The 46,711-nt window shown below is 69.3% G+C and carries 51 protein-coding genes; 39 read left to right on the top strand and 12 right to left on the bottom strand.

The annotated features are described in order from the left end of the window. The first annotated feature begins 594 nt into the window (after window positions 1–594). The gene (locus ACZ7SW_RS33045) at window positions 595–3,609 is read left to right on the top strand and encodes a helix-turn-helix transcriptional regulator (protein WP_470234274.1); all 3,015 of its coding nucleotides are present in this window, start codon (window positions 595–597) and stop codon (window positions 3,607–3,609) included. A 59-nt stretch (window positions 3,610–3,668) separates the two neighbouring features. On the opposite strand, the gene ACZ7SW_RS33050 is transcribed toward ACZ7SW_RS33045, so the two are convergent. After that, window positions 3,669–5,279, bottom strand: coding sequence for a succinic semialdehyde dehydrogenase (locus ACZ7SW_RS33050; RefSeq protein ID WP_470234275.1), 1,611 nt, complete (start codon window positions 5,277–5,279; stop codon window positions 3,669–3,671). A gap of 67 nt (window positions 5,280–5,346) precedes the next feature. Next, window positions 5,347–5,955, bottom strand: a complete 609-nt coding sequence (locus tag ACZ7SW_RS33055; RefSeq protein WP_470234276.1) for a TetR/AcrR family transcriptional regulator — start codon at window positions 5,953–5,955, stop codon at window positions 5,347–5,349. A 98-nt stretch (window positions 5,956–6,053) separates the two neighbouring features. Between ACZ7SW_RS33055 and ACZ7SW_RS33060 the strand changes: the two genes are divergently transcribed. Both ACZ7SW_RS33060 and ACZ7SW_RS33065 read left to right on the top strand, forming a co-directional pair. Further along, window positions 6,054–7,205, top strand: coding sequence for an acyl-CoA dehydrogenase family protein (locus ACZ7SW_RS33060; protein ID WP_470234277.1), 1,152 nt, complete (start codon window positions 6,054–6,056; stop codon window positions 7,203–7,205). Window positions 7,206–7,232: 27 nt separating this feature from the next. Continuing rightward, entirely contained in the window at window positions 7,233–8,375 is a 1,143-nt protein-coding gene (locus ACZ7SW_RS33065) for a CaiB/BaiF CoA transferase family protein (RefSeq protein ID WP_470234278.1), read from the top strand. Between the two features lie 7 nt (window positions 8,376–8,382). On the opposite strand, the gene ACZ7SW_RS33070 is transcribed toward ACZ7SW_RS33065, so the two are convergent. Next, a complete protein-coding gene (locus tag ACZ7SW_RS33070) occupies window positions 8,383–8,904 on the bottom strand; it encodes a GNAT family N-acetyltransferase (protein ID WP_470234279.1) in 522 nt (173 codons plus the stop codon). Between the two features lie 195 nt (window positions 8,905–9,099). On the opposite strand from ACZ7SW_RS33070, the gene ACZ7SW_RS33075 reads away from it, so the two are divergent. The 5 genes from ACZ7SW_RS33075 (at window position 9,100) to ACZ7SW_RS33095 (ending at window position 12,976) form a co-directional block, all read left to right on the top strand. Beyond that, window positions 9,100–9,267, top strand: coding sequence for a hypothetical protein (locus ACZ7SW_RS33075; RefSeq protein ID WP_162836029.1), 168 nt, complete (start codon window positions 9,100–9,102; stop codon window positions 9,265–9,267). Between the two features lie 340 nt (window positions 9,268–9,607). Beyond that, entirely contained in the window at window positions 9,608–10,090 is a 483-nt protein-coding gene (locus ACZ7SW_RS33080; RefSeq protein ID WP_037713183.1) for a hypothetical protein, read from the top strand. Between the two features lie 524 nt (window positions 10,091–10,614). Beyond that, window positions 10,615–11,547: a lytic transglycosylase domain-containing protein gene (locus tag ACZ7SW_RS33085; RefSeq protein WP_470234280.1), complete on the top strand. Its 933-nt coding sequence runs from the start codon at window positions 10,615–10,617 to the stop codon at window positions 11,545–11,547. Window positions 11,548–12,263: 716 nt separating this feature from the next. Beyond that, entirely contained in the window at window positions 12,264–12,599 is a 336-nt protein-coding gene (locus ACZ7SW_RS33090) for a hypothetical protein (protein ID WP_470234329.1), read from the top strand. 26 nt (window positions 12,600–12,625) lie between these two features. Continuing rightward, on the top strand, window positions 12,626–12,976 hold the full coding sequence (locus ACZ7SW_RS33095; RefSeq protein WP_465353432.1) for a DUF3817 domain-containing protein: 351 nt from the start codon (window positions 12,626–12,628) through the stop codon (window positions 12,974–12,976). A gap of 62 nt (window positions 12,977–13,038) precedes the next feature. Here ACZ7SW_RS33095 and ACZ7SW_RS33100 read toward each other — a convergent pair whose 3' ends face one another. Next, window positions 13,039–14,640, bottom strand: a complete 1,602-nt coding sequence (locus ACZ7SW_RS33100) for a solute symporter family protein (RefSeq protein ID WP_470234281.1) — start codon at window positions 14,638–14,640, stop codon at window positions 13,039–13,041. Then, a complete protein-coding gene (locus tag ACZ7SW_RS33105; RefSeq protein ID WP_470234282.1) occupies window positions 14,637–15,077 on the bottom strand; it encodes a DUF485 domain-containing protein in 441 nt (146 codons plus the stop codon). Before ACZ7SW_RS33105 ends, ACZ7SW_RS33100 begins: the two co-directional genes overlap by 4 nt. 968 nt (window positions 15,078–16,045) lie before the next feature. On the opposite strand from ACZ7SW_RS33105, the gene ACZ7SW_RS33110 reads away from it, so the two are divergent. The 4 genes from ACZ7SW_RS33110 to ACZ7SW_RS33125 are packed head-to-tail and all read left to right on the top strand — an operon-like array spanning window position 16,046 to window position 22,355. Then, window positions 16,046–20,533 (top strand): sensor histidine kinase, encoded by a 4,488-nt coding sequence (locus tag ACZ7SW_RS33110; RefSeq protein ID WP_470234283.1) that lies wholly within the window; start codon window positions 16,046–16,048, stop codon window positions 20,531–20,533. After that, on the top strand, window positions 20,530–20,982 hold the full coding sequence (locus tag ACZ7SW_RS33115) for a roadblock/LC7 domain-containing protein (protein ID WP_037809909.1): 453 nt from the start codon (window positions 20,530–20,532) through the stop codon (window positions 20,980–20,982). The genes ACZ7SW_RS33110 and ACZ7SW_RS33115 overlap by 4 nt, the downstream gene beginning before the upstream one ends. Window positions 20,983–20,989: 7 nt before the next feature. Beyond that, complete coding sequence (locus ACZ7SW_RS33120; RefSeq protein WP_470234284.1) at window positions 20,990–21,760, top strand: DUF742 domain-containing protein; 771 nt, start codon at window positions 20,990–20,992, stop codon at window positions 21,758–21,760. Beyond that, window positions 21,741–22,355: a GTP-binding protein gene (locus tag ACZ7SW_RS33125; RefSeq protein ID WP_093574469.1), complete on the top strand. Its 615-nt coding sequence runs from the start codon at window positions 21,741–21,743 to the stop codon at window positions 22,353–22,355. Before ACZ7SW_RS33120 ends, ACZ7SW_RS33125 begins: the two co-directional genes overlap by 20 nt. A gap of 181 nt (window positions 22,356–22,536) precedes the next feature. On the opposite strand, the gene ACZ7SW_RS33130 is transcribed toward ACZ7SW_RS33125, so the two are convergent. Together ACZ7SW_RS33130 and ACZ7SW_RS33135 are read right to left on the bottom strand one after the other, a co-directional pair. Then, window positions 22,537–22,692: a dihydrofolate reductase family protein gene (locus ACZ7SW_RS33130; RefSeq protein WP_470234285.1), complete on the bottom strand. Its 156-nt coding sequence runs from the start codon at window positions 22,690–22,692 to the stop codon at window positions 22,537–22,539. Then, window positions 22,692–23,000, bottom strand: a complete 309-nt coding sequence (locus tag ACZ7SW_RS33135; RefSeq protein WP_470234286.1) for a hypothetical protein — start codon at window positions 22,998–23,000, stop codon at window positions 22,692–22,694. Before ACZ7SW_RS33135 ends, ACZ7SW_RS33130 begins: the two co-directional genes overlap by 1 nt. A 110-nt stretch (window positions 23,001–23,110) precedes the next feature. Here ACZ7SW_RS33135 and icmF point away from each other — a divergent pair, with 110 nt between their 5' ends. Then, a complete protein-coding gene (gene icmF / locus ACZ7SW_RS33140; RefSeq protein WP_470234287.1) occupies window positions 23,111–26,380 on the top strand; it encodes a fused isobutyryl-CoA mutase/GTPase IcmF in 3,270 nt (1,089 codons plus the stop codon). A gap of 4 nt (window positions 26,381–26,384) precedes the next feature. Here the strand turns inward: icmF and ACZ7SW_RS33145 are convergent, their stop codons facing one another. Then, window positions 26,385–27,089, bottom strand: coding sequence for a class I SAM-dependent methyltransferase (locus tag ACZ7SW_RS33145; RefSeq protein ID WP_470234288.1), 705 nt, complete (start codon window positions 27,087–27,089; stop codon window positions 26,385–26,387). Between the two features lie 107 nt (window positions 27,090–27,196). Here ACZ7SW_RS33145 and ACZ7SW_RS33150 point away from each other — a divergent pair, with 107 nt between their 5' ends. Then, window positions 27,197–28,033 carry an LLM class F420-dependent oxidoreductase gene (locus tag ACZ7SW_RS33150; RefSeq protein ID WP_470234289.1) on the top strand — a complete coding sequence of 279 codons (837 nt, stop codon included), beginning with the start codon at window positions 27,197–27,199 and terminating at the stop codon, window positions 28,031–28,033. A gap of 61 nt (window positions 28,034–28,094) precedes the next feature. Here the strand turns inward: ACZ7SW_RS33150 and ACZ7SW_RS33155 are convergent, their stop codons facing one another. Beyond that, on the bottom strand, window positions 28,095–30,095 hold the full coding sequence (locus ACZ7SW_RS33155) for an acyl-CoA dehydrogenase family protein (protein ID WP_470234290.1): 2,001 nt from the start codon (window positions 30,093–30,095) through the stop codon (window positions 28,095–28,097). A gap of 158 nt (window positions 30,096–30,253) precedes the next feature. On the opposite strand from ACZ7SW_RS33155, the gene kstR reads away from it, so the two are divergent. Then, window positions 30,254–30,892, top strand: coding sequence for a cholesterol catabolism transcriptional regulator KstR (gene kstR, locus ACZ7SW_RS33160; RefSeq protein WP_470234291.1), 639 nt, complete (start codon window positions 30,254–30,256; stop codon window positions 30,890–30,892). A gap of 270 nt (window positions 30,893–31,162) precedes the next feature. On the opposite strand, the gene ACZ7SW_RS33165 is transcribed toward kstR, so the two are convergent. Further along, window positions 31,163–31,351 (bottom strand): hypothetical protein, encoded by a 189-nt coding sequence (locus ACZ7SW_RS33165; protein ID WP_470234292.1) that lies wholly within the window; start codon window positions 31,349–31,351, stop codon window positions 31,163–31,165. Between the two features lie 368 nt (window positions 31,352–31,719). Here ACZ7SW_RS33165 and ACZ7SW_RS33170 point away from each other — a divergent pair, with 368 nt between their 5' ends. The 22 genes from ACZ7SW_RS33170 (at window position 31,720) to ACZ7SW_RS33275 (ending at window position 42,517) form a co-directional block, all read left to right on the top strand. Further along, on the top strand, window positions 31,720–31,917 hold the full coding sequence (locus tag ACZ7SW_RS33170; protein ID WP_470234293.1) for a hypothetical protein: 198 nt from the start codon (window positions 31,720–31,722) through the stop codon (window positions 31,915–31,917). Beyond that, window positions 31,914–32,312: a hypothetical protein gene (locus ACZ7SW_RS33175; RefSeq protein ID WP_470234294.1), complete on the top strand. Its 399-nt coding sequence runs from the start codon at window positions 31,914–31,916 to the stop codon at window positions 32,310–32,312. The genes ACZ7SW_RS33170 and ACZ7SW_RS33175 overlap by 4 nt, the downstream gene beginning before the upstream one ends. Continuing rightward, window positions 32,309–32,674 carry a hypothetical protein gene (locus ACZ7SW_RS33180; protein WP_470234295.1) on the top strand — a complete coding sequence of 122 codons (366 nt, stop codon included), beginning with the start codon at window positions 32,309–32,311 and terminating at the stop codon, window positions 32,672–32,674. The genes ACZ7SW_RS33175 and ACZ7SW_RS33180 overlap by 4 nt, the downstream gene beginning before the upstream one ends. Next, the gene (locus ACZ7SW_RS33185; RefSeq protein WP_470234296.1) at window positions 32,674–33,366 is read left to right on the top strand and encodes a hypothetical protein; all 693 of its coding nucleotides are present in this window, start codon (window positions 32,674–32,676) and stop codon (window positions 33,364–33,366) included. The genes ACZ7SW_RS33180 and ACZ7SW_RS33185 overlap by 1 nt, the downstream gene beginning before the upstream one ends. Then, a complete protein-coding gene (locus ACZ7SW_RS33190) occupies window positions 33,356–33,934 on the top strand; it encodes a hypothetical protein (protein WP_470234297.1) in 579 nt (192 codons plus the stop codon). Before ACZ7SW_RS33185 ends, ACZ7SW_RS33190 begins: the two co-directional genes overlap by 11 nt. Before the next feature lie 583 nt (window positions 33,935–34,517). After that, entirely contained in the window at window positions 34,518–34,781 is a 264-nt protein-coding gene (locus ACZ7SW_RS33195; RefSeq protein ID WP_470234298.1) for a hypothetical protein, read from the top strand. Further along, the gene (locus tag ACZ7SW_RS33200) at window positions 34,778–35,017 is read left to right on the top strand and encodes a hypothetical protein (RefSeq protein WP_470234299.1); all 240 of its coding nucleotides are present in this window, start codon (window positions 34,778–34,780) and stop codon (window positions 35,015–35,017) included. The genes ACZ7SW_RS33195 and ACZ7SW_RS33200 overlap by 4 nt, the downstream gene beginning before the upstream one ends. Before the next feature lie 105 nt (window positions 35,018–35,122). Further along, window positions 35,123–35,368, top strand: coding sequence for a hypothetical protein (locus ACZ7SW_RS33205; protein ID WP_470234300.1), 246 nt, complete (start codon window positions 35,123–35,125; stop codon window positions 35,366–35,368). 11 nt (window positions 35,369–35,379) lie between these two features. Then, entirely contained in the window at window positions 35,380–35,676 is a 297-nt protein-coding gene (locus ACZ7SW_RS33210) for a hypothetical protein (protein WP_470234301.1), read from the top strand. Between the two features lie 100 nt (window positions 35,677–35,776). Beyond that, a complete protein-coding gene (locus ACZ7SW_RS33215; protein ID WP_470234302.1) occupies window positions 35,777–36,070 on the top strand; it encodes a hypothetical protein in 294 nt (97 codons plus the stop codon). A gap of 49 nt (window positions 36,071–36,119) precedes the next feature. Next, the gene (locus ACZ7SW_RS33220) at window positions 36,120–36,503 is read left to right on the top strand and encodes a hypothetical protein (RefSeq protein ID WP_470234303.1); all 384 of its coding nucleotides are present in this window, start codon (window positions 36,120–36,122) and stop codon (window positions 36,501–36,503) included. Window positions 36,504–36,537: 34 nt separating this feature from the next. After that, a complete protein-coding gene (locus tag ACZ7SW_RS33225) occupies window positions 36,538–36,912 on the top strand; it encodes a hypothetical protein (RefSeq protein ID WP_470234304.1) in 375 nt (124 codons plus the stop codon). After that, window positions 36,909–37,091: a hypothetical protein gene (locus ACZ7SW_RS33230; protein ID WP_470234305.1), complete on the top strand. Its 183-nt coding sequence runs from the start codon at window positions 36,909–36,911 to the stop codon at window positions 37,089–37,091. The genes ACZ7SW_RS33225 and ACZ7SW_RS33230 overlap by 4 nt, the downstream gene beginning before the upstream one ends. After that, window positions 37,088–37,867 (top strand): hypothetical protein, encoded by a 780-nt coding sequence (locus ACZ7SW_RS33235; protein ID WP_470234306.1) that lies wholly within the window; start codon window positions 37,088–37,090, stop codon window positions 37,865–37,867. Before ACZ7SW_RS33230 ends, ACZ7SW_RS33235 begins: the two co-directional genes overlap by 4 nt. Window positions 37,868–37,966: 99 nt before the next feature. Then, a complete protein-coding gene (locus ACZ7SW_RS33240; protein ID WP_470234307.1) occupies window positions 37,967–39,028 on the top strand; it encodes a hypothetical protein in 1,062 nt (353 codons plus the stop codon). A 699-nt stretch (window positions 39,029–39,727) separates the two neighbouring features. Beyond that, window positions 39,728–39,931, top strand: coding sequence for a hypothetical protein (locus ACZ7SW_RS33245; RefSeq protein WP_470234308.1), 204 nt, complete (start codon window positions 39,728–39,730; stop codon window positions 39,929–39,931). Then, on the top strand, window positions 39,928–40,197 hold the full coding sequence (locus ACZ7SW_RS33250; protein ID WP_470234309.1) for a hypothetical protein: 270 nt from the start codon (window positions 39,928–39,930) through the stop codon (window positions 40,195–40,197). The genes ACZ7SW_RS33245 and ACZ7SW_RS33250 overlap by 4 nt, the downstream gene beginning before the upstream one ends. Then, a complete protein-coding gene (locus ACZ7SW_RS33255) occupies window positions 40,194–40,358 on the top strand; it encodes a hypothetical protein (protein WP_470234310.1) in 165 nt (54 codons plus the stop codon). The genes ACZ7SW_RS33250 and ACZ7SW_RS33255 overlap by 4 nt, the downstream gene beginning before the upstream one ends. Next, on the top strand, window positions 40,358–40,636 hold the full coding sequence (locus ACZ7SW_RS33260) for a hypothetical protein (protein WP_470234311.1): 279 nt from the start codon (window positions 40,358–40,360) through the stop codon (window positions 40,634–40,636). Before ACZ7SW_RS33255 ends, ACZ7SW_RS33260 begins: the two co-directional genes overlap by 1 nt. Beyond that, on the top strand, window positions 40,633–41,142 hold the full coding sequence (locus ACZ7SW_RS33265; RefSeq protein WP_470234312.1) for a hypothetical protein: 510 nt from the start codon (window positions 40,633–40,635) through the stop codon (window positions 41,140–41,142). Before ACZ7SW_RS33260 ends, ACZ7SW_RS33265 begins: the two co-directional genes overlap by 4 nt. 275 nt (window positions 41,143–41,417) lie before the next feature. Further along, window positions 41,418–42,137 carry a hypothetical protein gene (locus ACZ7SW_RS33270; protein ID WP_470234313.1) on the top strand — a complete coding sequence of 240 codons (720 nt, stop codon included), beginning with the start codon at window positions 41,418–41,420 and terminating at the stop codon, window positions 42,135–42,137. Further along, window positions 42,134–42,517 carry a helix-turn-helix domain-containing protein gene (locus ACZ7SW_RS33275; RefSeq protein ID WP_470234314.1) on the top strand — a complete coding sequence of 128 codons (384 nt, stop codon included), beginning with the start codon at window positions 42,134–42,136 and terminating at the stop codon, window positions 42,515–42,517. The genes ACZ7SW_RS33270 and ACZ7SW_RS33275 overlap by 4 nt, the downstream gene beginning before the upstream one ends. A gap of 1,220 nt (window positions 42,518–43,737) precedes the next feature. Here ACZ7SW_RS33275 and ACZ7SW_RS33280 read toward each other — a convergent pair. Next, window positions 43,738–44,001 carry a hypothetical protein gene (locus tag ACZ7SW_RS33280; protein WP_470234315.1) on the bottom strand — a complete coding sequence of 88 codons (264 nt, stop codon included), beginning with the start codon at window positions 43,999–44,001 and terminating at the stop codon, window positions 43,738–43,740. A 150-nt stretch (window positions 44,002–44,151) separates the two neighbouring features. Between ACZ7SW_RS33280 and ACZ7SW_RS33285 the strand changes: the two genes are divergently transcribed. Together ACZ7SW_RS33285 and ACZ7SW_RS33290 are read left to right on the top strand one after the other, a co-directional pair. Further along, a complete protein-coding gene (locus tag ACZ7SW_RS33285) occupies window positions 44,152–45,765 on the top strand; it encodes a pentapeptide repeat-containing protein (protein ID WP_470234316.1) in 1,614 nt (537 codons plus the stop codon). Window positions 45,766–45,876: 111 nt separating this feature from the next. Continuing rightward, window positions 45,877–46,107 carry a hypothetical protein gene (locus tag ACZ7SW_RS33290; RefSeq protein ID WP_470234317.1) on the top strand — a complete coding sequence of 77 codons (231 nt, stop codon included), beginning with the start codon at window positions 45,877–45,879 and terminating at the stop codon, window positions 46,105–46,107. 53 nt (window positions 46,108–46,160) lie between these two features. On the opposite strand, the gene ACZ7SW_RS33295 is transcribed toward ACZ7SW_RS33290, so the two are convergent. Then, window positions 46,161–46,418: a hypothetical protein gene (locus ACZ7SW_RS33295; protein WP_470234318.1), complete on the bottom strand. Its 258-nt coding sequence runs from the start codon at window positions 46,416–46,418 to the stop codon at window positions 46,161–46,163. Between the last annotated feature and the right edge of the window lie 293 nt (window positions 46,419–46,711).

The raw sequence follows: 46,711 nt of genomic DNA on the forward strand, positions 1-46,711 counted from the left end.
CTTGCTGGGGTGGAGCTTCTGTTCCGTTCGCCGGGCGGATCCGGTCCGCGACGGCTGTCGGGGCGGGGCTTCTGTTCCGCCCACCGGACACACCCGGCTCGCGGTGCCTGCTGGGGCGGAGTTTCCGTTCCGTTCGCTGGACGGATCCGATCCGCGACGCTTGCTGGGGTGGAGCTTCTGTTCCGTTCGCCGGGCGGATCCGGTCCGCGACGGCTGTCGGGGCGGGGCTTCTGTTCCGCCCACCGGACACACCCGGCCCGCGACGCCCGCCAGGGCGAAGCTCCCGCAGAAGTCCGTGAAGGACTCCCTGAGGGAATCAGAGTCCCTCAAGGCGTCCTTCACGGACCTCCGCATCGCATACCAGGCCTCGCGCACAGCCGAGGTCGAGCGGTGCGCCTCCCGCCGCGAACCACCGCCGCGAGCCAACCGAGGTTCCTTCTCCACCAGGAGCTCGCGTCGATCAGCCCCGGGCCGAACCGTCCGCCAAGGGGCGGGCCCCGGAGAGCCCTCCGTCCGCCGATTGGACGGAGATCACTGGCCGAACCGGCCGCCACGAGGAAATCCATGTCGGAACTGTCGGGGGTGTAGGTGAGAATGCATCTCGTGCCTCGTCTCGGTTCCGGTATTCCGCTCGTCGCCCGTACGCAAGAGATGCGGCGGCTGCGAGCGGCCTTCGCGCGCGCAGAGCGCGGAGAAGCAGGTGCGGTGCTGATCGCGGGCGACGCCGGGGTCGGCAAAACCCGCCTGCTCACCGCGCTCGGGGAGCACGTCGCCGGTTGTGGCGGGCTCGTGCTCACCGGCCGGTGCATCGACGTGCGCGACGGCGGTCTGCCCTATCTCCCGTTCGCCGAGGCGCTGGCCCCGCTGGGATCGTCGGCCGATCCCGCGGTTTCGGCCGCGGTGCGGGCGCGGTCCGCGCTGGGGATGCTGCTGCCGCAAGGCGGCGATCCGCAGCCCGCGGCCACCGGCGACCACGGTCAGGTTTCGGAAGGGGAGCGCGAGGGCGTCCGCCGGGTGCGGCCCGAGCAGGACCTGGGGCAGCTCCAGTTGTTCGACGCGGTACTGGGGGTGCTGACCGAGGTCGGCCAGGAGCAGCCGGTCGTCGTCCTGCTCGAAGACCTGCACTGGGCGGATTCCTCCACCCGCAACCTGCTGTCCTTCCTGCTCAGCCGCCTGCGCGCGCAACGCTTGCTGGTTGTCGCCAGCTATCGCGAGGAAGACGTCCACCGCAGGCATCCGCTGCGCGGCCTGCTGTCCGAGCTGGTCCGGCTGAACACTGTCGAACAGGTCGCGCTGGCCCCGTTCGGCCCGGCCGACGCGCGCGCGTTCGTCGCGGCGCTGGCCGAGGAACCGCTGTCGCCGGACGTGGTCGCGGACATCGCCGAACGGTCCGAGGGCAACCCGTTCTTCGTCGAGGAACTCCTCGCCACGGGGGCGGACTGCCAAGATCTCCCGGCCGGGCTCGCCGAAGTCCTCCTGGCCCGGCTCGAACGCTTCCCCGCCGAGACACGCCGGGTCCTCCGCGTCATCTCGGTCGCCAACGAATCGGTCTCGCACGCCGCGCTCGCGCAGGTCGCGGGTATCGGCGACTTGGAGCTGGACGAGGCGCTGCGCGAAGCCGTGCAGCACCACGTCCTGGTCATCGAGCACGGTTTCTACACTTTCCGCCACGCCTTGCTGCAGGAAGCGGTCTACGCTGACCTGCTTCCCGGCGAGCGCACGCGGATGCACGCCGGGTACGCCGCGCGGATCCAGTCGATGCCGCAGGGCCGCGGCCACGACGCGAAGCTGGCCTTCCACAGCCTGGAAAGCCGGGACTTCGACACAGCCCTTCCCGCCTTGCTGCGCGCCGCGGACGAAGCGGAAAAACTCGGCGCGCCCGGTGCTGCTTTGCGGCACATCGAGCAAGCACAGTCCATTTGGGACGTCGTGGCCCCGGAAAACCGTCCCGACGGCGTCGATGAGCTGAAGCTGCTCAGCGAGGCCTCGTACTTCGCCGGCACTTCCGGCGAACCGGAGCGTGCGGTGGCGTACGCGCGGTCGGCGACCGAAGCGCTCAAGCCGGACGCGTCGCCCGAACACGCGGCGAAGGTCTGGCGTCGGCTGGCCGAAACGCTGCTCACGCTGGAAGGCACGTTCGACGAGGCGGTCGGGGCGATCGAGCGCGCTTGGGAACTGGTCGCCGAGCGGGAACCGAGCGGTGCGCGGGCCTGGGTGCTGGCTTCGCGGGCCGGGTTCCAACGGCTGCGCGACCAGCCGGACGAGGCGTTGGCCAGCGCGCACACCGCGGTTGCCGACGCACGCGCGGTAGGTGCAGTCGGGGCCGAGGCATCGGCGCTTGTCACGCTCGGCACGTTGGCCGACAGCGCGGGTGACGCCGTCGAGGCCCGCGAGCGTTTGCAGGAAGCCGAACGCAAGGCACACGACGCGGGAGCCTTGAACGTCGAGATCCGCGCGATGTACTTCCTCGCCCTCAGCTACGACGACCAGGCCGAAATGGACCTCGCGCTCGCGCACGCCGCGCGCGGAGTCGCCCGGGCCGAGGAAACCGGACTCACCTGGAGCACGTACGGGCTGGAGCTGCGCGCCCGGTTGCTCTACTTGCGTTACCTCAGCGGGGACTGGCCGAAGGAGGACGCCGCGGGGCGCGCGAGACGAGGCGTGTCCAGCGCGGTCGCCGCTCGGATTCTGGCCAACTGGGTGCTGTTCCTGGTGGGCCGCGGCCGGTTCGACGAGGCGGCCAAGGCGTTGCCCAGGCTCCGGCAGCAGTGGATGGCGGACCTGCAGATCGCGCTGGCGGCCGGGGACGCCGCGATCGAACTGGCGGTCTGGCGCGGAGAGCACGCCGAGGCGTTGCGGATCACCGACGAATTGGTGCAGTGGCTGGAGAAGGTCGAGACCGCGCTGCTGGGCGGGATTCGGATCGTGGCCTTGGCGATCCCGTCCGCCGCCGCGTTGGCTGCCGAGGCCCGGGCCAAGGGCGACCAGTCCGCGGCGGACGGTTTCGCGGCGGTCGGCCGCCGGCTTCGGGAACACGGGCGACGTTGTGCTGCCGAAGGGCATCCGCGCTCCGGGACCATGGGCCCGGAAGGGCGGGCTTGGCTGGCTCGGATGGAAGCCGCCGCGTCAGCGCTGGAAGGTCCGGCGGATCCAGACCTGTGGGGGGAAGCAGCCGAGGCGTATTCCTACGGCGCGATCTACGAACAGGCGGTCTGCCGATGGCGGCAGGCGGAAGCGTTGCTGGCCACTGGACGGCCTGGTGCGGCGGAAGCGTTGGAGGCCGCGCATTCGGTCGCGGTGAAGCTCGAAGCTGTTCCCCTGCGTGACGCGGTGCGGGATTTGGCGCATCGGGCTCGGGTCGAGCTGTCGGGGGTTGAAGCAGCGGCACCCGCGCGGCCGCAGCTGAACCCGCTGACCGATCGCGAACGGGATGTACTGGAGCGCGTCGCGCTTGGCCGCACCAATCGGCAGGTGGGGGAGGAGTTGTACATCAGCGAGAAGACTGTGAGTGTGCACTTGTCCCGCGTAATGGCGAAGCTGGGCGCGAGCCGCCGGGCCGAAGCCGTCGCGATCGCTTACGACCGAGGCTTGCTCACCGCTCCCGAGTAAGGGCCCTGAGGGGAACCCTCAGGGACTCCAAGTCCGTGAAGGTTCCCCGCCCGGACACCTCAGCGCCCCGGCAGCCGCCGCAGCAGTTTCATGCTGATCGTCATGAAGCGGGCCCACACAGAGCCCGGCACTCCCTTGGGCGGCCGCAATCCCATTCCCCGCTGTACGGCGATGGACTGTGGTTCGGTGTACTTCAGCAGGCCTTCAGCGCCGTTGCGGCGTCCGGCACCGGATTCCTTCATGCCTCCCATTGGCACGCCGACTGTTCCGAAGGTCGCTGCGTAACCCTCGTTGACGTTCACGGTGCCTGCCTTCAGCCGGGCGCCGACTTCCCAGCCAGCTCGGCCGTTTCGCGTCCAGACGCTCGCGTTCAACCCGAACGGTGTGTCGTTCGCACGCTCGATCGCGTCCGTGACGTCGTTGTACCCGTAGATCGACACCACCGGTCCGAACGTCTCCGAGGCGAACGGCGTCATCCCTGGCCGCACGTCCGTCAGCACCGTCGGTTCGTAGAACAACGGTCCGAGGTCCGGCCGAGCCCGCCCGCCGGTCAGCACCCGCGCGCCCTTCGCCCGGGCGTCCTCCACATGCGCGGACACCGTTTCCAACTGGCTCTTCGACGTCAACGACCCCATCCCGGCGTGGTAGTCCAGCGAGCCGCCAAGCCGCAACGCAGCTGTCCGCGCCACGAATTCGCGCGTGAACTCCTCGCGGATGCTGTCGTGCACGTAGATCCGTTCCACGGACACACACAGCTGTCCCGCTGACGAGAAGCACGCCGTCACCGCGCCCGCGGCGGCCTTGGCGATGTCCGCGTCCGGCAGCACGATCATGGGATTCTTGCCGCCCAGTTCGAGCGAGTAGCTGGTGAGCCGTTGCGCGATCCGGCCTGCCAGGTCCTTCCCGGTCGGGGTGGAGCCGGTGAAGCAGAGGTAGTCGCATTCCTCCAGCAGCGCGTCGCCGATCTGCGAGCCCCGGCCCAGCACGATCTGCCACAACCCCGCGGGCAGCCCGGCCTCCTCGGCCAGTTCCTGCAGCCACAGCGCGGACAGCGCGGTCTGGTTGTCCGGTTTCTGCACCACCGCGTTTCCGGCGACGAGCGCGGGGAACACGTCCATCGCGGTCAGCGCGAGCGGGTAGTTCCAGGGCGAGATGATTCCTACGACGCCCTTGGGGTGGCGCAGTTCGCCCGCACGGGTCAGGCCCGGGATCACGCCGGGTGCGCGGCGCGGCGAGAGGATCTTCGCGCTGTGTTTGCCGTAGTAAGCGGCGACCAGGACGGTGGCGCTGACCTCGTCGAACGCGTCGATCCGGGCCTTGCCTGCTTCGACCTGGACCAGGTCGAGGACTTCCGCCTGTCGCGCGAGCACCAGGTCGTGCAGGCGCAGGAGGAACTGCTGCCGCCGGGCCACTGACAGTGCTGCCCACTCGCGCTGGGCTTCCCGGGCGGAGGCGAACGCGGCGCGTACTTCGGCGTCGTCGGCCTGGGGGAGCGAGGTGATCGGCTGCCCGGTGAAAGGCGCGGTCATCTGCACCGGTGCGTTGTCGGCGCCCCCGGTCACGCGGGCTGCCAGCGCGGCGGCGCGGGCCGCGGACGGAGCGCCTGCCACGCCGCCGACGGTCGCGGGCAGGGGCTGGCCGGTGAGGTTCGCCGGGGTCGTACTCGTCATCGAGCGCACCTTCTTCCGTGCGGGGCCGGGTGTTACCGACGAGTACACCATACCGGCGGTATGGACACTAGTCGCCCGAATACAGCAGCACGGCGATCCGCTTCCACTCCTCCAGCAGCTGACGGCGCCGCCGCGGGTCGCCGCCCAGTTCGGCGTCGAGGGCGAGTCCCCGGGTGAGGTTCACGGTGAGCCAGAACAGCATCTCCGCGCGTTCTTTCGGCAGTTCGCCGGCGACTTCGCTGATGTGTCCCAGCGTCGCCCGGCCCAGCGCGCGGTCCACCGGGCGGATCGCCGCGCGCAGTTCCGGGTCGGTGCGGGCGGCGACCCACAGCTCGGTGACCGCGGTCGACAGCGTGCCCGAGTAGCCCTCCCACAGCAGGTCGATCGCCGCCGCGACGCCCGACGCGCCGCCCGGCAGCGAGCCGAGCGAGGCGGCGAGCTGGGTGCGCAGTTTCGTGGTGAGGTGCTCGACCGCGGCTGCCATCAGCTCGGCTTTCGTGGCGAAGTAGTGCTGCACCGCGCCCTTCGAGACGCCCGCGCGGGTGCAGATCTCCTGCACCGACGCCCGCGAGTACCCGATGTCGACCAGGCAGTCGATCGTCGCGTCCAGCAGGGCGGTGCGCGTCTGCTCGCGGCGTTCGGCCTGGGTGCGGTGTCCCCGGGCGACCTCAGTCATCGCGGCTCCTGCTTTACGTACCGGACGGATGGGATGTACATTCCGCTCAGAACTTACCTGCCAAGCGTCATGTTTTCCAGTTCGCGGGAGGCCCAGCCGTGCCGTTGCAGACCCAGAAGAGCTCGTGGAGCACCACCGAACTCGAAGACCTCCGGGAGCTCGCCCGGTCGTTCCTGCAGAAGGAATTCGTGCCGAACCAGGAACGCTGGGCGGCGGAGAAGAAGCTCGACCGGGAGATCTGGACCAAGGCGGGCGAACTCGGCCTGCTGTGCCTGTCGATCCCGGAGGAGTACGGCGGGGGCGGCGGCACGTTCGCGCACGAGGCCGTGCTGTACGAGGAGCAGGCTCGCGCCGGGGACAGCGCGTGGGGCGTCACCGTCCACAGTGGAATCGTCGCGCACTACATCCTGGCGTACGCGTCGGAGGAGAAGAAGCGCGAGTGGCTGCCGAAGATGGCCACCGGCGAGATGGTCGGCGCGGTCGCGATGACCGAACCGGGCACTGGTTCAGACCTCCAGAACATCAAGACCCGCGCGGTCCGCGACGGCGACCACTACGTGATCAACGGCGCGAAAACGTTCATTACCAACGGTTTCCACTCCGACCTCGTCGTGGTCGCGTGCAAGACCGACCCGGACGCGGGTGCGCAGGGCGTCTCGCTGATCGTGGTCGAGACCGACACCCCGGGCTTCCGCCGCGGCCGCGTGCTCGACAAGGTCGGGCTCAAGGGGCAGGACACCGCCGAGCTGTTCTTCGACGACGTCCGCGTGCCCGTCGCGAACCTGCTCGGCGACGCCGAGGGCCAGGGCTTCATCCAGCTGATGCTGCAGCTGCCGCAGGAGCGGCTGATCATCGCCGTGACCGCGGTCGCGGGCCTGGAAGCCGCGGTGAACCTGACCATCGACTACACCAAGGAACGCACGGCGTTCGGCCGTCCGATCTTCAACTTCCAGAACACGAAGTTCAAGCTCGCCGAGGCGGCGACGGAAGCCGCGGTTTCGCGCGCGTTCCTCGACCAGTGCATCGAACGGCACCTGCGCGGCGAACTCGACGTGCAGGGCGCGGCGATGGCGAAACTGTGGACCACCGAGCGGGTGAACAAGGTCGTGGACGACTGCCTGCAGCTGTTCGGCGGCTACGGCTACATGACCGAGTACCCGATCGCGCGGGCCTGGGCGGACGTGCGGATCTCGCGGATCTTCGGCGGCACCAGCGAGATCATGAAGGAAATCATCTCCCGCACGCTCTGAAAAACGTTGCCGCGAAAGGATTTTCCCGTGAAGCAAGGTCCGCTCGCCGGGCTGCGGGTGGTGGAGCTGGCCGGGCTCGCGCCCGCTCCGTTCGCCTGCATGATCCTGGCCGACCTCGGCGCCGACGTGATCCGCGTCGACCGCGCCACCCCGGGCGCCGACGTGCTCGCCATCCCGAACGACCCGCTCGCCCGCGGCAGGCGCTCGATCGGCGTGAACACGAAAACGCCCGAGGGCGTCGAACTGGTGCTGAAGCTGGCCGAAAGCGCCGACGTGCTGATCGAAGGCTTCCGGCCGGGCGTCGCGGAGCGGATGGGCATCGGACCGGAGCAGGTGCACGCACGCAACCCGCGGCTCGTGTACGGCCGGATGACCGGCTGGGGCCAGGACGGTCCCCTCGCGTCGGCGGCCGGGCACGACATCAACTACATCGGCGTCGCCGGCGCGCTCGACCCGATCGGCCGGGCGGGCGAACGCCCGGTGCCGCCGCTCAACCTGGTCGGCGACTTCGGCGGGGGCGGCCTGATGCTCGCGATGGGCGTGCTGGCCGCGCTGCACGAGCGCACGACGTCCGGGCGCGGCCAGGTCGTGGACGCGTCGATGGTGGAAGGCGCGGCGCTGCTGACCACGAGCTTGCACGGGATGCGCGCGGCAGGCGTGTGGCCGGGGGAGCGCGGCGAAAACCTCCTCGACGGCGGCGCCCCGTTCTACGACACCTACGAGACCGCGGACGGCAAGTACGTCGCCGTCGGCGCGATCGAGATGCGGTTCTGGGCTGACCTGGTCAAGGTGCTCGGGCTGGAGAACGAGGACCTGCCGATGCACGTCGACCAGAGCCAGTGGCCGCGGCTGCGCAAGATCCTGGCGGAAGCGGTCGGCCGGTTCACCCGCGACGAACTGGTCGCGCGGGCCGAGGGCACCGACGCGTGTCTCACCGCGGTGCTGTCGCCGTGGGAGGCCGCCGAACATCCGCAGAACGCGGCGCGCGGAACGTTCGTGGACATCGGCGGCACGGTGCAGCCCGCGCCCGCGCCGCGGTTCGACCGGACGCCCGCCGCCACGCCGGAGGCGCCGCACGAGAAGGGCTCGGACACCGCGGAAGTGGTGGCGGAGCTGGGTTACGACGAGCCTGGGGTCGCGGCGCTGCGGGAGGCGGGCGCGATCTTGTGAGGCGCGCTCACAACGGCAGATCGGAACGGACCACCGAGTAGAGGAGGTGATCGCGCCACTGTCCGTCCCGGAAGTCGAACCCGCGCAGGATCCCCTCGCGGGTGAACCCGGCCTTCTCCAGCGAACGCTGCCCGGCCCGGTTGCCGACCTCGGTGCTGGCCTCGACGCGGTTGAACTGCGTGTGCGCGAACAGGTAGCGCACGAGCTCCCGCTGCGCCTGCGCGCCGAGGCCGTGCCCGCGCGCCTCCGGCAGCAGGACCATGCCGATGTTCCAGCAGTAGGTGTGCGGGCCGGTCCGCGTGCGATGCCACGACACGAGCCCGAGCGGGCGTTCGTCGAGCGCGGGGACGAGCATGCCGTTGTCGGTGGTCAGCATGCCGTTTTCGCGCCAGAGCCGCCGGATGTAGCCGGGGTCGTGCCAGCCGAACCACTGGTGCTCGCCGACCGTCTCCGGGTCGTTGGTCAGCGCCTCCAGCAGACCCAGGTCGGACTCGCGCACCGGGCGGAGAGTCACTGCGCCGTCGTCCATCGGCGGAGCGTACCGGGGCGCCGTCCGGGACTTGATCACCCGTTGGTGACCGGCGTCACCCGGCCGTGAGCTTTCTGGCTGGATCCGGGCCTGCGACGGGCCATTCCGCCGCGCCGTCACTACAGTGGGAGCCGACTCTGCCGAGGCGGGGCCGGCGTCCGACCCGGAGGCCGGGTGAGCGGAGGGAACGAAACCATGTCGAGCGGCCTGAAGAAGATCGTCGTCGTCGGAGTGGTCGCGCTCGTGCTGTTCTTCCTGATCACGCAGCCCACCAACTCCGCGGCCTTCGTGCACCGCGTGCTCGGCTGGCTCAAGGACGGCGCCGAGGCGATCGTCACCTTCTTCAAGAGCCTCTTCGCCTGACCCCGCTTTTCCTGCCCGCCGGGACGCCTCCGCGCGTCCGTCCGGCCAGCTAGTCACGCATCGTCACCGGATCCCGGGATTCGGGCACTTCGCTCGACCATCCGGGTGGATTGGCCCCTGAAACCGCCTGGTCACCGAATTTCCGGGGTCCGGGGTATGGCGGAGAAAGCGGGTGCCGCCCTACGGTGCTCACATTGCGTGATCAGCCGGTTCTCCGGTCCCCCGGGAACCGGGTCACGGCGGGTATTCGGCCCGGTCACGCGTGGGGTGCCAGTCGTGGACGCGCAACGGGGCAGGCGGTCGAAAGGCCTGCCCGTCGGGGACCGATGAGGAGGCAGGGATGACCGGAGATCCCGGAGTGGACGCGTTGATCCGGCAGTGGTCGGCCGAGCGCGAGAAGACCCCTGAGGAGCAGGAGGTCGATCGCATCGCCTCGGCCTGGCTGGCCGACGCGCCGGCCGCTCCGCCCGGCATTCCCGGCCAGCGCGCCCGGTCCGGACCCGCCCGCTGGGCCCCGGTCGAGGCCGCCGATCCCGGCTACCTCGACGCGATGCGCGCCCGGCTGCCGGAGGTTCCGGAGGAGCTGCTCGTCGCCGCCGCGGGCTGGTGGCAGATGGTCGGCGACGTCGCCGAAGCGCAGCAGTGGTGGGACGCCGGCATCAGCCCGCTGGACCAGCGGGCCCTGGACTACCGGGCGGCCGGTCTCGCGCCGTCCGATCTGGCGCGGCGGCTCGGCCCGATGACGGTGCTGCAGCACCTTCGCCGCGGCAGTGCGCCCGCGTGGTGCGTCGCGCGGTTGGCGCGGCAGCAGAAGCCTGCCTGACCACCCCCGCCGGACCGCCCGTGGGTTGCCGGGCGGCTGGCCTTGGGGAAGCGTGAATTCTCCGATGGTGTTTCGCGCGGCTCGCGCGGCGAATGAAGCCTGTTTGGCAGCTGTGTTGCCTGGTCGGTGAATCGGCCAGGCAACACGGCGAAGCTGCCTTCGCGGCATCGCCGGAGCAGCGGAAGCCTCTTTGCCAGGACTCCGGACGCGGCTGAATACGGCGTGCGTCCTCTCTGCCGGTGTTGCCTGGCTGCGGCCGCACACCGCATCGGCGGTCGAAGCGCAGCCTGCGTGACGAGACCGCTTCACTGGTCGGCGAACCGAAGCAGCGGTGCCTGAGCGGCTCTGCGACCGGTCAGCCAATCTCACCTGGGCCTGGGGCTCGTGGTGTTTGTGTGGCGTCGACTGTCCGCCTGGCGGAACCCGGATTACCCGGCTGGGTGAACCGGCGTGGCGGGGGCCATGGCGATGCGCGCGTAACGCTAACCTGCGCGGGCTCGTTGAGTGTTGCGAACCCCCAAGCCATGCTGGAGGACCGGAGTTTCGTGCCCGCCACCGGACAGACCCCCGACACCGCGCGGACCGGGGACGAGACCGCGGCTCCCGCTGCCGCCCCCTCGCCCGCCCGTCGCGGTCACGGCGCCGCTATCGCGGTGCGGCTCGCCGTCGTCGTCGCGGTGCTCGCGGTCGCGGGCGGCGGGGTCTGGATCGTCACCAGGGCGGCCGCCCCGGAAGCCAGCCCGACCACGACGGACATCCCGGCGCTGAGCGTCAAGGCGGTCGACGTCAAGCCGGGTTCGATCGCGCCGGTCAACGCCGTCGCCGCGGGCGGCGCTGCGGATCAGGGCACCGCGCCGCAGTCGGCGCGCCCGACCGGCGGCGACCCGCTGCAGGGCTGGGCGGACAAGGTCGCGCCGGCCACCGGCATCCCGGCCCGCGCGGTGCGCGCGTACGGCAACGCGGAACTCGCGATGCGCGAGGTCGACCGCGGCTGCCACATCTCCTGGGCGACGCTCGCCGGCATCGGCCGCATCGAGTCCAACCACGGCCAGTACGGAGGAGCGGTCCTCGGCGCGGACGGCCGCCCGTCGAAACCGATCATCGGCGTCCCGCTCGACGGTTCCTCCGGCGTCCGCGCGATCAGCGACACCGACGGCGGCCAGCTCGACGGCGACCCGGTCGCCGACCGCGCGGTCGGCCCCATGCAGTTCATCCCGGGAACCTGGCGGAAATGGGCGTCCGACGCCACCGGCGACGGCCGCGCCGACCCGCAGCAGATCGACGACGCCGCCCTCACCGCCGCCCGCTACCTGTGCGCGGGCGGCCGCGACATGGCCAGCCCGGCGGGCTGGTGGGCGGGGATCCTGTCGTACAACAACTCGACGGAGTACGCGCAGAAGGTCTTCGGCCTGGCCGACGGCTACGCGAAGGCGGCACAGAAGGTGCAGGCGGGCTGAGGTTCGAGCCGCCGGACCCCGCACTGTCCGCGGCCTGGCCGACGGTTGCGCCGAAGGTGCTGGCGGGCTGCCGCATCTCGCATCGTCCGGTCTGGTCGAAGGTCGCGCAGAAGGTGCAGGCGGGCTGAGGTTCGAGCTGCCGCATCTCGCACTGTCGGGCGTGGCCGACGGCTGCAGAGAAGGTTGCGTCGAAGGGGCAAGCACGCTGAGGTTCGAGCCGCCGGACCCCGCACTATCCGGCCTGGCCGACTGTTGCTCCGAAGGTGCAGGTGGGCTGCGGCGAGGGCCGCCGCATCTCGCACCGTCCGGTCCGGTCGACGGCGGCGCAGAACGGGCAAGCGGACTGAGGTCCGAGCCGCCGCACCTCGTACTCTCCGGCCTGACTGACGGCTGCGCCGAAGGTGCAAGCTCTCCGACACCCAGCCCGCCACGCCTCGCCCCTCCGGCCCGGTTCTCCGCCCCTCGTCCGTCAGGGCCGCCTTCACGGACTTGGATTCCCTCAAGGTTCCCCTCACGACCCGCCGCGCGCGCAAGCCTCCGAGATCCGCTAACCACCTCCGGCACCTCAGCCCCCGCGAATCCGGCCGCGAGCCGCGCGGGTGGGGCCCCGGTCACGACCTCGCCGCCTCTCAGCAACGCTTTCTCGCGCCAGTGCTAGCGTCGATACCGTGCCTGCAGATCCCGGCCCGGCCGTGTCCCCGCTCGGGCGCCGGCTCATGATCGTCGCCACGAGCGTCGTGAGCCTGGCGCTGTGCTGCGGGCTGGCCTGGTGGCAGTGGGACCGGTTCACGTCCGCCACCGGCACCTTCCAGAACCTCGGCTACGTGCTGCAATGGCCGCTTTTCGGGCTCTTCCCCGCGTTCATGTTCTGGCGCATCAAGAAACTGCGCGAACGCGAAGAGGAAACCGCCGGACAACCCGAGCTGACAGCTCCGGCCCCGGTTCGCGTGCCCGCGCCGCGACCGGCCGCCGCGCCCGTCGAAGAAGACGACGAACTCGCCGCCTACAACCGCTACCTGCGCGAGCTCAACGCCCGCGACCAGCAGTCCTGAACGCCCGCGGAAGTGAGGACGCTCCCATGACGACCAGCACCGACGGTGCCGCCCCTGCTCGACAGTCGAAGGTGTCCGGCTCGCTGACCCGGTTCCGCGCCAGCGCGTACGTGACCGGCGTCGGCCTGCTCGCCCTCTGCGCCACCATGATCATCGAGTACGGCTTCGGCAACGCGACGCCCGCCCAGGTGTACTCGCCGATCCACGGCGTGCTCTACATGATCTACCTGGTGCTCACCATCGACCTCGCGATCAAGGCCCGCTGGTCGATCAAGAGCACCGTCCTGGTCCTGCTGGCCGGATGCGTCCCGTTCGTGTCGTTCGTCGTCGAGCGCCGGGTGACACACCGGGTGCAGGCCGGGCGCGACATCTTCTGAGCGGCGAAAAAACCGCGGCGCCCGGGAACTTCCGGGCGCCGCGGTTTTTTTCGTGCCAGGGGTCAGGAGCCGAAGCCGATGCCGGTCAGCGACCGGACCTCCATCTCCGCGTGCTTGGACGAGTCGCCCTTCGAGCGGCCGACGAACGTGCCGATCGCGCCGCACAGGAACGACACCGGGATCGACACCAGGCCCGGGTTCTTCAGCGGGAACCAGTGGAAATCGACGCTCGGGAAGATCGAGTCCGGCGCGCCCGACACCACCGGCGAGAACAGCACCAGCACGACACACGCGATGAGCCCGCCGTAGATGCTCCACAGCGTGCCGGTGGTGTTGAACCGCTTCCAGAACAGCGAGTACAGCAGCGTCGACAGGTTCGCCGACGCCGCCACCGCGAGCGCGAGCGCCACGAGGAACGCGATGTTCTGGCCGTTCGCGAGGATGCCGCCGACGATGGCGAACACGCCGATCACGACCGCGGTCAGCCGGGCGACCCGGACCTCGTCCTCCGGCTCCGCCTTGCCGTCCTTGATGATGTTCGCGTAGACGTCGTGCGCGAACGAGGCGGACGCGGTCAGCGTCAGCCCGGCCACCACGGCGAGGATCGTCGCGAACGCGACCGCCGAGATCACGCCGAGCAGCACCGTCCCGCCCACGTGCAGGGCCAGCAGCGGCGCGGCCGAGTTCTCGCCGCCGGGCGCGGCCTTGATCTCGTCCGGGCCGACGATCGCCGCCGCGCCGAAGCCGATCACCAGCGTGCACAGGTAGAACACGAACATGCAGGCGGTCGCCCACACCACCGAGCGGCGCGCTTCGCGGGCGTTCGGCACGGTGTAGAAGCGCATCAGCACGTGCGGCAGCGAAGCGACGCCGAGCACCAGGGCCAGCGACAGCGACACGAAGTCGAGCTTCGTGGTGCCGTTCTTGCCGTAGGAGCCGCCGGGGGAGAGCAGGTCCTTGCCCATCGGGCTGTGGTCGGTGGCCGCGCGGAGCAGGTTCGAGAAGTTGAAGCCGTACTTGCCCATCAGGAAGACCGTGATCAGCGAGGCCGCGGTGAGCAGGATGGTGGCCTTGATGATCTGCACCCAGGTGGTGCCCTTCATGCCGCCGAGCAGCACGTAGGAGATCATCACCAGCCCCACCACGGTGATCACCAGCGCCTGGCCCCACTTGGAGTGGACGTCCAGCAGCAGCGCGACCAGGCCGCCCGCGCCCGCCATCTGCGCGAGCATGTAGAAGAAGGAGATCACCAGCGTCGACGTGGCCGACGCGGCGCGCACCGGGCGCTGCTTCATCCGGAAGCTGAGCACGTCGCCCATCGTGAAGCGGCCGGTGTTGCGCAGCAGTTCCGCGAGCAGCAGCAGGTCGACGAGCCACGCGACGAGGAAGCCGATGGAGTAGAGGAAGCCGTCGTAGCCGTTGATCGCGATCGCGCCGGCGATCCCGAGGAACGAAGCCGCGGACAGGAAGTCGCCGGACAGCGCGACGCCGTTCTGCCGTCCGGTGAAGGCGCTGTCGGCGGTGTAGTAGCCCGACGTGGACGAGCGGCGGTTGCCCGCGCGGTAGACCACGTACAGGGTGATCGCGACGAACAGCGCGAACACCCCGGTGTTGATCAACGGGTTGCTCGCCGAAGCTCCTTCCGCGAGCGAAGTGGTGGTCACTGAGGGGTTCCTTCCGTGCCGGCGGCGGCCTGCGCGCGGATCTCGGCGGCGCGCGGGTCCATCTCGCGGTCGGCGAAGCGGACGTACAGCGCGGTGATCGCCGCGGTGGTGACGAACTGGCCGAGGCCGAGCAGCATGCCGACGTTGACCAGGCCGAAGACCGGCGTGCTCATGAAGTCGCTCGCGTAGGCGGCGAGCACGACGTAGGCGAGGTACCAGGCGAAGAACCCGATGCTCATCGGGAACACGAACCGGCGGAAGCGGCTGCGCAGCGAGCGGAACTGGGGGCTGCGCTGGATCTGCTCGTAGTCCGGGCCGCGCTTGCGGCGCCTGCCGCGCGGGGCGGCGTCGCCTCCTTCGCGGTCGAACAGCGCGGGCATCTGGCCGGTGTCCTCGGCCGTGGCGGCCGTCCCGGTGGTGCGCGCGACGTTGTGCATGGCTGCCTCCGGCAACTTGCGCGGTGGATGGCGGCGGGCATTGATCGAGAAAGCGCCCGGATCGCCCTTGCGGACTGGAGGCGGCCATAGTAACGACGCCGCCGGAACGCGGAAAAAGCCGGTTCGCGAGGGCACCGGAAATTCCTTTTCGCCCGGGAAATAGCGTGAAACGGCGAGTCCGGGCAGATCACAGGCTGATCACTCGCAATAGTGAGGACCCCTGTCACGGGGAGTCGCCGGGGCCGGTCCGGGTTGCGGCAGATGGCGGAGTGACGGGCCGGTCAAGATCCAATACGGTGACCGGTCGTAGCCGCCGGGCGGGGCGGCCGCTCCGTTTCGGCGGGCAGGCCGGCGGCCGGGCGGGGATTCCCAGGCAGGGAAGGGAGGCTGGCAAAAATCACCGGGTCGAGCGGCGCGTCACTGCATCTCCACAACATCGGGTTCAACTTCGGGGTGCACCCACTCGATGGGGGCACGGAGCGTAGTCCCATCGAGGGTGTCGCTTACCCTGTGTGGGCTAATCGGGTGACGGCCGTACGCCGGAGCCGAGAGCGGCGGGTAACCGGAATTCCCGCGCCGGGCGATCCTTGTCGAATCGGCGGCTCCGGGTTCGCGCGGCCCGACTATTTTCCCAGGTCAGCCCCCCGATGCGGAACGCAATAACGCGGGCGGCGATTGGTGTACGATTCTTTGGCCCCAGCCGCCCGCAGCGATCGATAAGGCGCAGACAAGTTGATCTCGACCACCGCCGTGCAGTCCGCAAGTTGCGTCGTGCACGTGCATAGTCCCGGGAAGCCGATCGCCTCCCGGACCGGTGCCGGATCAGCGAGGTCGGGTCCGCCCCCGGTCGGACGCGCGGGCATGCGGACCGCGGGATTCCGCGCCGGGAGCGCGTTGCGCGCCGGGAGCGCGGAGAGCCGCGGGAACCGCCGACGGGCCGCCACGACGCCGGACAGGGAGTCACTTTCGTGACCGTAGGAGAAGGCCAAGTGCCTGTGGAGAAGCTGCTCGGCCGCCCGCCCAAGCGGCCGCGCTCGTCGTCGGGCTGGCGGGCGGCGTTGCGCTGGCGGGACTGGAGCCTGCCGGTCAAGCTGTCCGCGGTCACGATCGTCCCCATCGTGCTCGCGCTCGTCCTCGGCATCACCGCGATCGCGGGCCAGGTCTCGCGATCGAGCGACTACCAGCGCATCGACCGCCTCGTCGGGCTGAGCACCCAGCTGCGCGCGCTCACCGACGGGCTGCAGCGCGAACGCACCCAGACCGCCGCCCAGCTCATCGCGGGCACCTCGGGCGTCACCCCCGAACTGAAGGCCGCCCGCGCGGCCACCGACGCGGCGGTCGCGCCGTTCACCGAGGCGGCCGCCCGGGTCGGCGCCGACGGCTCGAGCGTGTCCGGCGCGGTGAACTCGGCGACCGCGCAGGTCAACGAGATCGCGGTGATCCGCCAGCAGGTCGGGGCCGGCCTGCTGAACGCGGCCGAGGCCGTCGGCGACTACAACGCCGTCACCAGCGCGCTGATCGGCGCCGACACCGCGGTGTCGGCGGGCGCGAGCGCCGACGCGCTCGGCAGCACCCCGAGCGCGCTGCACGACCTCGAAGCCGCCAAAGAACAGGTGTCGGTCACCCAGTCCCTGGTCGGCTACGGCATCTCCGCCGGCACGCTCACCCCGCAGCAGCTGAGCGACGTGCGCGACGCGGAACTGCGTTTCGACGACCGCGTCGCCGACTTCAACGCCGCCGCCACCGCGCCGCAGCGCCTGGACTTCGAGAGCACGATCAAGCCGGACACGTCCTACGACCGCAAGCGGATGCTCGGCACCGTGCTGGGCGGGCAGGGCGTCTCCACCGACGACGCGCTCAAGCGGATCTCGCCGCAGGAGTGGAACAAGTCCTCGAGCGCGGTGGTCTCGCAGCTGAGCGAGGTCTCGGGCCGGATCAGCAACGACCTCACCGCCGCGTCGTCCCAGCTGGTCGAGGACGCCGGCAGCAGCGCCGGTCTGCTGGCCGTGCTGCTGTTCGCGGCGCTCGCCGCCGCCGCCGCGGTCGTGTTCGTCATCGCCCGCCAGCTGCTGCGCTCGCTGAAGATCCTGCGCCGCAGCGCGCTGGACGTCGCGGAGAAGGACCTGCCCGAGGCGGTCCGCAACATCCAGGAGGGCCGCGCGCAGAGCGTCGAGGTCGAGCCGGTGCCGCTCCAGGTGCAGGACGAGGTCGGCGAGGTCGCGCGGGCGTTCGAGAAGGTGCACAGCCAGGCGCTGCGGCTCGCGACCGAGCAGGCCGCGATGCGTGCCGGCTACTCCAGCGTGTTCGTCAACCTGTCGCGCCGCAGCCAGAGCCTCGTGCAGCGCCAGCTGCAGCTGATCGAGCGGCTGGAGCGCGACGAGGAGGACGCCGACCAGCTCGCCACGCTGTTCCAGCTCGACCACCTCGCCACCCGGATGCGGCGCAACAACGAGAACCTGATGGTCCTCTCCGGGGCCGAGCCGGGCCGTCGTTCCGGCCAGCCGGTCGCCACGCACGACGTGCTGCGCGCCGCGGTGTCGGAAATCGAGCAGTACCAACGGGTTTCCGTGCAGCACCCGCCCGCGGTGAAGATCGTCGGGTTCGCCGCGAGCGACGTCCAGCGGCTCATCGCGGAGCTGCTGGACAACGCGACCGCGTTCTCCGCGCCGGAGACCCAGGTGACGGTCGCGACGCGGCTCGCCGAGGACGGTTCGCTCAACGTCGACATCCTCGACAAGGGCATCGGCATGAACGAGTACGAGGTGGTGGAGGCCAACGGCCGGCTCACCGACTCGGGCTCGGTCGACCTCGCGACCTCGCGCCGGATGGGCCTGTTCGTGGTCGGCCGCCTCGCCGGCCGCCACCGCATCGGCGTTTCGCTGCACGGCGGCAAGGACATCGTCGGCGTGCGGGCCACCGTGGTGGTTCCGCCGGAGCTGGTGATGACCGGGCTGGCCACCGTGCCGGGCGACCGGTCGGAACCCGGCCAGCTGCCCGGTCCCCAGGCGAGCCTCGCCGCCCCGCCCGTCGCGCCGGGCGGGCTGCCCCGCCGCCAGCGCCCGGCCAACGGGTCGGCCGTGCCGGGCCTCGTTCCGCAGCAGGGCAACAACTCCGAGGAAACCCAGCGCTGGCCGTCGGCGGGCGACCTCGCGGGCTTCTCCGGGGACAAGGTCGCGCGTCCGCCGTCGGACCTCGAGGTGTCCGGCACCGCGCTGTTCAGCCCGATCCCGCGCGACGACGACACGCCCGCCCCGCCGCCGCCCGCGCCGAAGCTGCCGCAGATCGTCGACGTCCCGCCGCCGCGCCCGGAGCCCGAACCGGAACCGGACGCGGAAACCCGCGACGAGCGCGACGGCGAACTGCCCTCGGGCAAGGACCTCTTCTCCGCGGCCAACGCGACGACGCTGAGCGACTGGTGGAACCAGGCCGCGCAGCAGGTGCCGGAGGTCCCGCCGCCGTCCGCGGCCGAGACGACGATCGAGAACACGCCGATCTTCGACGAGATGCTGTCGGCCTGGTTCCGTTCGCCCGCACAGCCTCCGCCCGCCGCCCCGGCTGGTTCGTCGGCGTCGGCTACGTCCTCGGCGTCGTCGGCGTCGGGCAAGGCCGCCGCCGAGCAGGAAGCGGACGAGGAACAGCAGCAGCGCAACTGGGATTTCGCGAGCGACGAAAACTGGCGGACAGTGCAGGCACTGTCCCAAGTGGAGCCGACCGCGTTCACCAAGTCGGGCCTGCCCCGGCGCCGCCGCGGCGAACAGCTCATGCCGGGCAGCGCCACGCCGGAGCCGTCGGCTCCCTCGGCTGAAACGCAGGGCAGTGGTCTCTCTGGCCTCTCGGGTTCCTCGGACCTCCCGGTCCGCGACCCGGCGGACGTGCGGGGACGGCTGAACAGCTTCCAGCGCGGCGTCACGCGCGGTCGCCAGGAGGTCCGCGGGACGCCCGCCGAGCCGGAAACCACTGGCAGCACTCCGGATTCCGGTGCTGCGGGCACGGTGGACACTTCGGACACCTCGAGCGCCACGACGTCGCCGGAGCGGGCTCGCGCCCACGACGCGGCGATCCGGCGGCGGCAGACGGTCGCGGGCGCGTTCGGCGTTCCCGCGGACCAGAACCGTCCCGGCGGGATGCCGCAGCGCACCCCGGGTTCGGCCGCTTCGTTCGGCGGCCAGCCCGAGTCCGGCGCGACGGACGCCCCCGCCGGGTTCGGCGGACGGCCCGCGGACGCGGACTCGCCGGACGAGACGGCTCCCGTCCCCGCCGTGCCTCCGGCGTTCGACCCGAACGGCGGATGGCCGCGCCAGTCGGCCGCCGCGCGCACGGAACTGCCCGCGCCGCAACCGAACCGGACGGTCCGCCCGGACAAGCCGGACAACCTGCCGACCCGTCGCAAGGGCGCGAGCAGCCTCCCGCCCGTTCCGCCGACCGCCGATCCGAACCAGGTCCCGGCGGCAGTGGCCGGGCTCGAGGCCGCGGTCTCCGGAACGGGACAGACTCCCGCGTCGCAGGCGGCCCAGGCTTCGGCGAACGGCCAGACCGCGGCGCCGGAGAAGACGGACAGTCCTTCCGCGAACGGACCGGCTGCGCCTGTCTCAGCGCAGGGCACGGAGCAGACGTCGCTGTGGGGCAAGCCCGCGGAGAACCCGGTGCCCGGCAAGGCTTCGCCGTTGACGACGTGGCGCAGCGCCACGCAGTCTCCGGCCGCCGCGCCGAACCGGCCGACGGAGAACGCGGCGCAGTCCGGCACGACGGCGGACCAGGCTCCGGCTCCGGCTCCGGCGCAGGGGCTGGCCGGGGGACTGGGCCAGACCCGGGTTCCGGGCCAGAGCCTCCCGGGCCAGACCGGAACGCCTGGGCCGACCGCGTCGCCGAACCAGTCCGGAACGCCGGGCCAGTCCGCGTCGCCGAGTCAGTCTGGAACGTCGGGCCAGTTTGGAACGTCGGGCCAGGCCGCGACAACGGGACAGACCGCGTCGCCGAGCCAGTCCGGAGCGCCGGGCCAGGCCGCGGCACCGGCCAAGACCGGGTTGTGGGGTCAGCCGCTGGTGCCGGGACAGGCTCCGTCGCGGCAGTCCTCCGCGGGGCAGGACGCCCCGCAGGCGCCGTCTGTGCCGTCTGGGCCAGCCGGCTCCGACGGTCCGGCGATCCCCGCCCCAGAACCTGCCGAAGCTACCGCTGAGTGGAACTTCGGTTCCGACGAAGGGTGGCGGACAGTCCAGTCGGTGTCCCAGTCGACGCCCGCTTCCTTCACTTCGGCAGGATTGCCCCGGCGCCGCCGGGGCGAACAGCTTCTTCCCGGCAGCGCACCGCCGCCCGCCGGGTCGGCGAGCCCCCGTCCGTCCCGCGACGCGCACGACGTGCGCGGTCGCCTGAGCAGTTTCCAGCAGGGGATCCAGCGCGGCAGGCACCGCACCGCGCAGGCCGCTGAGACGAACCACGAAACATTGGAGGGTGAATGACCTCGCCGAATGCGGCCCAGCCGCAGCAGAACCAGTTCGGCTGGCTGGTGAACGACTTCGCCGACCGCGTCCCGGGCGTCGCGCACGCGGTCGTCGTGTCGGCCGACGGTCTCCTGCTGACGGCCTCCAACCGGCTGCCGCTCGACCGCGCCGACCAGCTCGCCGCCGTGGCGTCCGGGCTCGTCAGCCTCACCCAGGGCGCCGCCCGGTGCTTCGAGGCTGGCTCGGTGCGCGAGACCGTCGTCGAGATGGAACTCGGCATCATGGTGCTGATGTCCATCAGCGACGGATCCTGCCTGGCGATCCTCGCCGCGCCCAACTGCGACATCGGGCAGGTCGCCTACGAGATGACCATGCTCGTCGACCGCGTCGGCCAGATCCTGACCCCCGAGCTGCGCGCGCAGCTGCAGGGAGCCGGGGGCTCGCTGATCGGCGAACCGGTGGGATGATGGCGCGATGAGCCAGGGGTCCGGATTGTTCGGCGATGAGCCCGGTACCGGCGGCGAACCCCCGCGCGGGGAGGAGCCCGCCGCCGGGGACGACGGCACGTTCGCCGACGTCCTCAACGGGTTCAGTCTTGATTCGGGCCGCTCGCGCAGAAAACGGAAGAAGAGCGGCAAAGAAACGAAGGAATCCCAGTCCCCAGCGCCGCCCGCCGCGGGAGCGCACGCGGCAGCGGACCCGCCGCCGGCACCTGTGCCGCCGGCCGACCAAGGAGATGGTGTGACCTCTCTCGTCTCTCCACCGGGCAGTACGGACTCCGACGGCCCCAGACCAGGCGGGCTCTTCGACCCGGGACCGCCGAGCGGCGAGTTCTCGATGCCGTCGGCGATCGTCCGTCCCGAGCGCCACGATCGGGTGGACCCGGCCGAGGAGACGTCGATCGTGCGCCCGTACGCTCTCACCGGCGGGCGCACCCGGGCGAACTACGCGCTCGAACTGGAGACTCTGATCTCCACCAAAGACCATGTCGCCGCGGGGGGCTTCCCCCAGGCGGCGGCGGAACAGATCGAGAGCATCTCGATCATGGAATCGTGCCGGACCCCGCGTTCGGTGGCGGAGATCGCCGCGGTGCTGTCGGTGCCGCTGGGGGTGGCACGGGTGCTGATCAGCGACGCGGCCGACGCCGGCCTCGTCACCGTGCACCGGACGATCTCGGGCCAGGACGGCGCCGAAGCACACTTGATGTTGATGGAAAGGGTTTTGAGTGGACTCCGTCGGCTTTAAGGCACCGCGGGAAACCGCGCCCCCGACCATGACATCGGCGAAGATCGTGGTGGCGGGCGGCTTCGGAGCGGGCAAGACGACCTTCGTGGGTTCGGTGTCGGAAATCGTTCCGCTCACCACCGAGGCGATGATGACCGACGCCAGCCGCGGCATCGACAACCTCGACCAGACCCCGTACAAGACGACCACCACGGTCGCCATGGACTTCGGCCGCGTCTCGCTCGACGCGGACCTGATCCTCTACCTGTTCGGCACGCCCGGCCAGCAGCGGTTCTGGTTCATGTGGGACGACCTGGTGCGGGGCGCGATCGGGGCGGTCGTGCTCGCGGACACCCGGCGGCTCGCGGACTCGTTCGCGCCGATCGACTTCTTCGAGGACCGCGGACTGCCGTACATCGTCGGGGTCAACACGTTTGACGGAGTGCTGGAACACGACATCAATGATGTGCGCGAGGCGCTGTCCATTGATTCGAGCATTCCGATCGTGCGGTGTGACGCTCGGGAGCGGGAATCTACGAAGCAGACGTTGATCACGCTGGTGGAGTATGCGATGCGGCAGTGGATCGCGCTTAGGGCTGCGAAGGCGCATCAGTAGTTAGCTCGGGTCGGGTCGGGTTGCACGGCGCGGCAAGCTGTGTTTGATGGCGCCGGCTTCGCCGTCGCGGGCGGGATCGCCTTTAGTCGGTGTGCGGAGGGGGGGTGTGCGCGGCCTGGGGGCCGAGCACACCGCCCCTCCGCACGCCGACGCGATCCCGCGTTGTGGCTGGGTTTTGGGGTTAGGGCTTGGAGCGGTGCCGGAGTAGGTTCGTGCGGTCGGTGGCGTTGGTGAAGGGGCGTTTGTCTCCGCCTAGGACGACTGGGTGGATGCAGATCAGGTATTCGTCTATGAGGTTGCGGCGGCCTAGTTCTGCGGCTAGGGCGTAGCCGCCCATCAGGACGATGTCGCCGGTGTGGTGGCGGCTTTGTGTTTGGCGGCTTCTTCGGTGAGGTCGCCGGTTGCGATTTGGGTGTTCCAGGCCGCCGTGGCGAGGGTGCGGGAGAAGACCAGTTTCGGCTTCTTTCGCCAGATCGGGGCGAAGGCCAGGTCGTGCGGGTGGTTTGAGATGGACTCCGCCTCGGGCCAGTAGCTCGACATCATTTCCCATACGCGGCGGCCGTGGGCGAACATTCCGGCGCGGGTGGACAGTTCGTTCGCGTAGTCCGAGAGTTCGGGCTGGACATCGGGCGCGGAAGTTTTCACTGGACCAGGGCGCGTCCGAGCAGGGGGAAACCCGCGGACGGGCGACCCTGAGAGCTGGGTCACTTCGGGCTCGGGTTTCCAATAGTAGGAAGTCCTAGTAAATTGGGAGGATGAGCGGCAGCGACCTGTACCGTCCCGCGAACCCGGTCCGGTTCGTCACGGCGTCCAGCTTGTTCGACGGCCACGACGCCTCGATCAACATCATGCGCCGGATCCTGCAGTCCCAGGGCGCGGAGGTGGTGCACCTCGGCCACAACCGCTCCGTCGACGAGGTGGCCACGGCCGCGATCGCCGAGGACGTCCAGGGCGTCGCCATTTCCGCTTACCAGGGCGGGCACGTCGAGTACTTCAGCTACCTCGTCGAGCTGCTGAACGAGCGCGGCGCGGGGCACATCAAGGTGTTCGGCGGCGGCGGTGGCGTCATCGTGCGCGAGGAGATCGACCTGCTGCATTCGCGCGGCGTGACGCGGATCTTCTCGCCGGAAGACGGCTACGAGATGGGCCTGCCGGGCATGATCAACATGATGATCAAGGCCTGCGACAGCGACCTGTCCGCGCAGCCGCCCGCCTCGGTCGAGAAGCTGCTTTCCGGCGACGTGCCGGCGCTCGCGCGGGTGATCACCCAGCTGCAGCGCGAGAACCTGCCCGCCGAATGGCTGTCGGCGATCACCGAGGCCGCTGGACAGAAGCACGTGCCGGTCCTGGGCATCACCGGCACCGGCGGGTCCGGCAAGTCGTCGCTGACCGACGAGCTGATCCGCCGCTTCCGGCTCGACCAGGAAGACAAGCTGCGCATCGCGGTGCTCGCGGTGGACCCGTCGCGGCGCAAGGGCGGCGGTGCGCTGCTCGGCGACCGGATCCGGATGAACTGCCTCGGCAACGGGCCCGCCGGCCCTGGAGGCAATGGCACAGTGCCGGTGTACTTCCGCTCGCTGGCCACTCGTACGACCAGCGGCGAGATTCCGGCCGGGCTGAGCGAGTCGATCCTCGCCTGCAAGGCCGCCGGGTTCGATCTGGTGATCGTGGAGACGCCGGGGATCGGCCAGGGCGACGCGGGCATCGTCGACTACGTGGACGAGTCGCTGTACGTGATGACGCCGGAGTTCGGCGCCGCGTCGCAGCTGGAGAAGATCGACATGCTCGACTTCGCCGACGTGGTCGCGATCAACAAGTTCGAGCGTCGCGGCGCCGAGGACGCGCGTCGTGACGTCGCGCGCCAGATGGTGCGCAACCGCGAGGCGTTCGGCTCCGCGCCCGAGGAAATGCCGGTGTACGGCACGAGCGCGGCGAAGTTCAACGACGACGGCGTGACCGCGCTGTACCAGCACCTGCGCGACCTGCTCGCCGACCGCGGGCTGTCGGTGTCGGCCGGTACGCTGCCCGCGGTGTCGGGCAAGGTCTCGACGGACGCCAGCACGATCATCCCGGGCAACCGGGCGCGTTACCTCGCCGACATTTCCGAGACGGTGCGCGGATACCACGAGCAGACCGAGAAGCAGGTCGCCGCGGTCCGCAAGCACGAGCACCTGGCCGAGGCCAAGGCCGCGCTGTCCGAAGTGGACGCGAACACCGACGCGCTGGACGGCCTGCTCGCCGCCGCGGAGTCCGATGTGGACGGCGAGTCGACAAAGCTCCTCGAACGGTTCCGGGCGCTCGCCGCGGAATACCGGCAGGACGAGCTGGTGGTGAAGATCCGGGACAAGGAGCTGCACACCCAGCTGTGGCGGGAAACCCTGTCCGGCAACCGGATCCCGCGCGTGGCGTTGCCGCGCTACACCGAGTCCGGCGAGCTGCTTTCCTTCCTGCGCCGGGAAAACCTGCCCGGCTACTTCCCGTACACCGCGGGCGTGTTCCCGTTCAAGCGCGAGGGCGAGGACCCGGCGCGGATGTTCGCCGGCGAGGGCGACGCGTTCCGCACCAATCGCCGGTTCAAGCTGCTGTCGGCCGATTCCGAGGCCAAGCGGCTGTCCACGGCGTTCGACTCGGTCACCCTCTACGGCCACGACCCGGACACCCGCCCGGACATCTACGGCAAGGTCGGCACCTCCGGCGTCTCCATCGCGACGCTGGACGACATGAAGGCGCTCTACGACGGTTTCGACCTGACCGCGCCGAACACCTCGGTGTCGATGACGATCAACGGCCCCGCGCCGACGATCCTCGCGTTCTTCCTCAACACCGCGATCGACCAGAAGTTCGCCGCGTTCCGCGAGGAGCACGGGCGCGAGCCGTCCGAGGCCGAGGCCGCCGAAGTGCGCGAGTGGGCGCTGAAGAACGTCCGCGGCACCGTGCAGGCGGACATCCTCAAGGAAGACCAGGGCCAGAACACCTGCATCTTCTCCACCGAGTTCAGCCTCCGGATGATGGCCGACATCCAGGAGTGGTTCATCCAGCACGGGGTGCGCAACTTCTACTCGGTGTCGATCTCCGGCTACCACATCGCCGAGGCCGGGGCGAACCCGATCTCGCAGCTGGCCTTCACGCTCGCCAACGGGTTCACCTACGTGGAGTCGTACCTGGCGCGCGGCATGGACATCGACGATTTCGCGCCGAACCTGTCGTTCTTCTTCTCCAACGGGATGGACGCGGAGTACTCGGTGCTCGGCCGGGTCGCGCGGCGGATCTGGGCCGTGGCGATGCGCGAGCGCTACGGCGCGAACGACCGCTCGCAGAAGCTCAAGTACCACGTGCAGACCTCCGGCCGGTCGCTGCACGCGCAGGAGATGAGCTTCAACGACATCCGCACCACGCTGCAGGCGCTCTGCGCGCTGTACGACAACGCGAACTCCTTGCACACCAACGCGTTCGACGAGGCGATCACCACGCCTTCGGAGTCCTCGGTGCGCCGCGCGATGGCCATCCAGATGATCATCAACAAGGAGTGGGGCCTGTCGAAGAACGAGAACCCGCTGCAGGGTTCGTTCGTGATCGACGAGCTGACCGACCTGGTCGAGGAGGCCGTGCTCACCGAGTTCGACCGGATCTCCGAACGCGGTGGCGTGCTCGGCGCGATGGAGACCGGCTACCAGCGCGGCCGGATCCAGGACGAATCGCTGCTGTACGAACGCAAGAAGCACGACGGCTCGCTGCCGATCATCGGCGTCAACACCTTCCGCAACCCGAAGGCGGGGGAGGACGACGTCGAGGTGGAGCTGGCCCGCGCGACCGAGGACGAGAAGCAGTCGCAGCTGCGCAGGCTCGCCGATTTCCAGCAGGGGCACCGCGAGGAGGCCCAGCAGGCGCTCAAGGCGCTGCGCGACGCGGCCACCCGCGGCGGCAACCTGTTCGACGTGCTGATGGATGCCGCGCGGGTGTGCTCGCTCGGTCAGATCACCGAGGCGTTCTTCGAGGTCGGCGGCCAGTACCGGCGCAACGTCTGACGCCTCACGCGCGCCGTGCGGCCAACCGCCACATCGGGACGAGGACCCGGCCCTGCTCGTCGACGTCCAGCGCGTCGAGCGCGGTCGGGTCCGGCTTTTCGTCCTGCGAGACGGCGGCGACCGCGGCGATGAGGCCCTCGCGGCTCATCGCGGTGGTGTAGACGGCCGGTTCGAGCACGGTGATCGTCCAGCCGTTGCCGACCGTTTCGCGCAGGTTCTGCTCGGTAATCCGGTACGGCACCGGGAAATTCGCCGGCACCGCGTCGGAGAAACAGAACACGTTCAGCTGCGCGCCGGGCTTGGTCGCGCGCAGGAGGGCCGCCACGTACGCGTGCCGCTGTTCTTCGTCGAGACAGTGGTAGAGCGCGCTGTCCAGGACCGCGTCGAAGCGGCCTTCGTACCCCTCGAGGCGGGTTGCGTCCGCCTGGTCGAAGGTGAGGTCCAGGCCTCGCTTCGCGGCCGTCTCGCGAGCCCGTGCGAGTGCGGACGGCGCGCCGTCGAGACCGGTCACCCGGTGCCCGCGAGACGCGAGGTACATCGCGTTTTCGCCGAGGCCGCAACCGATGTCGAGCACGTCGCCGTGGAATCCGCCGTCCGCTTCGAGCGCGACCACCGCGGGCTGCGGGCCCGCGATGTCCCACGGAACCTTCTCCCCGATCGGGGTCTTGCCCTGGTACATCTCCTCGAAGTCGACGTCCGTCACGTCCATCCGGGGCCTCCTATTCAACGGGTGATGATTTAACGCTAGCGGACGGGGCCGGTGATCTGTCAACAGCCCGCGGGAATACCTGCCCGATTCTCGGAGTAGAAGAAGGCATGGATTTCGGCATCTCGACGTTCGTGACCGACGAAGGCATCCGGCCCGACGTGCTGGGCGAGGCGGCGGAGGAGCGCGGCTTCGCGTCCCTCTTCCTCGCGGAGCACTCGCACATCCCGGCGAGCCGCGAAACGCCGTACCCCAGCGGGGGCGAGCTGCCGCGGGTCTACTACCGCACGCTCGACCCGTTCGTGGCGCTGACCGCCGCCGCGGTGAACACCTCGGACCTGGTGCTGGGCACCGGTGTCGTGCTGCTGATCCAGCGCGACATCATCCACACCGCGAAGGAGGTGGCCTCCCTCGACCTGGTGTCGCGCGGCCGGTTCTCCTTCGGCGTCGGGGCCGGCTGGAACCGGGAGGAAATGGTCAACCACGGCACCGATCCGAAGACCCGGGGCGCGCTGCTGAACGAGCAGATCGCCGCGTTGAAGGCGATCTGGACGCAGGAGCAGGCGGAGTTCCACGGCAAGCACATCGACTTCGACCCGATCTTCGCGTGGCCGAAGCCGGTGCAGACGCCGCATCCGCCGATCCTGGTCGGCGGCGCGAGCGACGCGACGCTGAAGCGGCTGATCGAGCACGGCGACGGCTGGATCCCGAACCCCGCGGTGACGCCGGACGAGGTGCGCCGCGTTCGCTGGCAGCTCGCTGAAGCCGGGCGCGCGGACATGCCCTCGACGCTGTTCGGCGGACCGGCCGACGCGGACGCGATCAAGCAGTACGCCGACGCCGGACTGGACCGGTACGGCTTCATGCTGCCGACGCTGCCGGAAGCGGAAACGCTGGCGCTGCTGGACGAATACGCCCGCCTCGCCGCCGCTTTCCGGGCTGAGTAGCTGTCCGTGAGGGGAACCCTGAGGGAATCAGATTCCCTCAGGGTTCCCCTCACGGACTTCATCAGCGTGGCAGGCCGAGCACGCGTTCCGCGGCGGCGGACAGCAGGACTTGCGTGGTGCCGCCCGCGATCGACAGGCAGCGCGTGAGCAGAAACTCTTGCGCTGCCGGGGTTTCCGCCACCAGCTCAGGGGCGAGATCGAGCGCGAACTCCGCCGTTTCCTGCCGATGCCGGACCCCGAGCAGCTTCGCCACCGATGATTCGGCACCCGGTCCGAGCCCGTCCAGCCGCCGCAGTGTCGCTCGCAGATCGAGCACCGAACACGCGCTGCCTTGTCCGATCAGTGCGCCGAGCCGGTCGCGATCCACGTCTTCCGGAGCCGATTCCAGCAGTGCTTCCACGTTCTCGCCCACCGCCGAGCCGCGGCCCAGTGCGACGCGTTCGTTCGCGAGCGTCGTGCGCGCCAGCTTCCAGCCCGCGCCGGGTTCGCCGACGACGTCAGCGTCCGGAACGAACACGTCGTCCAGGAAGACCTCGTTGAACACGCTCCGCCCGGTGATCTCGCGCAGCGGCCGCGTGGTGATTCCGTCGGCGCGCATGTTGACCAGAAAGTACGTAATTCCCTTGTGCTTCGGCACATCCGGGTCGGTGCGCGCGAGGCAGATCGCCCAATCCGCCTCGTGCGCGAGTGACGTCCACACCTTCTGCCCGGTCAGCAGCCAGCCACCGTCGGTCCGGCGCGCCACGGTGCGCAGCGACGCGAGATCCGAGCCGGCGCCTGGCTCGGAGAACAGCTGACACCACGTCACTTCGCCGCGCAGCGTCGGTCCGGCGAAGCGTTCGCGCTGGTCGTCGGTGCCGTGCGCGAGAATCGTCGGGACCGCCCAGCCGCCGATCACCAAGTCCGGCCGCCGGACGTCCGCCGCCGTCAGCGCGGCGTCGATCCGCAGTTGCGTCGCCGCGTCCGCGCCCCTGCCGTACGGCTGGGGCCAGTGCGGGGCCAGCAAACCCGAGTCCGCGAGCGCAGTGCGCCGGTTTTCTTCAGGTAGGGCAGCGATTTCCGCGACCAGCCGGGTCACTTCGGCGTCCTCGCCGACGTTCACCCCGAGCGTCCGCCGCTGCCCGGCCAACGCCAGGTCCGCGGCCCGCTTCCGCCACCGTTGCGAACCGCCGAGCCACTGCCGCAACGCCAGCGCGCGCCGCAGGTACAGGTGCGCCTCGTGCTCCCAGGTGAACCCGATTCCGCCGAGTACCTGGATGCAGTCCTTCGCGTTCTCGACCGCAGCGTCCAGCGCCACCGCCGCCGCGCTCGCGACGGCCAGCGGATCGCCGACCGACGAAGCCGCGTCCCAGGCCAGCGCTTCGGCGGCTTCGGTGCGGCACAGCATCTCCGCGCACAGGTGTTTCACTGCCTGGAAAGCGCCGATCACCTGTCCGAACTGTTCGCGGACCTTGGCGTACTCGACGGCCGTCGTCAGGCACCAGCGCGCGACGCCCGCTGCCTCCGCGACCGCGAGCGTTGCCGCGAGATCGCGGACGTCCGGCAGGTCGAGGACCTCGCCCGGCAGTTCGGACTTGACGCGCCCCAGCGACCGGGAAAAGTCGAAGGGAGCCAACGGTTCCACCGCTGCCCCGGGCGGTACCAGGACGTACTGATCGCCCCGAGGTGCGAGCAACCACGAACCAGCGTCCGCGCCAGGGACGGTCGCCGATTCGTCCAGTTGCACCGCGACCTGAACAGTCCCGTCGGCGATCTCGGCGGCGAGTTCCTTCGCCTGCTCGGCGAGCAGGAGCCCGGCCAGCGCGGTGCTCAGCAACGGCCCCGGCACCAGCGCTTCCGCCGCGGCGGCGAGCCCGGCCGCGAGATCCGCGACAGTCCCGTCCGCGCCGTTCACCGACGCAGGCAACGCGACGCCGGTGAGGCCGCGCGCCGCGAACCCGTCCGGCATGCTGGCGCCAGTGGTTTCGGCCGCACGCACAGCGGCGACCGGATCGTGTGCCGCTGCCCAGGCTTGCACGGCGGCAGCGAGCGCGGTTTGTTCCTCGGTGAGCGCGACCGGCATCGGTCTCCTCCTCGCGGGTACAGAGCTACTAGCGAGTGTAGAACGTGTTACAGTTTTTCCGCCAGGCAGTCGAGAGTTGAACCTTTCTCCAGGGCAGGTACGCTAAGCCGGAAACTGGAACGAGTTCCGCAAGACTGTTTGAGCGACGACAGAGGGGAATGGCGATGCCGGGGAAGGCGAAAACGCCGGCGACGAAAACGCGGGCGAACGGCCTCGGCGCGATGGGCGAGGAACTGGGCTCCGCGGCTCAGCGGGACCGCCGCCGCCGCATTATCGACGCGACTCTCTCGCTGGCCTCCAAGGGCGGCTACGACGCGGTGCAGATGCGCGCGGTCGCCGAGAAGGCCGGCGTCGCGCTGGGCACGCTGTACCGGTATTTCCCGTCGAAGATTCACCTGCTCGTGTCGGGTCTGGCGCAGCAGTTCGAAGCCGCGCACGAGAAGATCCAGCGCAGCGCGATCCCCGGGGAAACCCCCGCCGAGCGCTTGATGTTCGTACTGGGCCGCAACACCCGCCTGATGCAGCGCGATCCGCACCTCACCGAGGCGATGGTGCGCGCGTTCATGTTCGCCGACACGTCCGCAGCCGCCGAGGTCGAACTGGTCGGCAGGCTGATGGAAGACATGTTCGCGAGCGCGATGGGCATCGACGACCCGACCGAAGCGGACCGCGACATCTTCCACGTAGTAGCCGACGTATGGATGGCGAACCTGGTCGCCTGGGTAACCCGCCGAGCCTCCGCGGCAGACGTGGCAAGCCGCCTGGAACTCTCCGTGCACCTGCTCCTGGACAAGTAACCGTAGGTGAGGGGAACCCTCACAGACTCTGATTCCCTCAGGGTTCCCCTCACAGCCCTGCAACCGGCTCCCACGCCCCCCCCCACTATCGAGGCACCCACACCTCCCCCGCACCCCGATACGAAGCCTTCCCTGCGGTTCGGGGGTGCTTGTCAAGGCATCTTGCCCAAACCCTGAAACTGACACCTTTTCACCCGTTTGGCTCACGAAACCGGGTTTCCCCAGGTCCACGGGGTGCCAGGCGCGCCGGATAGCCGACCTCGGGGCGGATCAGGCGTGCCTGATCTCCACGGCCTCGCCGAACGTCAAACGGTCATGCCGCTTGCAGAGCAGGCGCGTCTTCCGGCGCTTGCCGGGCAGCCTCTCGCCGCTGACTGCGGGTTGCCGACAGTGCCAGCAGAAGCCGCCGCTGACGCTGACCCGTTGAACCCCGACCTCGCGAATAGCATCGCCGCTCATTTCTCAATAGTCGCTTCGGACGATGGTCGCGCGCAGTCCACGCCACTCGACCGAATTACCGAAGATTCGGGCTCATGATCGTTTAAGTACCTCGTTTGCGCAGGTAGGAGGTCTTTTTTCTGCTTTCCGGGTAGGGTCGCGCGCACCCAGCCAGGGGGTTCCCTGGTGCTGACCCGGACAGTAGTGAAGGGACCCGAAAAGTGGTTCACGGAAATCACGGCGTTGAAGCGCGTCCTAAATCAGACGAGGCGGAGGCACCGGCTGACCGGCACAAGCGCCGCAGGAGCCGGGTAGTTCGTGCGAGGCCGTCGCGGTCCGACAAGGCCGGTCCGACACCGGTCGTCGCCGAGGCTGTCCACATCTACCGGGTGGAGCTGTCGCTGGAGGACCCGAATATCGTGTTCGTCGCGCTCGTGGACGCACCCGATCCGGACGAGGCGGCCAAGGCCGCCGGCCTGCGGCTTCGCGAGATCGTCAAGGACGGGCACTTCATCACGCACTTCCACACGACGCTCGTGGACGACGAGTCGGACCTTCCAGCGCAGCGGCAGGGGGTGGAAGCGTGATCCGCGGCGAATTGCAGTCGGGCGAGCGGATCGTCCCGGCGAAACTCCTGCACGAGTGGAACATCGTCGTGCCGAAGGGGTGGACGGTGACTCTTCGGCCGGATCGGTTTGACCTGGCCCGAACCCCGCTGGACTTCGACCCGGGGACGTACTCGGCGCACGACTACATGGCGTACCTCGAAAAGCGGTTGATGTTCGTCGTCGTGGCGGCCGAAGTGTTCGATGGCGCCCAGAGCTTGGCGTACCTCGAAGCCGAAGGCATCGACTGGCGGCAGGACGAACCACCTCACCTGTACATCGGCGACGCGAACGTTGACGAGCTGATGTCCGACGGTGACCGCAGGGAGCTGGTCTCCGAGGTCGTCGCGTTGGCGGAGCGGGAGGCGGGCCTGTGAGCGACGAGCGACCCGTCCTGTACGGCATTCGGGCCGTGGTGCTGCGGTCGTGGGTCAGCGCTCTGCCGAACCCGAGTCACGTGATCAGCGGCGACCCCGACGTTCGGGACGTGTACCTCGTGGGCGATGGCATCCCGACGGTTTATCCCGTGCACCGCGACACGCCAATCGTCGTGCTCGGCGAGACCACGCCGGGCTACGTCGTCGCCCGCCCGGCATCCCGGTGCCCCGCCGACCGGAACGGATACATGGCCAGCGGCGCGTACATCGTCCAGTCCGGCTGCTCGGAGGAATGGGAATCGGTGTTCGGGCACCTGCTGCCGATCCCGTTGCATGACCGTGCGGAACGGAGGGGACGGTGATGGCGACTGTGTACCGCAGGATCACCCCGGACAACTACGCCGCCGCTCTGGCCGAGGCCGAAGCCGCCGTGCCGCCTGCCGAGGCGAAGCGGGATCGGCTGAAGCGCGCGTACGAACAGCGGGTCGCCCCGCGCTCGGAGGCCGAGACCGATCCGGCCAGCGCCTTCCGTCGCAGGACTCCGGGTCAGGCCAGGAAAGCGGAGAAGAAGTTCGAGCTGGACATGGAGGCGTACAAGGCATACGAGGCCGCGGAGCGGGAGTACAACCTCTGCGCCTCGCGGGCATTGCGGCTGCGCCAGTCGGCCCCGGTGCCCTACACCGAGGAACAGTTGCGGGCGGCGGTGGCCGTGCGCACGGATGACGGCTGGTTCAAGCTGCTGAAGGTCAACAAGGTGACGGTCGGCGTCGATGCCGGGTTCCCGTGGCCGCACAAGATCCGGCGCGAACTGGTGCTCGAAGTCAAGGAGGCCGCTCCCGAGCCGGAGGAAGGCGACGCTTCCAGCCCGGACACATCGACCGGCGACGAGGCCGAGGAAGTCCGGCGCGCGGTGTCGATGTTCCAGGTTGCGGCGGACTGCGGGGGCGACGACGCCGAGCACGATGCGGCCGTCGCACTGGCGCGAGCGGCACTGAACCTGGCCGACACCGTCGAACCGGGCAGCCCGGACGGGGAGGTCTCCGATGGCCAATGAGCCGGATTTCGCCGAGGTGGGCCGGAAGGCGTACCTCGCGGGCGAACCCGCCGCCCCCGCGCTCAACGCGGTCGTCCGCGACGCGATCAAGGACATGGCGGTCGGCACCGGAGCGGCGGACATCATGCTCGCGTTCCAGAAGGGATGGACCCAAGCCAGCATCGAGGCCGAGCCCACGGTCCGCTTCGGATCGCCGGTCAACCCCGGGAACACCGCGTGCCCGAGCAGGGCGGCGGACCCGGTCCTGACCGACGATCCGCGCGCGGTGACGTGCGAGTCCTGCCGGGACTCCGAGGACTGGACCGCGTACGCCGAGATGGCCGAATTCGCGGCCAGGCTGCCTGAGGCGACGGAGACCGAGCCGGACCGCATCGCGATCCTGCGGGAGGTGCGAGAGAAGTTCACGATGCGCAAGATCGACGGCGTCCCAATAGATCCGCAGACCGCGAACGCGATCCTCACCGTCTACGACGCGGACGCGATCAAGGCCAAGCCGGAGTTCCGGGAGCGGTTCGCAGCGCTCCCGATCCTGCGGATGGCCGAGGTTGTGTGGCGGCTCGTGTCCTGACCGCGCGCTGAGAGCAACGGAGGGGTCCCGACCATCTGGCCGGGACCCCTCCCATTAAGAATAAATTCAAAATAATTCTGATTATTTATAAATATAAAGTTTATATCCCGAACGCTCCGGAAGATGCCTGCGTGAGTATTTGACTCCGCCAAGTGAACTGCCAGAAATACCACTTAAACACTTTGCCGCCTTCCCGTTTTCCCACTTTCCCGACTAAGCAGGAATACTTCGCTCAATGAAGTCCGGGCATGGCCAACTAGGATCGTCGGAAGTGGATGCCGCGAGGTGTCAGGTGTCATAGGACACATGACACCTGCGGAAACGGCATCCGATAGCGACGACATCGCCATCGGAGAGCCTGCCGGTCCGGAGCGTTTGTCATCTGTTCGGAGTACTTTCTCCGTGTCCACCGCGGGTGGACGTGGAAAACAATCTGAACCTCTCTGTTGCGCCGCGTTGACGAAACTGGATGCATGTGGTTAACGTTGGTTGGCAGACACCGAAAACCCGATCCAAGCGCACCGCGCAGACGCCCACTCCTGCCGCCCGCTGCGCCACCGAATGAACTGGAAGGCAGTCCGTCATGACGGTCTCCGTGCGCGTTCGCGACCTGCCGGCGTTGGCCGAGCAGGTCAACGCGGCAGGCAGCCAGCGATTGCTCGCGAGCAGGATCGGGATCAGTCCGACCGCGATCAACCTGTTGATGCAGGGCAAACGGACCACGGTCCGCGTGGACACGGCCGCCGGGATCGAAGACGCGCTCGGGGCTCCCCGGGGTTCGCTGTTCGTGTTCACCGACCTCGATCTGGTCGGCCCGTACGCCCGCGACGAAGCGGACGCGGCATGAGCACGGCCCCGAATCGCGAGTGGACGGAGCGGTTCTTCGCCGAGCGCGGCCAGACGATGACCGGCGAAACCTGGGCTGCGATCGAGACCAATGTGGACGCCGCGCCGCGGATACCGAACGTCGTGCTCGCTCGTGCTGCGGCGGTGATCCGGCCCGTGCCTCCGCCTGCCGATGCCCCGAGCACGCGGGGCGGCTCCCAACGCCCGCGTTCCCGGCAGGCGACGCGCGCGGCCTGACCAGCGCACAGGCCGCGCAGGCGTGGCCCGCCCCGCAGTGAGCGCCCCCGCTCCTGCGGGCGGGCACGCCATTCCCACCTTCTCCTCACCGAGAGGCAATCCGCCATGGGCGAACGCCCTTCGCATGCCCAAACCGTCCGCGCCGCCGTGGTCGAAGCACCGCTGTGGCTGTTCTGGCGGCTGGCCTACGGCCTCGACCGCGCCTGGAACGGCACGCGCGGCCAGGTCGGCTCCGCCGCCCGCGCCTACCGCGAATCCCCGACCGTGCAACGACGCCTGGTCCTGCTCTCGGCCGCACAGACGGTGCTGCTGCTCGGGCTGGCCGTCCTCGCCGTGTCGTTGCTCGTCTGAAAGGCCGTTCGATGACCACCGCAGAACCGCCCGGCATCGCCGCGATGCGCGACCAGCAGGACCCGGACACCCCGCTGTTCAACGACCTCATCTCCGAGCGCGACCCCGACGTCATCGACGGCCTCGGGCAGGGATGGCCACCGGCGGCGACTTCGTCCGACGACGGACCGGAATCGGAGGAGGCGGACGACGCCGAGCCCGCCGCGAGTCCCGGAGCCGAGACGGAACCGCAGGAGGACGAACCCGCAGAACCGCCCGGCGACGCGTCGGAGCCCGCCCTCGACCCTGCTCCAACGCTCGCCGAGTAGGCCCCGGTCCCCACCGGCCTTCATTCGCCTCGCGCTACCCGGAGAGAAACAAATGCACCCCGATCCGCCTCGGCCTTCCCGCGTCGTTCGGCTCGATGCCGTGAAAGACCGCGTCGAGCAGCTCCTCCGACGCAGACGCGCGATCAGCTCCGGCCAGGGACGGGCCAGGAACGAACTGGACGACATCGACGCTGAACTCGATGCCCTGCTCGGCGCTGCCGACGTCGGCACTCTCGACGGGCAACCGGTCGTCGAGCGCCGGGCCAGGAAACGGCCCCCCGTCGACGTAGGCCGCCTGCTCCGCGACCACCCCGAGCTGGCGGACGAGTACCGGAGCACTGAGGGCAACACCGAACTGAAGTTTCCCCGCCGAACAAAGGACCGCCGCTCGTGATCCCTCTCAGCGCCCGCACCGGCCACCACGCCGAACAGGAGATCCGGCGGTGACCGCGAAGGAGGTGAACGGGATCCCGGTCGTCTCCGACGAACCGCGCCGCGTCCCGTTCTCCGACAACGGCGGGAACCCTGTCTTCCTGCAGCAGACCCGCGTCCTCACCCTCGCGGACGGCACCACGACCTACGGATGCCGGACCTGCGACTACACGAACGACAACCCGAACTCGATCCGGCCGCACCTGATCAAGCACAAAAGCCGCAAGAACAGCCGCGCGACGCCGGAGCCGCTGGACCTCCCACTGTCGGAACTCATGGAGCGGCTGAAGAAGCTCGACCAGATCACCGAGGACCGGGACGCGTGGAAGACCCGTGCCCAGACCGCGGAACGCCGTCTCGCCCAGCTTCGCAACGCCCTCGGGGTGTCCGCGTAAGCGCACCGGGAACCTCAGCCACGAAAGGAGAATCGTGTCGGTCAAGCTCCATCCGGCCCTGCCCGCCGACGACCGCAACGGACTGCCCGCCATCGCCGCGTCCCTGATCGAACGTCCCGATGACGTGCATGTCGCGGTCCTGCTCGTCCGGACGAAAGAGATCCGCACCAACGCCCGCACCGGCGACGTCGTGCCCACGGCGGAAATCCTGGCCTGCGAGGCGTACACCGGGACTACTGCCGACGCGGCGGCCCTGCACCGGCTGTTGCGCCGCCAGCACGAACGCCGCACCGGCAAAGTCGAACTGCCCCTCGAACTCGAGGAAGCCATCGACGGTCTCCGCCCGGCCGAGGACCCGGAGCCTGTCGATCGGCGGGATGACAGCGACCCGGACGGAGGCCCGTGGTGACCTCCGTCCGCGCCGCCGCACAGTTGCCGCAGCCGCCGTTCCCGATGCCCGCGACCGTGGTGTGCGAGTACTGCGGCCACGCGGCCGTGGCGTTCTGGCCGGGCCGCTACGTCGACCACGGCGGCGGAGTGGTCTGCACCCCGACCGCCGTGCGGCAGGTCCGGCGGGCCGCCGCGTGAGCGAGTACACGCCCCCGATCCGGCGGCGCAACCACGGCAAGGGCCATTCCTACGTGGACGCGCACGGCGTGAAAGTCCCCGGGGTGACGACGATCCTGTCCGACGGGGTGCCGAAACCCGCGCTGATCAACTGGTCGGCGCGCACGACCGCGGAGTATGCGATCGACCATTGGGACGAGCTGTGCGAGCTGGCGCCGTCCGCCCGGTTGAAGGCGCTGAACGGTGCGCGGTTCGCCGACCGCGACGCCGCCGCCAAGCGCGGCAGCGAGGTCCACGGCCTCGCCGAACGGCTGGTGAACGGGGACGAGGTCGAGGTCCCCGAGGCATTGGCCGGGCACGTCGACGCGTACGTGGCGTTTCTCGACGCGTTCCGGGTCGAACCGGTCCTGGTCGAGTTCGTGGTGATGTCGGACGCCTACGGGTGGGCCGGAACCGGCGACCTGATCGCGGACTTCCCGACGCTGGGCCTGCGGCTGCTGTGCGACATCAAAACCAGCCGCTCCGGCGTGTACGGCGAAACAGCCTGGCAGCTCGCGGGATACCGCTACGCCGACTACTACATCGACGCCGACGGCCGCCAGCAGCCGATGATCGAGGTCGACGGCTGCGCCGTGATCCACGTCCGCGCCGACGGCGCCGACCTGTACCCGATGACCGCCGGACCCGAGCAGCTGCGCGAATTCCGCTACATCCAACAGGTAGGGCGCGCGTGCGCCCGCTCCCGTGACTACGTCGGGGAGGTGATCCTCCCGCCCACGCTCGCGCAGGCCGGATAGCACCGGCCGCCCCGAACACCAGCACCGCACGTTCCGCGCACCACGCAGAAGCCCCTCTGCCTGCCCTCTGCTGCGCACCACCCGCAGACCGAGGACCAGATGAGCGAGCTTGCGCGCTACGACGCGCCCCACCAGATCACCCGACCTGCACAGGAATCTTCCGCACCGACCCCGCTGGACGAATGGGTCATCGTCGTGCGCGACGTGTCCAAACTGGCCGGACAGATCGCCGACACCCCATTCGTGCCGGACGGGATGCGCGGCAACCCCGCCGCCGTCACCGCCGCCATCCTCACCGGCCGGGAAATGGGTCTCGGCCCGATGACCAGCCTCCAGCACATCCACATCGTCAAAGGAAAGCCCGGCAAGAGTGCGGAAATCATGCGCGGGATGGTGCTGGCCGCCGGGCACCACATCCGCGACGTCGAGGTCACCGACACCCGCGCGATCCTGGAAGGCCGCCGCCGCGACGAGGAGACCTGGACCCGCGTGACCTTCACCGCGGATCAGGCCAAGCGGGCGCGGATCGATCTCGGCGGCTACCCCGAGGACAAGCTGTACGCGCGCGCCACCACACGACTCTGCCGGCGGAAGTTCGCCGACGTCGTCGGCGGAATCGCGCTCACCGTGGACGAGCTGGAGGACGGCGAAATCCCGGCCACCCCACAACCCGCCCTGACACCCCCGGCCGGTACGGCCGGACCCGAAACACCCCCGGCCCCCAAACGCACCGCAAAACGCCGTACAGCCACGAAAAACCCCGCCCCCGGGGCCAAGTCCACCAGTGCCCCCACCCGGCCCGAGACGCCGCCGGAAGAACCGGCCGCGACTCCGGCCCCTGACGCGGCCCCGCCGCCTGCCCTGCCCGGCGAGGACGACCCCGGCGATTCCGTACCGGCCGAAACCAGCGACGGCGACGACGGGGAGAAGGTCTCCCGGTCCCAGCTCGACAAGATCCACGCCCAGCTCGGCGACCTCGACGTCAACGGCCGCGCCGACAAGCTGAACACCGTCAGCCTGCTCGTGCAACGTCCGCTGCCCTCGTCCAACGACCTCACGAAATTGGAGGCCGCACAAGCGATCGACATCCTTGCCCGGGTCCTCGACAGCGAGGAGCCGGGCCGGACGCTGGACGCCGTGCTCGGCGAGCTGGGGTCCTGATTCGCCATGCCGTGGTTCAAAGTGGACGACAAGTTTCACTCGCACAACAAGATTCGCAAGGTCCTCGCGGACGAACCCGCCGCCCTGGCCCTATGGGTAGTCGCTGGCTCGTGGTCGTCGGACAACCTTACCGACGGGTTGATCCCAGACCACCAGCTCCCGTGGCTGTTCCCGGACGGCGCGGGCGAGCTGGCTCAGAAGCTGGTGAGCGCGCGTCTCTGGCGTCGGGTGCGCGGAGGCTACGAGTTCCACGAATGGCGATCGGACTCCGACGGAACGAAAAGGAACCCGACTCGGGATGAGGTCGAGCGGGAGCGCAAACAGAAGGCGGCGGCCGGGCGGAAAGGCGGTCTGGCGAGCCGGAAAGGCCGCCCCGCCGGCGAATCTGCAGTAAGCAGAAGCGAAGCACGTGCTTCAGCACCCGCTCCAGCAGACGGTGAAGCACCTGCTGACGGTGTGCTTGAACTCCCGACCCGACCCGACCGGGAGGTCTTACAGACCTCCCCGGGAGGGCGGGGCGACGCGCGTGCGCGCGAGACGCGCCGCGCTCCGCCCTCCCCGTCCCGGGCACCCGCCGCAGCACGAGCGTCACCGGCTGCGGCCCGGTGCGTCGAGCACGAGTTCGACGACGACCCGCCCCGGTGCGGGGCGTGCGCCCGCGCCCGCCGCGTCGCCGAGCAGAACGACCACGAACGCCGGGTGGACGCCCGGGTCGCCGCGCTGCGCGCCACCCGCGCCGACAAACTCCGCGCCATCGAGAACTGCCCGCTCTGCGACCAGGGCGGCTACCGGGGCACCGCCCTGTGCAACCACGATCCCGGTGCCGAAGACCGCGCCACGCGCGGCCGGTCGCTGATCAACGACCTCATGGGCTGGAACGCCCGCAAACCGGAGCCGCCATGACCGACCTCGCGCCCTGGCGCGGAACCTGCGGGATCTGCGGCACGCCCGTGCTCTGGGCGGCCACGCCCGCCGGGAAACCCGTGCCGGTCAACCCCGAGCTCGCGCCCGAATGCGGCACTCTCGCCCTGTCCGTCCACCACGGACAGCTCATCGCCGGGGCGCTGCGCCGCAACCAGGCCGCCGGAGCCCGCGCCGCCGGGCTCCCGCTGCACGCCAGCCACCTCACCGACTGCCCGCACGCCGACCAGCCCCGGAGACCACGATGACCGGCCCCGAGCACTACGCCAAAGCCGAAGCCTGTTTCGCCGAAGCCGACCGCGACGGCCCGTCCTATGAAGACGCCGGACTGTGGCTCGACCTCGGCATCGGGCACGCCCTGCTCGCCATCGCCGCCGCCCTCGACCCGCACCGGGAGCAGGAGCGCTGATGCAGATCCGGATCGAAGCCACCCCCGACGAAGCCGCCCACGCCGCCGCCCGGATCAGCACGGTCCTGGACGTGCGCGAGACCAGCCGGTTCTACCCGAACCGCGGTTCTTCGCGTCTCGGCCGGGTCTTCCTGACTGTCGCCGACCCTCCCGCCGGCTCCGGCGCGGTCCGCGCCCGCGCCGAACGCACGGACCCGACCGGCCGCTCCTGGAATCAGCTCCAACGCGCCGAACACCGGGCCGACCTCACCGCCGAAACCGAATGGGGACCCGCATGACCACCCTCGACCGCCAGACCCGCGCCGAGATCGGCCGCGCCAGCCACCGGCGCGGCAAAGAAGCCGAACAGGCCGTCGCCCGCTGGCTGCGCGAGCACGGCTGGCCCGACGCCCAGCGCACCGTCCGCACCGGCTGGAAAGTCGGCGACCGGCGATCCGCCGACCGGGGCGACATCGACGGCACGCCCCGCCTCGCCTGGCAGGTCAAGACCGCCGCCGCCGATTTCACCGACGCCGCCGTCCTGGCCGTGCTCGCCGACACCGCCGGGCAAGCCGTCGCGGCCGGAGCCGACTACGGCATCGTCGTGCAACGGCGCACCGGCAAGACCGACCCCGGCCGCTGGCACGCCTGGATTACCGCCGCCGACCTGCACGCGCTCATCGAGGCCGCCCGCGAACCTGACCGCCTGCCTACCGTCGAACCCCGGCTCGACGCGCCCGTGCGGATGCTGCTGCGCGACCTCGTCCCGCTTCTGCACGCGGCCGGATACGGGACCCAGTCGTGACCTGCCCCGCCGGGCGGCTGCACCCCCGCACCTCGCGCAACGCCGCATACGCCCGGGACCGGTCGAACTCCGGCAGGCCGCCCGAGCCCACGTCAGCGCGCCACGCGCGCAGCATCCGGCGCAGCCGCAGCTGAGCCCGAAGATTCCGCACCAGCCCCACGATCCTCACCTCCAGCTCTCCCCGGCAAGGTCGCGACACGCCGACCAGCCGTTACGCCCTGCTCCGCCGGCATTCCCCGACCAGCCACAGGCCGAACACCCTGGAGAACACCCGCATGACCGAGTTGCACCGCTGTCACCGCGGCCCCCGCTGCGCCCAGCGCGAACCCGACCCGACCACCCCGCAGATCAAGCACGGAGCGGCCATCAACGCCGCCGAAGGGCTCTGCGACGCCTGCACCCGCCACCTCCGCCAGGCCATCGCCGACATGCCCCGCAACTACCTCGACCTCGAACTCGCCCTCGCCGGAATCCGCGACGGGCTCCGCCAAAACGTCGCCGGAACCCGGGACCCCGCCGTCCCCATCGCGCTCGGCATCGACGCCGCGCAACGCGAACTCGTCCACGAAGCCCAATGCTGGGCCGAATCCGTCGCCGACGTCCTGCACGTCGACTGGGACACCCAAACCGCCCGCGACAGCCGCCCCGGCCCCGTCCTCGAACACGCCGCCCTGCTGCTGGAGAACTCCCTCAGCGTGTTCCTCGCGCTGCGCGGCGTCGTCCACACCGGCTGGAGCGACGGCGAATGGACCACCCTGGACCGCGACGGCCTCGACGGCGCGGTCGTGCTGCTCGACCTGCACCACCGCATCCGCGCCCTCACCGGGCAACGCCGCCTCGTCCACCACCTGCCCGCCCCCTGCCCCCGCTGCGAACACCCCGCCCTCCGGCGCGACGACGGCGACGACGCGATCACCTGCGCAGCCTGCGGACAGCACTACACCTGGGACGAATACCAACGGCTCTGCACCCTGCTCGCCGAGGCCGTGGCATGACCGACCCGTGGCCCTGGCCCGGCGACAGCCCCCTCGACCGCGCCCGCCGCGTCGCCCGCACCTACCGCGACGCCCTCCAACGCGCCGACCCCCGAACCTGCGACCAGCTCGACGCGCGATGCCAGCAACTCGGCCAGAACTGGACCGTGCCGAAACCGATGACATTCGGCACCGACGACCTGCTCGACCTGGACGAGGTCGCCGACATGTGCGACGTCAAACCCGACACCGTCCGGCAATGGCGCCGACGCGGACTGCCCACAGTGGACACTCCCGACGGCACCCGCTACCAGGTCGCCGACGTCCTCGCCTACCACGCCGGACGACGCCGTCGACGCGCGAACACGGGCGTAAACCCTGATATGACAAGGGATTCATGACCAACCCGGGTGGCGCGCGAACGCGTGACTGTACTACCGTTCGCAGCAAGCACCCCCATGCCCGGACACCGGCGCAGGGGTGCACGGGGACGCGGAACTCGACCACCACAGGCGAGAACCGCACACGTCAGCGGCGGGCACCGCACCAGACGCCCGGCTCATCCAGCACGCGCGACTCTGACCGAAACCCTTCGCGGGTTGTGCAAGCCCGCCGCTGACGAACACCCCGACCGTCAATCCACTGTGGACATGACTCGATGCCCCACAGCCCGCCCCGCGTCTGCCCCACCTGCCGCGCCACTATCCCGCCCGGCCCCTGCCCGAACTGCCGACGCGAACAACAACGCCACAGCGACCAGCTCCGAGGAACCGCCGCCCAACGCGGCTACAACCACCACTGGCAGCGCAACCGCGCCGCGTTCCTGCGCGAACACCGGATCTGCGACCTCTGCCGACGACCCGCCACCGTGGCCGACCACTATCCCGAAACCCGCCGAGCGCTCGTTGACCGCGGAGTGCCCGATCCCGATGCCTGGCACCGGCTACGGCCGCTGTGCAAGCCGTGCCACGACCGGCACACTGCACTCACCAGCCCCGGAGGATGGAACCGCTAGCCGCCTTCTACGCCAACAACCACCTTCACGATTCCAGATCATCCATTAGCCGGTTCACCAGCTGGGCAAACTTTGGTCGGTCAGACCAGGAATGCGGAAGTGTGATTACTTCACCCGGCGAATCGTAGTGAAGTTCAATAGTCGCATTATACGGCCAGGAACCCGACTGATAACCGTTCTGCCATTCCGCATTCAAAAGTTTGGTTGCTCGCGCCACCTTGCGGGATGCAGATAGCGCGCAGCAATCGCCTCGACCACGCCTTCGCCTCAGCCGTCTCAGACTCTCCCAGGACAGCGCCGACGTCGGGCGAGTCCGTCCACACCGCGCGCACCACTGACCTCTCAGTGAAGAGAATCGCCTCACCAGAGATCAACGAAGCGTCAGAGCCAGAACCAAGCACCTGGTGCAGGTCATAAAAGACACGCTCTCGCCCAAGCGACAACGCATCGATACGCCTCAACACGTGCGGCGGAAGAACATGATGAGTTCCAAGCGTCCGCACCGCAGCGAAGCCCTCGCGGAGCTCTTGGAGTGAGTCGTCGACCATTCCGGCACCTTTCGGCCAATCGCCTGTGGCCAATCAGTCGCCCGTGACCGAGTCCGCGTTACAAAGCCTCACCGCCTTCGGCCTTCTCGGTGATCGCGTCCCACAAAACCCATTGAGCATGCGGCGTCCCGCCGCACCCGGCAGGGCCGAGGATGAAGACCACGTACCCGATCTTGTGCCCCGTCGTCGTCCGCGCCCGCATCGCCAGCTTCGCCGGAACGGTCGCCTGAAAATCGACAGCACCAGGCACGGTCACCTCCGAGGGCTCGACCGGATACACCTTCGCCAGGTCGAGCAGCACCTCCCGCTGCGGGCGATACATCGTCAGATCCTTGGGACTCTCGGGCGCACCGCCCGAGCTGTCCGGCAAGCTGTAATCCATACGCAATAGTCGAACATGCGTTCGACTATTGCGCAAGATTGATGACGCTCACGATGTAGCGCTCAGCAGGCGCTCGACCGACTACAAGGCGTGAAGCCGAAGACAGCGACCGAGTTGGTAACCGCCCTCGCGCGACGGTGGCGAGACCGCGGAGGCACCTGGTGGTGGGCGATCGTCGTCATCGTCATCCCCGTCACGCTGATCGCCGCGGCCGCCGTGACCCTGCTGCTGCTCTACGTCGAACCCAACACACAGCCACCGGACGCGGTCGCGGTCATGCGCAACAAGCTCGACGTCATCAAAGTCGGCCTCTCTGTCGGGGCCGGCACCGGCGGCATCGTGGCACTCGTGCTCACCGGACGACGACAGTCCACAACCGAACACGACGCCACCGAACGCCGACTCACCGAGCTATACGTCAAAGCCGTCGAACAACTCGGCTCCGACAAACCCGCCATCCGCCACGGCGGCCTCTACGCTCTCGAACGCGTCGCCCAAGACAACCCCGACCACCGCCAAACCGTCGTCGACGTCATCTGCGCCTATCTACGCGCGCCATTCCAACTACCCGGCATGCCGCGCCCTCGAAACCGGCCTGGCATCCACCGCCCTCTGGCGACGAACAAGGCCTCTCGAAGCCGTACCACACGTGGAGATCAACCTGCGTCGCAGAGCAGCATCGAGCTCGATGCTGACGCTCGACAAGAGCGCGAAGTCCGCCTCACTGCCCAACGTATTCTCACCAAGCACCTAAAGCCGGGCGGCGAACCGAAGCATCCAGCGAAGACTTTCTGGAAAGACATCAGCCTTGACCTCACCGGTGCCACCCTCATCGACCTTGACCTCGAACGCTGCCATATCAACGTGGGCATTTTTACCAACTCGACATTTACTGGACAAACTTGGATTAGCGAGGCAAATTTCAGCGGTGCCGCTTTCTTTGATAAAGCAACTTTCGTCGGTAGTACTTGGTTTGAGGAATCGAAGTTCACTAGAACTGCATGGTTCGACGACGCCTCCTTCGCTGGAGATGCTTGGTTTTCGAAAGCTACATTCTTCGGCGAAGCCATATTCGAGGGCGCAAGGTTCAGTAATCAAGTCGCAGAATTCGAAGGCACTAAATTCATTCGCGGAGCTCGATTCGAAAGAGCGAATTTCTCTGCCGCCTGGTTCAGTAAAGCGATGTTCTTCGACGATGCTCTGTTCGAAAAAGCGACGTTCTCCAGGGTCGCCCGGTTCGAAAAAGCGACGTTCGGTGGCAACGCCCGGTTCGAAGGTGCCACCTTCACGGACGACGGGTGGTTCGACGAAGCGACGTTCGCTGACGAAGCCTGGTTCGACGGAGCTAGCTTCGGCCACACCGCCTGGTTTGCCGATGCAACCTTCGGCAACACCTCGTTCCGCGAGGTCGTCTTCACGGGTGGTACGTGGTTCGACAGGACGAAATTCACCGGTGCCACCTTGTTCGACCGCGCCATGTTCACCGATCACACCTGGTTCGACGGGGCGATGTTCGATATATTGGCGCGCGCCGGAGGGGTGCGTGTTCGGATCAGTTCCACCGAAACGAATTCCGACTGTCCATCATGGCCGCTTGGGTGGACCTACGAAGCGTCAGACCTGGCACCGAGCGACAGTGAACCTCAGTGGGTTCGGCTGATCCCGGTGCCAGTCGTCCTCGGCTCGCCCGAACAGGTTGAGTGAGAGCAAGGGGGTAGAAATCGTCTAGGCGACCGCAGTGCCAGACCGCGCCGGTGGTCCCGCGTGCAAAAACCCGAATTTCGCGAACTCAGTGCAAACACCGAGGAGAAACCCTTGATCGACACGACCGGCCGCCACCCGGGAACGGCGAACATCGCCCGGTACTTCCGTTCCGAGCACCTTGCCGACGAGGGCGCGCGCTCGGTGGCTGAGCAGTGCCACGACTTCGCGGGCGCAGTGATCGATGCCTTGCCGGATGGACCAGAGCTGACGGCCGGACTGCGGAAGCTCTTGGAAGCGAAGGACTGTTTCGTTCGGGCCGCGCTGCCCGACGACGACAGCTAGCCCTCCGCACGACGAAGCCCCCGCGTGGTAGGCGGGGGCTTCGTGGTCTGCCGTTAGTTCAGGTCGTCCTGTACCGCGCGCTTCCACGCCTGTTCGGCGTCGTGCTTGGCCTGTTCCGGGGTGATTGCCTTGCCGGTGGCCAGGATGGCGCCAAAGGGGGTGCCCATGCCGACCTTCCAGGTGTGCGGGCTGTTGACGGCGACTTCGGCCCAGTAGTTCTCGGCGAGGTAGTCGTTCTCCGCCATGAGAAACCACGTGGCGCCGTCTTCCGTGGTTGCCTGCATCCATTCGGTTTCGAGGTTCTGGTTCATGGTGTCGTTCTCCTGTGTCCGGGTCTGTTTTCCTCGTGTGCCTTAATCTTCGACGCCGGGGCGCGATCCAGACCAGCGATCTTCGGTTCCGATCGTGTTCCGTAGGCCACGCGACGACGCGTGAGATCGTTGGCACCCAAAGGGAAACCCCCACGGCATCGCCGTGAGGGTCGCCCGGGTGACAAAGGTCGTTACTGTTTAGAGCGTGTCTCACTTGGATGGCGGTTGAGGTGCGAGCATGATCATGACTTGTGATGGACGAGTTGTCGCGACGATTGGTGCCCGACGAGTTG

The organism is Amycolatopsis sp. NPDC114484, from assembly GCF_055633755.1.

What these genes read in the sequence shown, in the direction of transcription:
- ACZ7SW_RS33200 (WP_470234299.1), top strand. Translation starts at nt 34,778, where the DNA reads ATGAGCACGGCCCCGAATCGCGAGTGGACGGAGCGGTTCTTCGCCGAG.
- ACZ7SW_RS33195 (WP_470234298.1), top strand. Translation starts at nt 34,518, where the DNA reads ATGACGGTCTCCGTGCGCGTTCGCGACCTGCCGGCGTTGGCCGAGCAG.
- ACZ7SW_RS33050 (WP_470234275.1), bottom strand. Translation starts at nt 5,279, where the DNA reads ATGACGAGTACGACCCCGGCGAACCTCACCGGCCAGCCCCTGCCCGCG.
- ACZ7SW_RS33105 (WP_470234282.1), bottom strand. Translation starts at nt 15,077, where the DNA reads ATGCACAACGTCGCGCGCACCACCGGGACGGCCGCCACGGCCGAGGAC.
- ACZ7SW_RS33070 (WP_470234279.1), bottom strand. Translation starts at nt 8,904, where the DNA reads ATGGACGACGGCGCAGTGACTCTCCGCCCGGTGCGCGAGTCCGACCTG.
- ACZ7SW_RS33255 (WP_470234310.1), top strand. Translation starts at nt 40,194, where the DNA reads ATGACCGGCCCCGAGCACTACGCCAAAGCCGAAGCCTGTTTCGCCGAA.
- ACZ7SW_RS33120 (WP_470234284.1), top strand. Translation starts at nt 20,990, where the DNA reads ATGAGCCAGGGGTCCGGATTGTTCGGCGATGAGCCCGGTACCGGCGGC.
- ACZ7SW_RS33090 (WP_470234329.1), top strand. Translation starts at nt 12,264, where the DNA reads ATGATCGTCGCCACGAGCGTCGTGAGCCTGGCGCTGTGCTGCGGGCTG.
- ACZ7SW_RS33045 (WP_470234274.1), top strand. Translation starts at nt 595, where the DNA reads ATGCATCTCGTGCCTCGTCTCGGTTCCGGTATTCCGCTCGTCGCCCGT.
- ACZ7SW_RS33205 (WP_470234300.1), top strand. Translation starts at nt 35,123, where the DNA reads ATGGGCGAACGCCCTTCGCATGCCCAAACCGTCCGCGCCGCCGTGGTC.
- ACZ7SW_RS33145 (WP_470234288.1), bottom strand. Translation starts at nt 27,089, where the DNA reads ATGGACGTGACGGACGTCGACTTCGAGGAGATGTACCAGGGCAAGACC.
- ACZ7SW_RS33165 (WP_470234292.1), bottom strand. Translation starts at nt 31,351, where the DNA reads ATGAGCGGCGATGCTATTCGCGAGGTCGGGGTTCAACGGGTCAGCGTC.
- icmF (WP_470234287.1), top strand. Translation starts at nt 23,111, where the DNA reads ATGAGCGGCAGCGACCTGTACCGTCCCGCGAACCCGGTCCGGTTCGTC.
- ACZ7SW_RS33275 (WP_470234314.1), top strand. Translation starts at nt 42,134, where the DNA reads ATGACCGACCCGTGGCCCTGGCCCGGCGACAGCCCCCTCGACCGCGCC.
- ACZ7SW_RS33210 (WP_470234301.1), top strand. Translation starts at nt 35,380, where the DNA reads ATGACCACCGCAGAACCGCCCGGCATCGCCGCGATGCGCGACCAGCAG.
- ACZ7SW_RS33240 (WP_470234307.1), top strand. Translation starts at nt 37,967, where the DNA reads ATGAGCGAGCTTGCGCGCTACGACGCGCCCCACCAGATCACCCGACCT.
- ACZ7SW_RS33185 (WP_470234296.1), top strand. Translation starts at nt 32,674, where the DNA reads ATGGCGACTGTGTACCGCAGGATCACCCCGGACAACTACGCCGCCGCT.
- ACZ7SW_RS33130 (WP_470234285.1), bottom strand. Translation starts at nt 22,692, where the DNA reads ATGGGCGGCTACGCCCTAGCCGCAGAACTAGGCCGCCGCAACCTCATA.
- ACZ7SW_RS33295 (WP_470234318.1), bottom strand. Translation starts at nt 46,418, where the DNA reads ATGAACCAGAACCTCGAAACCGAATGGATGCAGGCAACCACGGAAGAC.
- ACZ7SW_RS33115 (WP_037809909.1), top strand. Translation starts at nt 20,530, where the DNA reads ATGACCTCGCCGAATGCGGCCCAGCCGCAGCAGAACCAGTTCGGCTGG.
- ACZ7SW_RS33155 (WP_470234290.1), bottom strand. Translation starts at nt 30,095, where the DNA reads ATGCCGGTCGCGCTCACCGAGGAACAAACCGCGCTCGCTGCCGCCGTG.
- ACZ7SW_RS33250 (WP_470234309.1), top strand. Translation starts at nt 39,928, where the DNA reads ATGACCGACCTCGCGCCCTGGCGCGGAACCTGCGGGATCTGCGGCACG.
- ACZ7SW_RS33270 (WP_470234313.1), top strand. Translation starts at nt 41,418, where the DNA reads ATGACCGAGTTGCACCGCTGTCACCGCGGCCCCCGCTGCGCCCAGCGC.
- ACZ7SW_RS33150 (WP_470234289.1), top strand. Translation starts at nt 27,197, where the DNA reads ATGGATTTCGGCATCTCGACGTTCGTGACCGACGAAGGCATCCGGCCC.
- ACZ7SW_RS33265 (WP_470234312.1), top strand. Translation starts at nt 40,633, where the DNA reads ATGACCACCCTCGACCGCCAGACCCGCGCCGAGATCGGCCGCGCCAGC.
- ACZ7SW_RS33055 (WP_470234276.1), bottom strand. Translation starts at nt 5,955, where the DNA reads ATGACTGAGGTCGCCCGGGGACACCGCACCCAGGCCGAACGCCGCGAG.
- ACZ7SW_RS33080 (WP_037713183.1), top strand. Translation starts at nt 9,608, where the DNA reads ATGACCGGAGATCCCGGAGTGGACGCGTTGATCCGGCAGTGGTCGGCC.
- ACZ7SW_RS33190 (WP_470234297.1), top strand. Translation starts at nt 33,356, where the DNA reads ATGGCCAATGAGCCGGATTTCGCCGAGGTGGGCCGGAAGGCGTACCTC.
- ACZ7SW_RS33095 (WP_465353432.1), top strand. Translation starts at nt 12,626, where the DNA reads ATGACGACCAGCACCGACGGTGCCGCCCCTGCTCGACAGTCGAAGGTG.
- kstR (WP_470234291.1), top strand. Translation starts at nt 30,254, where the DNA reads ATGGCGATGCCGGGGAAGGCGAAAACGCCGGCGACGAAAACGCGGGCG.
- ACZ7SW_RS33260 (WP_470234311.1), top strand. Translation starts at nt 40,358, where the DNA reads ATGCAGATCCGGATCGAAGCCACCCCCGACGAAGCCGCCCACGCCGCC.
- ACZ7SW_RS33075 (WP_162836029.1), top strand. Translation starts at nt 9,100, where the DNA reads ATGTCGAGCGGCCTGAAGAAGATCGTCGTCGTCGGAGTGGTCGCGCTC.
- ACZ7SW_RS33280 (WP_470234315.1), bottom strand. Translation starts at nt 44,001, where the DNA reads ATGTATCGCCCGCAGCGGGAGGTGCTGCTCGACCTGGCGAAGGTGTAT.
- ACZ7SW_RS33085 (WP_470234280.1), top strand. Translation starts at nt 10,615, where the DNA reads ATGCTGGAGGACCGGAGTTTCGTGCCCGCCACCGGACAGACCCCCGAC.